General features: G+C 37.2%; 48 protein-coding genes and 1 other RNA gene (2 of these 49 only partly in view). 19 read left to right on the forward strand and 30 right to left on the reverse strand.

Annotated features, from left to right (window positions below; all coding sequences use genetic code 11):
* Positions 1-521, forward strand: partial view of a TlpA family protein disulfide reductase gene (locus AC3RVF_RS08015; RefSeq protein ID WP_489693139.1) — the 3' end only. 868 nt of this gene lie to the left of the window's left edge; only the last 521 of its 1,389 coding nucleotides appear in the window; its start codon lies beyond the left edge, outside the window; the stop codon is at positions 519-521.
* 131 nt (positions 522-652) lie between these two features.
* On the opposite strand, the gene fsa is transcribed toward AC3RVF_RS08015, so the two are convergent.
* From fsa to ffs, 3 genes are all read right to left on the reverse strand, one after another.
* Positions 653-1,306 (reverse strand): fructose-6-phosphate aldolase, encoded by a 654-nt coding sequence (gene fsa, locus AC3RVF_RS08020; protein WP_111845058.1) that lies wholly within the window; start codon positions 1,304-1,306, stop codon positions 653-655.
* Between the two features lie 97 nt (positions 1,307-1,403).
* A complete protein-coding gene (locus AC3RVF_RS08025; protein WP_489689454.1) occupies positions 1,404-2,210 on the reverse strand; it encodes an SDR family oxidoreductase in 807 nt (268 codons plus the stop codon).
* Between the two features lie 192 nt (positions 2,211-2,402).
* An RNA gene (gene ffs, locus AC3RVF_RS08030) (signal recognition particle sRNA small type) lies at positions 2,403-2,500 on the reverse strand.
* 87 nt (positions 2,501-2,587) lie between these two features.
* Here ffs and AC3RVF_RS08035 point away from each other — a divergent pair.
* The 3 genes from AC3RVF_RS08035 to AC3RVF_RS08045 all read left to right on the forward strand — a co-directional run bounded on the left by AC3RVF_RS08035 (position 2,588) and on the right by AC3RVF_RS08045 (position 6,665).
* A complete protein-coding gene (locus tag AC3RVF_RS08035; RefSeq protein ID WP_489693140.1) occupies positions 2,588-3,634 on the forward strand; it encodes a glutaminyl-peptide cyclotransferase in 1,047 nt (348 codons plus the stop codon).
* 191 nt (positions 3,635-3,825) lie between these two features.
* Positions 3,826-4,893, forward strand: coding sequence for a carboxypeptidase-like regulatory domain-containing protein (locus AC3RVF_RS08040; RefSeq protein ID WP_489689452.1), 1,068 nt, complete (start codon positions 3,826-3,828; stop codon positions 4,891-4,893).
* Between the two features lie 242 nt (positions 4,894-5,135).
* Complete coding sequence (locus AC3RVF_RS08045; protein WP_489689451.1) at positions 5,136-6,665, forward strand: hypothetical protein; 1,530 nt, start codon at positions 5,136-5,138, stop codon at positions 6,663-6,665.
* A 69-nt stretch (positions 6,666-6,734) separates the two neighbouring features.
* Here the strand turns inward: AC3RVF_RS08045 and AC3RVF_RS08050 are convergent, their stop codons facing one another.
* From AC3RVF_RS08050 to glyA, 7 genes are all read right to left on the reverse strand, one after another.
* On the reverse strand, positions 6,735-7,232 hold the full coding sequence (locus AC3RVF_RS08050; protein ID WP_489689450.1) for a lipocalin-like domain-containing protein: 498 nt from the start codon (positions 7,230-7,232) through the stop codon (positions 6,735-6,737).
* Positions 7,233-7,302: 70 nt separating this feature from the next.
* Positions 7,303-7,782, reverse strand: a complete 480-nt coding sequence (locus AC3RVF_RS08055) for a nucleoside deaminase (protein WP_489689449.1) — start codon at positions 7,780-7,782, stop codon at positions 7,303-7,305.
* Between the two features lie 17 nt (positions 7,783-7,799).
* Positions 7,800-8,495, reverse strand: a complete 696-nt coding sequence (locus AC3RVF_RS08060; protein WP_489689448.1) for an alpha/beta fold hydrolase — start codon at positions 8,493-8,495, stop codon at positions 7,800-7,802.
* A gap of 17 nt (positions 8,496-8,512) precedes the next feature.
* Positions 8,513-9,007 (reverse strand): GNAT family N-acetyltransferase, encoded by a 495-nt coding sequence (locus AC3RVF_RS08065; protein WP_489689447.1) that lies wholly within the window; start codon positions 9,005-9,007, stop codon positions 8,513-8,515.
* A gap of 121 nt (positions 9,008-9,128) precedes the next feature.
* A complete protein-coding gene (locus AC3RVF_RS08070) occupies positions 9,129-10,115 on the reverse strand; it encodes a hypothetical protein (RefSeq protein ID WP_489693141.1) in 987 nt (328 codons plus the stop codon).
* 114 nt (positions 10,116-10,229) lie between these two features.
* Positions 10,230-10,382 carry a hypothetical protein gene (locus AC3RVF_RS08075; protein ID WP_489689445.1) on the reverse strand — a complete coding sequence of 51 codons (153 nt, stop codon included), beginning with the start codon at positions 10,380-10,382 and terminating at the stop codon, positions 10,230-10,232.
* A 137-nt stretch (positions 10,383-10,519) separates the two neighbouring features.
* Positions 10,520-11,794 carry a serine hydroxymethyltransferase gene (gene glyA, locus AC3RVF_RS08080; protein ID WP_489689444.1) on the reverse strand — a complete coding sequence of 425 codons (1,275 nt, stop codon included), beginning with the start codon at positions 11,792-11,794 and terminating at the stop codon, positions 10,520-10,522.
* Between the two features lie 275 nt (positions 11,795-12,069).
* Here glyA and fahA point away from each other — a divergent pair, with 275 nt between their 5' ends.
* Positions 12,070-13,350: a fumarylacetoacetase gene (fahA, locus tag AC3RVF_RS08085; RefSeq protein ID WP_489689443.1), complete on the forward strand. Its 1,281-nt coding sequence runs from the start codon at positions 12,070-12,072 to the stop codon at positions 13,348-13,350.
* Between the two features lie 128 nt (positions 13,351-13,478).
* On the opposite strand, the gene AC3RVF_RS08090 is transcribed toward fahA, so the two are convergent.
* Positions 13,479-13,640: a hypothetical protein gene (locus AC3RVF_RS08090; protein ID WP_489689442.1), complete on the reverse strand. Its 162-nt coding sequence runs from the start codon at positions 13,638-13,640 to the stop codon at positions 13,479-13,481.
* A 268-nt stretch (positions 13,641-13,908) separates the two neighbouring features.
* Here AC3RVF_RS08090 and AC3RVF_RS08095 point away from each other — a divergent pair, with 268 nt between their 5' ends.
* Positions 13,909-15,093, forward strand: coding sequence for a hypothetical protein (locus AC3RVF_RS08095; protein ID WP_489693142.1), 1,185 nt, complete (start codon positions 13,909-13,911; stop codon positions 15,091-15,093).
* 298 nt (positions 15,094-15,391) lie between these two features.
* Here the strand turns inward: AC3RVF_RS08095 and AC3RVF_RS08100 are convergent, their stop codons facing one another.
* Both AC3RVF_RS08100 and ytxJ read right to left on the reverse strand, forming a co-directional pair.
* Complete coding sequence (locus AC3RVF_RS08100) at positions 15,392-15,616, reverse strand: hypothetical protein (protein WP_489689440.1); 225 nt, start codon at positions 15,614-15,616, stop codon at positions 15,392-15,394.
* Between the two features lie 29 nt (positions 15,617-15,645).
* Positions 15,646-16,041, reverse strand: coding sequence for a bacillithiol system redox-active protein YtxJ (gene ytxJ, locus AC3RVF_RS08105; protein ID WP_489689439.1), 396 nt, complete (start codon positions 16,039-16,041; stop codon positions 15,646-15,648).
* A 234-nt stretch (positions 16,042-16,275) separates the two neighbouring features.
* On the opposite strand from ytxJ, the gene clpB reads away from it, so the two are divergent.
* Together clpB and AC3RVF_RS08115 are read left to right on the forward strand one after the other, a co-directional pair.
* A complete protein-coding gene (gene clpB, locus AC3RVF_RS08110; protein ID WP_489693143.1) occupies positions 16,276-18,876 on the forward strand; it encodes an ATP-dependent chaperone ClpB in 2,601 nt (866 codons plus the stop codon).
* 176 nt (positions 18,877-19,052) lie between these two features.
* Positions 19,053-19,733: a methyltransferase gene (locus AC3RVF_RS08115; RefSeq protein ID WP_489689437.1), complete on the forward strand. Its 681-nt coding sequence runs from the start codon at positions 19,053-19,055 to the stop codon at positions 19,731-19,733.
* On the opposite strand, the gene AC3RVF_RS08120 is transcribed toward AC3RVF_RS08115, so the two are convergent.
* Together AC3RVF_RS08120 and AC3RVF_RS08125 are read right to left on the reverse strand one after the other, a co-directional pair.
* A complete protein-coding gene (locus AC3RVF_RS08120) occupies positions 19,708-20,505 on the reverse strand; it encodes an RluA family pseudouridine synthase (RefSeq protein ID WP_489693144.1) in 798 nt (265 codons plus the stop codon). The genes AC3RVF_RS08115 and AC3RVF_RS08120 overlap by 26 nt on opposite strands.
* Positions 20,506-20,823: 318 nt before the next feature.
* The gene (locus tag AC3RVF_RS08125) at positions 20,824-21,009 is read right to left on the reverse strand and encodes a CsbD family protein (RefSeq protein WP_489689436.1); all 186 of its coding nucleotides are present in this window, start codon (positions 21,007-21,009) and stop codon (positions 20,824-20,826) included.
* Between the two features lie 155 nt (positions 21,010-21,164).
* On the opposite strand from AC3RVF_RS08125, the gene AC3RVF_RS08130 reads away from it, so the two are divergent.
* From AC3RVF_RS08130 to AC3RVF_RS08145, 4 genes are all read left to right on the forward strand, one after another.
* Complete coding sequence (locus AC3RVF_RS08130) at positions 21,165-21,716, forward strand: SixA phosphatase family protein (protein WP_489689435.1); 552 nt, start codon at positions 21,165-21,167, stop codon at positions 21,714-21,716.
* A 69-nt stretch (positions 21,717-21,785) separates the two neighbouring features.
* Positions 21,786-22,250, forward strand: a complete 465-nt coding sequence (gene smpB, locus AC3RVF_RS08135; RefSeq protein ID WP_489689434.1) for an SsrA-binding protein SmpB — start codon at positions 21,786-21,788, stop codon at positions 22,248-22,250.
* Positions 22,251-22,407: 157 nt separating this feature from the next.
* Positions 22,408-24,888 (forward strand): DUF5686 and carboxypeptidase regulatory-like domain-containing protein, encoded by a 2,481-nt coding sequence (locus AC3RVF_RS08140; protein ID WP_489693145.1) that lies wholly within the window; start codon positions 22,408-22,410, stop codon positions 24,886-24,888.
* A 39-nt stretch (positions 24,889-24,927) separates the two neighbouring features.
* Positions 24,928-25,443, forward strand: a complete 516-nt coding sequence (locus tag AC3RVF_RS08145; RefSeq protein WP_489689432.1) for a GNAT family N-acetyltransferase — start codon at positions 24,928-24,930, stop codon at positions 25,441-25,443.
* Here the strand turns inward: AC3RVF_RS08145 and AC3RVF_RS08150 are convergent.
* The gene (locus tag AC3RVF_RS08150) at positions 25,440-26,081 is read right to left on the reverse strand and encodes a protein-L-isoaspartate(D-aspartate) O-methyltransferase (RefSeq protein WP_489689431.1); all 642 of its coding nucleotides are present in this window, start codon (positions 26,079-26,081) and stop codon (positions 25,440-25,442) included. The genes AC3RVF_RS08145 and AC3RVF_RS08150 overlap by 4 nt on opposite strands.
* A gap of 305 nt (positions 26,082-26,386) precedes the next feature.
* Here AC3RVF_RS08150 and AC3RVF_RS08155 point away from each other — a divergent pair, with 305 nt between their 5' ends.
* From AC3RVF_RS08155 to miaA, 7 genes are all read left to right on the forward strand, one after another.
* Positions 26,387-27,355, forward strand: a complete 969-nt coding sequence (locus tag AC3RVF_RS08155; RefSeq protein ID WP_489689430.1) for a Gfo/Idh/MocA family protein — start codon at positions 26,387-26,389, stop codon at positions 27,353-27,355.
* Positions 27,356-27,393: 38 nt separating this feature from the next.
* On the forward strand, positions 27,394-28,284 hold the full coding sequence (locus tag AC3RVF_RS08160; protein WP_489689429.1) for a 3-hydroxybutyryl-CoA dehydrogenase: 891 nt from the start codon (positions 27,394-27,396) through the stop codon (positions 28,282-28,284).
* 42 nt (positions 28,285-28,326) lie between these two features.
* Positions 28,327-29,565 carry a DUF1015 domain-containing protein gene (locus tag AC3RVF_RS08165; RefSeq protein ID WP_489693146.1) on the forward strand — a complete coding sequence of 413 codons (1,239 nt, stop codon included), beginning with the start codon at positions 28,327-28,329 and terminating at the stop codon, positions 29,563-29,565.
* A gap of 39 nt (positions 29,566-29,604) precedes the next feature.
* Positions 29,605-30,273, forward strand: a complete 669-nt coding sequence (locus tag AC3RVF_RS08170; protein WP_489693147.1) for a YggS family pyridoxal phosphate-dependent enzyme — start codon at positions 29,605-29,607, stop codon at positions 30,271-30,273.
* A 65-nt stretch (positions 30,274-30,338) separates the two neighbouring features.
* Positions 30,339-31,718: an exonuclease domain-containing protein gene (locus AC3RVF_RS08175; RefSeq protein ID WP_489693148.1), complete on the forward strand. Its 1,380-nt coding sequence runs from the start codon at positions 30,339-30,341 to the stop codon at positions 31,716-31,718.
* Positions 31,719-31,757: 39 nt separating this feature from the next.
* On the forward strand, positions 31,758-32,606 hold the full coding sequence (locus tag AC3RVF_RS08180; protein ID WP_489689425.1) for an ion transporter: 849 nt from the start codon (positions 31,758-31,760) through the stop codon (positions 32,604-32,606).
* On the forward strand, positions 32,606-33,523 hold the full coding sequence (miaA, locus tag AC3RVF_RS08185) for a tRNA (adenosine(37)-N6)-dimethylallyltransferase MiaA (protein WP_489689424.1): 918 nt from the start codon (positions 32,606-32,608) through the stop codon (positions 33,521-33,523). The genes AC3RVF_RS08180 and miaA overlap by 1 nt, the downstream gene beginning before the upstream one ends.
* 39 nt (positions 33,524-33,562) lie before the next feature.
* Here the strand turns inward: miaA and AC3RVF_RS08190 are convergent, their stop codons facing one another.
* The 14 genes from AC3RVF_RS08190 to coaBC form a co-directional block, all read right to left on the reverse strand.
* Positions 33,563-34,279 (reverse strand): response regulator transcription factor, encoded by a 717-nt coding sequence (locus tag AC3RVF_RS08190; protein ID WP_489689423.1) that lies wholly within the window; start codon positions 34,277-34,279, stop codon positions 33,563-33,565.
* 4 nt (positions 34,280-34,283) lie between these two features.
* A complete protein-coding gene (locus AC3RVF_RS08195; RefSeq protein WP_489689422.1) occupies positions 34,284-35,843 on the reverse strand; it encodes a sensor histidine kinase in 1,560 nt (519 codons plus the stop codon).
* Positions 35,844-35,916: 73 nt separating this feature from the next.
* Positions 35,917-36,504 carry a dephospho-CoA kinase gene (coaE, locus tag AC3RVF_RS08200; RefSeq protein WP_489693149.1) on the reverse strand — a complete coding sequence of 196 codons (588 nt, stop codon included), beginning with the start codon at positions 36,502-36,504 and terminating at the stop codon, positions 35,917-35,919.
* A 33-nt stretch (positions 36,505-36,537) separates the two neighbouring features.
* The gene (locus AC3RVF_RS08205; protein WP_489689420.1) at positions 36,538-37,488 is read right to left on the reverse strand and encodes a CdaR family protein; all 951 of its coding nucleotides are present in this window, start codon (positions 37,486-37,488) and stop codon (positions 36,538-36,540) included.
* 26 nt (positions 37,489-37,514) lie between these two features.
* Positions 37,515-38,516 (reverse strand): glycosyltransferase family 2 protein, encoded by a 1,002-nt coding sequence (locus tag AC3RVF_RS08210; RefSeq protein ID WP_489693150.1) that lies wholly within the window; start codon positions 38,514-38,516, stop codon positions 37,515-37,517.
* A 70-nt stretch (positions 38,517-38,586) separates the two neighbouring features.
* A complete protein-coding gene (locus AC3RVF_RS08215; protein WP_489693151.1) occupies positions 38,587-40,089 on the reverse strand; it encodes a T9SS type A sorting domain-containing protein in 1,503 nt (500 codons plus the stop codon).
* Positions 40,090-40,462: 373 nt separating this feature from the next.
* A complete protein-coding gene (locus AC3RVF_RS08220; protein ID WP_489689417.1) occupies positions 40,463-42,100 on the reverse strand; it encodes a T9SS type A sorting domain-containing protein in 1,638 nt (545 codons plus the stop codon).
* 149 nt (positions 42,101-42,249) lie between these two features.
* A complete protein-coding gene (locus AC3RVF_RS08225) occupies positions 42,250-45,963 on the reverse strand; it encodes a T9SS type A sorting domain-containing protein (RefSeq protein ID WP_489693152.1) in 3,714 nt (1,237 codons plus the stop codon).
* Between the two features lie 498 nt (positions 45,964-46,461).
* Positions 46,462-49,602, reverse strand: a complete 3,141-nt coding sequence (locus tag AC3RVF_RS08230) for a choice-of-anchor J domain-containing protein (RefSeq protein ID WP_489693153.1) — start codon at positions 49,600-49,602, stop codon at positions 46,462-46,464.
* Between the two features lie 505 nt (positions 49,603-50,107).
* Complete coding sequence (locus AC3RVF_RS08235; RefSeq protein ID WP_489693154.1) at positions 50,108-53,809, reverse strand: T9SS type A sorting domain-containing protein; 3,702 nt, start codon at positions 53,807-53,809, stop codon at positions 50,108-50,110.
* Positions 53,810-53,958: 149 nt separating this feature from the next.
* Positions 53,959-54,777: an enoyl-ACP reductase FabI gene (locus AC3RVF_RS08240; RefSeq protein WP_489693155.1), complete on the reverse strand. Its 819-nt coding sequence runs from the start codon at positions 54,775-54,777 to the stop codon at positions 53,959-53,961.
* Between the two features lie 71 nt (positions 54,778-54,848).
* Positions 54,849-56,501 carry a DNA repair protein RecN gene (recN, locus tag AC3RVF_RS08245; RefSeq protein ID WP_489693156.1) on the reverse strand — a complete coding sequence of 551 codons (1,653 nt, stop codon included), beginning with the start codon at positions 56,499-56,501 and terminating at the stop codon, positions 54,849-54,851.
* A gap of 118 nt (positions 56,502-56,619) precedes the next feature.
* Positions 56,620-57,510 (reverse strand): type IX secretion system protein PorD, encoded by an 891-nt coding sequence (porD, locus tag AC3RVF_RS08250; RefSeq protein ID WP_489693157.1) that lies wholly within the window; start codon positions 57,508-57,510, stop codon positions 56,620-56,622.
* A protein-coding gene (coaBC, locus tag AC3RVF_RS08255; RefSeq protein ID WP_489689410.1) for a bifunctional phosphopantothenoylcysteine decarboxylase/phosphopantothenate--cysteine ligase CoaBC crosses the window boundary here: on the reverse strand, positions 57,503-57,671 show its final stretch. Its footprint extends 1,055 nt past the window's final position; only the last 169 of its 1,224 coding nucleotides appear in the window; its start codon lies beyond the right edge, outside the window; it ends in the stop codon at positions 57,503-57,505. The genes porD and coaBC overlap by 8 nt, the downstream gene beginning before the upstream one ends.

The following is a 57,671-nucleotide window of genomic DNA, read 5'->3' on the forward strand; positions in this document are numbered from 1 at the left end:
CCGACGAGGAAGGTAAATTTCTAGAGGCATTCACAAAAATGAATACGGATGAAAATTATCTGAAAGAGGTTAGCAAAATGTACAATACAACTGTTAAACTCACGCCTGGCAACACAATTCCCAACGTTACTTTGGTAAATGCAGATAATATTGTAAAAGATTTATTAAGCGTTATTAAAACACCTACGGTTCTTTATTTCTGGTCTGGAAAATCGCCTACGCTGTATAAAAACATACATAGTCGTGCCGCAGAACTAAAATCTAAATATCCAGAATATACCTTTTTGGGAATAAATACCGACACTCACTTTAAAAAATGGCGACAAACTATAATCAATGCTGGTTATAATCCATCAAACGAATTTCAAATTGAAAATTTAAATGATGCCGAAAAGAAGTTGCTCGTAAAATATATGAATAGCGCCATAATATTGGATAAAAACGGAGTAATACTTGAAGGGAAGATCAATTTGTTCAACACTAATTTTGAGCAACTACTTCTTGGTTTTCTAAATAAGTAACCGCTCCAAAAGATAATCTTTTCGTCTCTGTGCAACGCCTGCTATTAGATTGCACACAATAAACAGAATTGGCAGCCAAGAGGAGCCGAAGCAATTAGTGTCATTCTGACTCCGCTCAATTTCCCAAAATATTAATTACCCTTTTTATAATCTTCTAAAAATTGCTTTAAACCGCTATCGGTCAATGGGTGTTTTAGTAAACCTTCTATTGAAGAAAGCGGGCCTGTCATTACATCGGCGCCTATTTTTGCACAGTTAATTACGTGCATTGTATGGCGAATTGAGGCTGCAAGAATTTTTGTTTCGAAACCGTAATTATCATAAATCAAACGAATATCTGCAATTAACTCCAACCCGTCGGTCGAAATATCGTCCAAGCGTCCGATAAACGGCGAAACGTACGTTGCTCCCGCCTTTGCAGCCAACAATGCCTGTCCTGCGGAAAAAACCAAGGTACAATTAGTACGAATGCCGTGATCTGTAAAATATTTAATCGCCTTAATACCTTCTTTTATCATCGGTACTTTTACCACAATTTGTGGATGAAGTTCAGCAAGTTCCTCGCCTTCTTTTACCATTCCTTCAAAATCTGTTGCAATAACTTCTGCCGAAACATCGCCATCAACAATATTGCAGATATCAACGTAGTGCTTCAGAATATTATTACGGCCAGTAATGCCTTCCTTTGCCATCAACGATGGATTAGTGGTTACGCCGTCGAGCACCCCTAAATCTTGGGCTTCGCGAATTTGGTCAAGGTTTGCAGTATCGATAAAGAATTTCATAGGTAAGGTTTCAAATTAAGTTTAGCAAAAATAGCGAAGAATGTGTAAATTAAATACCGTTGTTTACAAAGATTGATAAGTTGAAAATTCAACAATTTTACTTCAACCCATAATGCTTCAAAAGCATGCGCTCATAAACTTTATCTGGCAAAACACGTTTCAGTACAATTGAAAATTTCTGTAGTGATGAGCCTACTTTATAATGAATTCTCGGATTCGGGTTTTCAATAATTTTATATACCACCTTAGCCATTTCCAACGGATCACCACCATTATCTACGTGCTCGTTCATCATTTTTAGCGTGTTGCCGTAGTTTTTGTTGTAAGGCGAATTTTCTAACACTGGCGCATGATAACGACCAGCGGCAATGTTTGTAGCAAAATCGCCCGGAGCAATATTCGCCATTTTTATTCCAAATTGCGAAGTTTCCATTCGCATTGCTTCTATGGTAATTTCCAATGCAGCTTTGCTCGCAGAATAAATTCCGCGGTACGGAAGTCCCATATATCCAGCGATAGAAGTAATATTTAAAATATGCCCAAAACCCTGTTTGCGCATTTGTGGCAAAACGGCTTTAATTACATTTATAGGTCCGTGAAAATTGGTTTGGAAGGCATTTTTAATTTCGCTTTCGGGAGTTTCTTCAATTGGGCCCGTAATCCCGACGCCAGCGTTGTTTATTACAACGTCTATCTTTTGGGTTTTACTAATAATTTCAGCAATTACCGCTTTAATGGAATCAGTTTCGTTCACATCCATTTTCAGAAGTGGAAACGCAGAATTAGTAATTTTATCGGGGTTTCGGCTAGTTCCGAATACTTGGTAGCCACGTTCAGAAAGATATTCGCCAATGGCTTTACCTATTCCCGAAGAACCGCCTGTAATGAGTACTACTTTTGGCATAAATGGTTGTTGAAGGGCAAAGGTGCGCTTATGTGCTGGGTTTTCCAAATAGTTTTTGCAAAAAGACACAAGAACCAATATCGCTTTGCTGCAAGAATCAAGACGGGTGTGAGATATTTTTTTGGAATCTGTCCTGTTTCCCTTCAGTCCTGTTTCGTGCTTCCCTTTCAGAACGAAAGTTTAGCGCACAAAAAATGGCAAGCTACCTACATCACACCGCTCAACTATTTACCTTTGCTGCGTTCCCGCCCTGGAGGATTCAACAGGAGCTGGTTGTGTAGGACTTGCCGCCGCAAAGATAAGGCTTTTTCAAGTTTTTGCAAGTATTTTTACATTTCAATTTTAATAAATACCTTGCAGCAAATTAATTGTTACACATGAAAATATATAACGTTTTAGCTCCTACACTTTTACTTCTTTTTTTGAGTGGCTGCGGAAGTAATTCTGAAGAAAAAAAAGATAATTTTTCATTGAAAATTGAGAATCCAAAGAAGACTTACACCACCAAAGATGTGCTAACAGTTTCATTAATCAACAAAAAGAATATTGAAACCGATTCTATCCTTTACTTTTTGAATAAAGACAAAATTGAAGTTTCTGGTAAAACCATTTCCCTTTCGGGGAAAAAGTTAGGCGAAAAAATGCTAATAGCTAAGATTTATAGAGATGGAGAAGAATTTGAAGCTTCACAAAACATCACTATTTTGTCCGCTATAAAACCAAAAATTTACACTTATAAAATTTTAGAAACCTATCCGCACGATATAAATGCCTACACTCAAGGTTTAGAATTTGAAAACGACACTTTGTACGAAAGTACCGGACAATACAGAGAATCTTCGCTGCGAAAAACAGATTATAAAACAGGCGAAGTATTGCAAACAGTTGGTTTAGCCGCACAATATTTTGGCGAAGGACTAACTATTTTAAACAACAAAATATACCAACTTACGTGGCGCGAAAACACAGGTTTTATTTACAATCTTAAAACCATGGAGCAAACAGGAACATTTGTTTACGGACAAAGTCGCGAAGGTTGGGGGCTTTGCCACGATTCCGAAAACAATATTTATAAAAGTGATGGCACCGACAGAATTTGGACATTAAATTCGAACACACTTGCTGAAAAAGATTACATAGAGATTTTTACAAATACCAGCAAAATAAGCAGTGTAAACGAGCTAGAATGGGTTGAAGGGAAAATCTATGCAAATGTATATCAGCAGGGGTCCATCGCTATTATTGATCCTACAAACGGTGCGGTAGAAGGTGTGATAGACTTAACCGATTTAAAAGATAAAGTTACCCAACACCCAAAGTTGGATGTGCTTAACGGAATTGCTTACAACGGCGAACCAAACATACTTTATATAACAGGAAAAAACTGGGACAAGCTTTTTAAAATCGAGATAATTCAGAAATAATTAGCTGTTTTTGATTAGCAAAGCGGAAAAATTTTACCACGAATGCACGAATAATTATTTAAAAATATTCGTGCATTCGTGGTTTGTTTTTTAATAACACTTTTCCCTCACCCAAATAGCTAGTTCCCTCAAAAGCTATTTTTTCATGGTTCAATATTTGATTTCTTTGAATCAACAAAACCATCGAAATCATGAAAAAATCTATCACAATCCGCATTCCAGAGCCTTGCCACGAAGATTGGGCTAAAATGACTACTACCGAAAAAGGCAAATTCTGCGGGGTTTGCACCAAAGAAGTGGTCGACTTAACTTCAAAAACCGATGAAGAATTGGTGAAAATTCTTTCGAAAAGTAAAAATACCTGTGGAAGGGTGAAAAAATCACAACTCAACCGCGAAGTAAAATTAGAGCGCAAAAGCGGACAAAGCTTCGCTCCCATTGCGGCTTCAATGTTACTTCCGTTGACGTTGCTTTCAAATAATCCAAAAACTGAAACTAACTCACTTTCAGAAAAACCGATGATTTCATTGGGAATTGGTCGTTTTAGCAAAGCACTTGATAGAATTCAAATAATTACCGAAGGAGTTGTAACTGATGAAAACGGAAACCCATTAAGAAATGTTGAAATAACTTCCAACGAAACGGGAGCACGTGAATGGACCAATAAAAAAGGCGAATACAGAATTGTAACACTGGATAACGAACGTCTTTCCTATAATCTAAAGGATTACTATACCAAAGTAATTAGTTTAAGTAGCTCCTCAAAAACAATTGCTGTTTCAATGAATCGTGAGGTAATTATAGAAAGTATCATGGTTGGCAAAATAGCTCCCACTATTGAAAAGCCAATTAAGCCTGATTCAATATCCAACTTTACAAAAGGTGTAGTTGCAGATGACACGGGCTTGCCGCTACCCGGGACAAATATTATAATAAAAGGAACTTCCACTGGAACACAATCAGATTTTGACGGCAATTATAGCATTGAAACTAAACCAGGCGATATTTTGGTTTTTAGCTACGTAGGATTTGAAACCCAAGAAATAACGGTTTCAAATATTTCAAATACTATAAATTTAGAACTTTCGGGAGCAATGATGGGCGAAGTTGTTGTTACTGGTGGAATTTCTTATAACGACTATTATGTACCTGATAAAGATCCTAATTGGTACGAAAAAGCAAAAGCTGCTTATAAAAACACTATTAAATTCAATAAACTTCAAAGAGCTCGCAAAAAAGCGGCGCGTAAAAACAAGTAGCGGGATGCAGCAAAATGGTGAAGCTCGAGATTATTTAGAAATAGTTATTCGTTTCTGATTAGAAAGGAGAAAATTTACACCACGAATACACGAAATATTTTTTTTTTAAAATATTCGTGTATTCGTGGTTATTCTTTTTTCTGGCACAGGATTCTCTCAATACAATCCCGACAGAAAACTTCTACCAGCATTACAATAATTAGCTTCATAAAAAGTTATATTTTTACCAAAATTATAATTGAATGAGATATTTATACGGTTTGGCAATTTTGTGTTGCCTAGTATTATGGAGTTCTTGCCGCAACGATTTTGAAACCGTTGCCAGCACCGGAAACTTAGAGTTTTCAAAAGACACGGTTTATTTAGATACTATTTTTTCAAACATTGGTTCTAGCACCTATAACTTAAAAGTTTATAACCGAAGCGATGAGGATATTAACATTCCTACCCTTCGTTTGGCGCAGGGCGAAGCTTCTAAATATCGCTTGAATGTTGACGGAATGCCCGGAAAGGTTTTTGAAAACGTACAAGTTTTGGCAAAAGACAGTATCTTCATTTTTATTGAAACTACATTCGATATAAACAACCTACCTACCAATCAACTGGATTTTCTTTATACAGACGAATTGCTTTTTGATAGCGGTGGAAATCAGCAAAAAGTAGATCTGGTAACCCTTGTAAAAGATGCCATTTTCCTTTTCCCTGAAAAATATGCCGACGGAACTACCGAATCACTTTACTTCGGTCTTGACGAGAACGAAGAACCAATATATATAGAAGGATTTTTATTAGACGATGACGAATTAACCTTCACAAATGAAAAGCCATATGTAATCTACGGTTACGCAGCTGTTCCCAGCAATAAAACGCTGACTATTGAAGCAGGTGCTCGCGTACATTTTCACAATGGCAGCGCTCTTTTAGTCGCTGAGAACGGAACAATAAAATCCATGGGTGAAAAAAGTGACGATCCCATTGCTTTAGAAAAAGAAGTGATTTTTGAAGGAGACCGTTTGGAGCCTGGATTCGCTGACATTCCGGGGCAATGGCTTAGCATTTGGCTAACATCTGGTAGTGTAAACAATGAATTTAATTATACCACGATAAAAAATAGTAGCATTAGTCTGAATGTGGAGGATAGCCCCGTAACCTTAAGAAATGTGCAAATTTATAATAGTTCATTTTACGGCATACTTGCAAAAACTGGTGTAATTGAAGGTGAAAATATGGTGATAAACAATAGCGGACGTTCCTCATTGGCAATTGAATTAGGAGGTAGCTATGAATTTAGACATTGTACTTTTGCTAATTATTGGACCAACAGTTTCCGCTCCTTCCCTGCTGTTTCAATAGATAATAGCCTAGAAAGTGGTGATGATATTTTTGTGGCAGATTTAATAAAAGCGAATTTCAAAAACTGTATAATTTACGGTAACGAACGCCGAGAATTCTCCGTTTTTAAAAATGATGCGGCCGCTTTCAATTTTAATTTTGAAAATTGTTTAGTCCGTTTTGAAGATCCAACGGGAGAGTTTAGCGACAATCCATTATACGATTTTAGCAATAACAATTTGTACACTGCAACTCAATTAAACTTAGATCCTATTTTTCAAAATACAGATATGAATAATTTCAATATTGAAGCTCAAACTTCTGGTGCAGAAAATATTGGTAAAAATGGTGTTGGTCCAGCATTAGATTTAAATGGAACTTCGCGTAGCACTCCGCCAGATGCCGGAGCTTATGAAACTACAATATTTCCCGAAGGTTAAGAAAAAGAAGTGTATAAAAAACCCGTCCAATGTGGCGGGTTTTTTTATGCTCAGTTTTTAAATTTGAAGTTATTGTGCTTTTAACCACTTCAGCTTTAGTTTTGAGTTTTTTCGCTCCACAGGCTGCATTATCAAAGTATCGCCACTAAAGTAGAAACGTCTTTCTGCCGTTAACCCAAATTCGGATGGGTTTGAGTGCGAAAGTTTGAAATGCGAAACAATACTATCTGCTTCAGAAACTTTGTAATTCCCCACATAATAGTATGATTTCGTGATATACTTTAAAGATTCCAATGGAATGGTATCGGTAAAATTTGGAAATTCAATTCCCGTGTTTTCGTAGCCTTTATCATATAAATGAAGCGCCACATGGCCACTATCATCATAAAGCAGATAACCGTCCATTCCACCGCGATAATGACTCCAAGTGTTTGTCGCGGTGTCGCGCACTTGCATACTTTCGAGCTTCCAAAGACCTTTAATTAATGGGCTTGTTGGTTTTTCGTTTTGACAGGAAATTGCAAATGCAAAAATTCCAGCGGCAACGATGTATTTTATTTTGTTCATTTTAGAGAAGTAATTTTGTTAGATACTGAAAGACCTACAAGGTTTTAAAAATCTTGCAGGATGTATTTATTTAATAGTCAATTTTTCCTTCTTTCGCTTCCCACTTTTTGAAAACTCTTCGGCCCTCTTCCCTATCCAGATTAATAAATTTAACCGTTCGGTTCTCGATATTTTTTTCTATTTCATCGTAAATAAAATCATCGTCGAAGCCTATTTCCGCGGCATCTTCCTTTGTACATGCATAGAAAACGGCTTTTGGTCGCGCCCAATAAATAGCACCTAAACACATGGGGCAAGGCTCGCAGGAAGTATAAACGATACAATCGTCTAGTTGAAATGTATTTAAAACAGCGCAAGCTTTTCGGATTGCAACTACCTCAGCATGTGCGGTTGGGTCGTTACTGGATGTTACTTCGTTGAAACCTTCGGCAATTATTTCGCCATTTTTTACCACTACTGCGCCAAAAGGGCCGCCAGCGTTGTTGTTCATCCCTTTTTCCGAAAGTTCTATGGCGCGTTTTATAAACTGTTTGTCTTTTTCTGTGATCATTTTTTAATAATTTTATTTTATGTATTTGCTTCTAAAAATCTATTTATAATGTTGACAATCTTTTCAACTGGGGCGTTTTCAATGGGATGTTTCAAATTTTCAATTTCCTTAAATGTGCCATTTGGCAACCATTCCGCTACTTGTTTTGATTCTACTTGGGTGGACATAGTATCCAACTCGCCGAGACAAATAAGTGTTGTATGATTAATTTGCTTAAAATCTGTTGCTTTTAAAGTTGGATTGTCGCCTAAGCGACCCATCATTTTAGCAGTTTTAATAACAACGCCTTTCCAGTTATCTATTCCATGTAATTGCTCCAAACGGTTTGCAAAAGCTGGGACTTTAATTTGGATGGTTTCCGGATTAAGCATTTTAATTTCACTTTGGGCAAAAGACGGTGTCCATTCAAATTTAGTGCCCAGAGTTATAATTTTTCCCACAAATTCGGGATAGTTTTTTGCCAGATTTAGAGCTACATATCCACCCATGCTAAATCCAAAGATATTCACTTTTGCAATTTTTATTTCGTTCAAAAAACTGATTATATTTTCAGAAAATAGGTCTATTGAAAATTCTGCATCGCTATTAAAATTGCCGTGTCCTTCAAAATCCAAGACGAAAACATCATAGTTTAATGATAGTTTTTCCTGAAGAGAAACCAATTGTTGGCTGCATCCCAGTGCGCCGTGTAATAATAGGATTGGATATTTCAAAGCAAATTTTATTACTATTAATTTGAAAACAGCAAAAGCTCCTCGCCATCTTTATAAACATAAGTTCCAATTTCGGAAAGACCTAATTTTTTTAAAAGATTTATGGAAGAAAGGTTAGTTTCAAGGGTAATAGCTAGTAATGTTTTGAGTTTTAAATTTTCCGAAGCAAACTGCATAACTACTTTTGAAGCCTCGTAGGCATAACCTTGATTTCCGAACTCTCGCAAAAACGCAAAACCAATATCTGGGTGGTCTAAATTGTCTCTTTTATAAAGTCCCGCGGAGCCGATGGGTGTTCCATCTTTTAGAGAAACTAAAAACGGACCGAACCCATTTTTTTCATAACTACTCAGGTAAAATTTCTGCATATAAGCCTCGGCATCTTCAACAGTTTTGATCTTTCTGTCGCCAATATTCTTTAGCCATCCTTCGCTATTCATCAACTCAAAAATGAATGGAGCATCATTAATAGTATACTCCCTCAATTCAAGTCGGTCGGTTTCTATTTTCATATTATTAAAAGCTATTGAACAATGTTCAAAGATAAATAATTGCCAGATTGCTTACCATTACAAATAAAAAAACCTTCGGCTGCTAACCGAAGGTTTTCATTCAATATTCAAACAAACTACTTTAATCGAATTGTTTTGAAACTCCTTCATAAAAACCGTTTTCTGGAATTTCATACACTTTTCCTTGGATTCTAAATTCCAGAATATCTTTATATGAATTCAATTCGCTGTAATGCATTAATGATATCGAACCCAGCGGCAATGTTTCAAAACCATTTAATTCTGGGTACGTTTGCTGAATATTCAACCGTAAGTTTTCTTTTGAAAAAGCTACCTCAGGCGCAACTTCGCCATAAATGCTGTGGGCAACAGATACAGTTTCGTTGGTATTGGATCCTCGGAAAATTATATTATAAATAGCAGCATCGCCACTAGTGGTAATATTAAAATTTGCTGGGGATTGGTTGTTTACCGTAAAGCTTATTTGGGGAGCGGCAACAGTAGTTGGAATGGTAGCTGTACGCATTTCATTAAAATACTGAAAATTAGCATCTCCGAAACTAAGTCGAAATAGAAAAATATCAAAAATAGAATTGGGCACAGGAATAGATAGCGAAGTATGACCATCGGGGTAATTGCCCTGCCTAATTGAATGACGGATCCCGTTATTGTCTTTAATACCTTCAAGACCGAAACCGTATATATTATTTGAAGGAATTTGTACGTTTACACTGTTTTGAATTTCTGGCAAAGTGGCGTAATCTATATTAAAAACAGAACCTTCGGGAATGTCTCTTTGCCAAAAATATCTATCATATTGATCATTCGGGCTTTTTAAAGTTATGTAGAAATCACTCGTTGGCGATGCCGCTAAATTTCCTCGAAAATTATAATAGCCGCCGTTTTCGGGACCAAAGTTTCCTGCGCCAGACGTGCTAGAAGTCACTTCGCTTGGATAACCAGTATTTATGAAGTTTAAATAAATTTCATCATTTGAGTTTTCAATCGTCGGTCTTGGACCTATTAAATATTCACACGAATCTATATCTGAAAAAGTGATTAACGTATATAATTCTTCGCCAGCAAAATCAATATTTGCATAATACATATAGCTTAAATCGTATACTGAAGAAGGCTCTCCTTCAAAATTTAGAGTTAACGATTGCCCTATTTGAAGTTCGCCACTATCTAATATGTTTCCGTTTTGATCGCTTAGAAAGGCTTAGAGGCTTTGGGTAAATTGGCTGAAACGATATTCCGGATCAACGTTTAATGTAACAGTAAAATCCTGTAATTCGGGAGCTGTGTCGTCAGCATCTTTTGAGCAACTAATGAATACTGCAGAAAGCACTAAAAGAATGAACCAGTTTTTCATAGCGATAGGTTTTTATGAATTTTTAAATTTTAAACTCTTTACCCTATAGTCTGAAAAAATTTAAATAGTTGCGTCGAAAAACAAAAAAACCTTCGGCGATCGGCCGAAGGTTTTATAAAAATTTGGTGCTGTTTTACTTAACTTTTAAAAAGAGGCAAGCCAGACATCATTTCATTTACTTTCACTGCAATGCTTTCTAATTTGGCTTCATCTTCTCGGTTCATAATTACTTCATCAATTAAATCGACGATTTTACCCATATCTTTTTCAACCAAACCTCGCGTGGTAACGGCTGCCGTACCAATACGAATTCCGCTAGTAACGAAAGGTGATTTATCATCAAAAGGCACCATGTTTTTGTTTACCGTAATATCTGCTTTCCCTAAAGCTTCTTCAGCTTCTTTTCCTGAAATATTCTTGTTACGAAGGTCTATTAGCATCATATGATTATCTGTTCCGCCAGAAATAACACCATAACCTTTTTCAACAAATTTTTGCGCCATTACAGCAGCGTTCTTCTTCACTTGCACCATATAATGAAGGAAATCGTCAGTCAAAGCTTCACCAAAAGCGATTGCTTTTGCGGCGATGATATGCTCCAATGGTCCTCCCTGATTTCCAGGAAAAATAGCGCTGTCCAAAAGACTGCTCATTTTACGAAGGTTACCGTTTTTCAATTTTATTCCGAAAGGATTGTCAAAATCTTTACCCATCAAAATCATTCCGCCACGAGGACCTCGAAGGGTTTTGTGAGTGGTTGTTGAAACAACGTGACAATGCGGAAGCGGATCGCCCATAATTCCTTTGGCAATTAATCCCGCAGGATGTGCAATATCTGCAAAGAGAATTGCCCCAATTTTATCTGCAATTTCTCTAAAACGTTTGTAATCGATTTCACGAGAATATGCGGAAGCTCCGGCAATAATCATTTTTGGTTTTTCCTTAAGGGCTATTTCTTCAACTTTATCGTAATCAATATAGCCAGTTTCTCTATCAACACCATAAAACACGGGCTCATAAAGTCTGCCCGAAAAATTTACGGGAGAACCGTGCGTTAGGTGCCCACCGTGTGAAAGGTCGAAGCCTAAAAATTTATCGCCGGGTTTTAAGCAAGCTGCAAAAACAGCGGTATTAGCCTGTGAACCACTGTGTGGCTGCACATTCGCATATTCTGCTCCAAAAAGCGCTTTGGCTCTATCAATAGCTATTTGTTCAACCTCATCCACCACTTCGCAACCACCGTAGTAACGTTTTCCGGGGTAGCCTTCGGCGTATTTATTGGTAAGTACAGAACCTGCAGCCTCCATTACTTGGTCGCTTACAAAATTCTCTGAAGCAATTAGCTCCAAACCATTTAATTGGCGTTGTTTTTCTTCTTCTATAAGTTCAAAAATTTGTGTGTCGCGTTGCATAGTAAATGTTAAAATTTTGAAGTTTAGTGTTTAAAATATGTGGAATTTATTGCTTCAGAACCATAAACTGAAACCATAAACACCTTTGAAAGTTAATTAAATCCAAAAATACTAATTACATTCGGTAACTATCATGAAATATATATATTTGATGCAGATTTTTACTAACAAATACTAGTTGAAGATAAAATCTAATTATCAATTAAATCTTTGATTTCTAACATTCTGAGTTTTTTTACTTAGTTTTATTTTCAACAAAAAAAATAACCATTCACATGCCTATAACTGCTAACGACCCCACACGAAAAACTTGGCTCGAAACCGCGCCAGACACAGATTTCCCTATTCAAAATATACCTTTTGGCGTTTTCTTGACTAGCGACGATATAATTACCATCGGTACACGTATTGGTGATTATGCCATTGATCTTGGCGCCCTACACCAATTGGGATATTTTAAAGGAATTGAACTCACAGACGATATATTTCTTCAAGATACCTTGAACGATTTTATTAGCGATGGAAGAAAAACTTGGCGTTTGGTACGTAACCGAATTGCCGATATTTTTGACAAAGAAAATCCAGACCTTCGCGACAAAAAAGATCATAGAAAACACATCCTTTTTACAATGGATGAGGTAGAAATGCAGCTTCCTGTGCAAGTAGGAGATTATACAGATTTCTATTCAAGTAAAGAACACGCCACGAATGTTGGTACTATGTTCCGCGGAAAAGAAAACGCGTTGATGCCAAACTGGCTTCACATTCCGGTGGGTTACCACGGAAGAAGTTCTTCAATAATCCCAAGCGAAATTAATGCTCGCAGACCTTGGGGACAAACCATGCCCGATGGCGCTACAGAACCTGTTTTTGGTCCGTCGAAATTGGTAGATTTCGAATTAGAGATGGCTTTTATCACAACAGATGCAAATGTTTTGGGTGAACCCATTCCTGTTAATGAAGCTGAAGATCATATTTTCGGATTAGTACTTTTCAACGATTGGAGCGCGCGCGATATTCAAAAGTGGGAATATGTGCCACTTGGACCATTCTTGGCTAAGAATTTTGCGTCTTCCATTTCTCCATGGATTGTTACATTGGATGCGCTACAACCTTTTAAAGTAGAAGGCCCGAAACCAGAAATGGAGCAACTGCCATACCTTCAATATAAAGGGAAGAAAAGTTATGATATAAATTTAGAAGTTTACATTGCACCCGAAGATGCGGACGAAACAAAGGTTACAACTTCTAATTTTAAATATATGTATTGGAATATGAGCCAGCAATTGGCGCACCATACCATTAATGGATGTAATGTAAATAGTGGCGATATGATGGGCAGCGGTACCATTTCTGGTTCTACTCCAGACTCATTCGGTTCTATGTTAGAACTTACTTGGCGAGGAGAAAAGCCCATAAAACTCTCTGATGGTACTGAAAGGAAATTTATAAATGATAACGATACCGTAATCTTAAAAGGGTATTGCCAAAATGAGACTGTACGCATCGGTTTTGGAGAGTGCAGAACTAAATTATTGCCTGCAATTAAACAATAAATACATAATTTATTAAAAAAATAGGGCAGCTTTTTTTTAAAAAGCTGCCCTATTAGATATTTATATTCTACACAAATTTTAATTACAATTTAGACAATTTGAATCCAAACTGTTAGGATTTCAAAATTCTATAGGCATGGGCCTTCAGTGCATCCATGAGCCAAATGGGCTGCAACAGCATTTTCACTAATATAAATAGTTTGCTTGTTGGATGGATTGCCAGGAGGACTATGACAAACGTAAACTTTATGACCCACATCGGTCTGACCTTCGCTAAAACTAGAAGACATACAAGCCACTAGTAAGATTCCAAAAAATAAAGATAAATTTTTCATAAGCACTGGTTTTAAATGAGTTAGACTTCTTAAAGGTAATAAATTAATTATAATAAGGATGTTAAAATGAAGATTTATTCAGAATTAAAAACGTTAAGAATAATGATCTCAAAAAATATTTTTGATAAATCATCTGTTGGTGTTTAAATATTTCAATTGGAAATTATCAATCAATATTGGCACCACTATTGTACTTTAGCCTTCATAACCAAATCAATTTGTTATGAAGGCTTTCTATACGCTATTATTCACGATGCTTTTCATTATTTCTTGCAACAGCGTGAAGCGAACCCAAAAGTTTGTTTCTCAGGGAAATTATGATGAGGCAATAGAACTTGCCACTAAAAAACTTCAAAAAGATAAAGGAGCAAAAGAATATGATGCGCATATAAGTGTTTTGGAAGAAGCATTTCTAAAAGCGAAGGACGAAGATACTCGCCATCTTGCTTTTCTGAAGAAAGAAAATAGTCCTGCAAACGCTAAGGAAATTTATTACACCTATTTAGATCTTCAATGGCGACAAAATTTAATTCGACCTTTACTGCCGCTATACAGCGTTTCAATGGGGAGAAAAGCAAATTTTGTGTTTTCTGATTACAATAATGATTTGTTGCAGGCAAAGGATTATTATGTGAAATCTTTATATCAAGAGGCCGTTGTTTATATGCAACGCAACACTAAGCTAGATTTCCGCAGTGCATATAATGTTTTGTGTGAATTAGATGAAGTACAACCTAATTATAGAGATGTTTTTCAGCTTAAAGAAGATACGCACTTTCGAGGGACCGATTTCATTTTTGTTGCTTTAAATAACCATACAGGGCAATTTATACCTTTCCGTTTAGAGCAAGACTTGCTCGATTTCAACACTTATGGTTTAGACGATTTCTGGACTGAATACCACAGCCAGCGGGAGAATGGAATTAATTATGATTTAGGCATCGATTTGAATTTCCAAACCATTCAAATCTCTCCGGAACGTATTGCAGACAGACAATTCACCAGAAAACAACGTATAAAAGATGGTTACGATTACAGACGCGATCGCGCAGGAAATATAGTGCGCGACAGTTTGGGGAATCCTTTTAAGATTGAAAAATTTATAGACGTTTCTGCTACGGTTTATATTACCACTCAAGAAAAAGCCGTGTTAGTTGGTGGAGCAGTAATTTATAAAGATTTAAACAAAAGGCGAAACCTTAACAGTTTTCCGCTTTCTTCCGAATTTGTTTTTGAAAATGCATACGCCACCTTTCGTGGCGATGAACGTGCATTAACAGCCGATGACCGCAGACTTGTGAGCAATCGCCCTATCCCCTTCCCCAACAACGAACAAATGGTTTTTGATGCTGGGCAGGATATTAAAGAAAGGTTTAAGGTGATTTTGCGGGATAATACTACTTATTAAGATTTATAAGTTTTTTTTCTCAGGATTTTGACGCACATCGAAAAGAGTTAATATAATAATTCGATTGCCTTTTATTCTATAAAAAATTCTAGTTTGTTTACTGAATTGAAAACCGCGGATACTTTTATCGGCAACTTCCAAACTCCCCAATTCTGGATAATTTTTCAAAATTTCCAAAAAATCAATTAATTTATTGGCAAAAGCATTGCAGTTCTTAAGCCAAATTTCGTTTGTATATAATCCGTAATAGAAGAATAGTTTTTCTGGGCACGCTTGGTAAATAAAATTTCCATTGAAATTACCTGAAGATTTCTTTGTAAGGAATGAGCTCCTCTTCATTTTCAGATTCGTCATAAGCTAAAAGAACTTGCTCCTTTTCAAAGTCTGATAAACTGCTCCAAAGATTTGAAGACTTGCTTATTTCACGGCTTTTTAAAAAATCATATAATGATTGAATCAGGCGTTCATCCTTAATATTGCCCATCATTTCCAATAAATTGCTTTTTAATTCCGCAGTTCCCATAAAATAAGTTTTAGCTAAATTAAGGAAAATTATTGAACAAACTTCTCCAAATGCGCAGCCTCAATAGAATGATGCGAATCGTTATGAACCACTATTCCATCTTTAATCACAATCATTTGAGGACTTTCGTGAGGCACTTTAAAGCGCGCTGCAATTTCATTTGAAATATCGCGATTTTGAATAAGATCGAGGTAATACAGTTTTAATTTGTCATCGGCAAGATTGTAACTTTTCTCAAACATCTTCAAAACACCTCTGCTAATTCCGCAGCGAGTGGAATGTTTAAATATAGCAACAGGAATGGTTTTGGATTGTGCTACTAATTCATCCAATTGTTCCATATTGCTCAATAAATTCCAAGGCAATTCTTTTATTTCTTCCTTTACAATATCTTTTGGTGTTTTAAAAATATCAAATAATCCCATAATTATAATTTTTATTCAAAATTACGAGAATCATTATGGTTTTAGTCTAAAAGAAATGATAAAACTAAGATAGCTCAATCGGTCAAAATGTCTGTTGAATTGTAGTGATCGCCCGACATTTTGTCTTAATTTTACCATGGCTTTGTATTTGTATTTCGAATACACTCAATAACCTCTTCGTCCCTAAGCGAAGCCGAAGGGAATAATTATAAAGCAAACAAAACATTTTTATATATGAACTTTAACAACTTTACAATAAAAAGCCAGGAAGCCATACAGCAGGCGCAGCAAATTGCGCAAGGATACGGGCACCAACAGATTGAAAACGAACACATACTCAAAGGAATTTTTGAGGTAGATGAATATGTAACCCCTTTCATCTTAAAAAAATTAAACGTTAATCTCACCACTTTAAAACAGATTCTCGACAAGCAATTGGAAAGCTTTCCAAAGGTTTCTGGTGGCGATATTATGCTGTCGCGCGACGCAAACAAAACCGTGCTTGAAGCAAGTAATATTGCTAAAAAAATGGGCGATGAATATGTTTCCATCGAAAACCTTCTTTTGGCAATTCTCAATTCTAAAAGCAGTATTGCACAAAGCCTAAAAGACCAAGGTGTAACTGAAAAAGGAATGAAAGCCGCCATTCAGGAATTGCGAGGGGGTGAAAATGTTTCTTCGCAAAGTGCCGAAGAGACGTATAATTCATTAAACAAATACGCAAAAAACCTCAACCAACTTGCTCGCGACGGCAAGTTGGATCCTGTAATTGGACGTGACGAAGAAATTAGAAGAATACTTCAAATCCTATCGCGAAGAACTAAAAACAACCCCATGCTCGTGGGTGAACCCGGAACTGGTAAAACCGCTATCGCCGAAGGTTTAGCGCATAGAATTGTAGATGGCGATGTGCCCGAAAATTTGAAAACTAAAGAAATTTATTCTTTAGACATGGGCGCGCTAATTGCCGGTGCAAAATATAAAGGTGAATTTGAAGAACGCTTAAAAGCTGTAATTAAAGAAGTAACTTCTAGCGAAGGCGATATTGTGCTTTTTATAGATGAGATACATACTTTGGTTGGCGCCGGTGGCGGACAAGGCGCAATGGATGCCGCAAATATTTTGAAACCCGCACTAGCCCGTGGTGAACTTCGCGCTATTGGTGCGACAACTTTAGATGAATATCAAAAATATTTCGAAAAGGATAAAGCGCTGGAGCGTCGTTTCCAAAGAGTAGTCGTGGACGAGCCCGATACTGAAAGTGCTATTTCAATTCTTAGAGGAATTAAAGAAAAATATGAAACTCACCACAAGGTTCGTATTAAAGACGAAGCAATTATTGCTGCCGTAGAACTTTCGGAACGCTATATCACCAACCGTTTTCTTCCCGATAAGGCAATTGATTTAATGGACGAAGCCGCTAGTAAACTTAGGATGGAAATTAATTCCAAACCTGAAGAACTGGACGTTTTGGACAGAAAAATTATGCAACTCGAAATAGAAATCGAAGCCATTAAACGTGAAAAAGACGAAACGAAACTGAAATCACTTCACTCAGATTTGGGTAATTTAAAAGAAGGACGCAACGAGCTGAATGCAAGATGGCAAAGCGAAAAAGAGGTTGTGGACAATGTTCAAAACTTAAAAACACAGATTGAAGATTTTAAATTAGAAGCCGAACGTGCAGAGCGCGATGGCGATTTTGGAAAGGTTGCGGAACTTCGTTACGGAAAAATTAAAGATGCACAGGCTGCATTGAGCGAATTAGAAACGCAACTTGCCGAAAACGATGAAGGTACTTCTATGATAAAAGAAGAAGTAACGCGCGAAGATATAGCTGAAGTTGTAGCAAAATGGACTGGAATCCCGATTACCAAAATGCTACAAAGTGATCGTGAAAAACTACTCACCCTCGAAGACCATTTGCACAAACGTGTAGTTGGACAGAATGAGGCCATAGTTGCTGTGAGTGATGCTATTCGCCGAAGTCGCGCAGGATTGCAGGATGAGAAAAAACCAATAGGTAGCTTCCTTTTTTTAGGAACAACCGGAGTCGGTAAAACCGAGCTAGCAAAGGCTTTGGCAGAATACATGTTTGACGATGAAAACTCGATGACCCGTATAGATATGAGCGAATACCAAGAACGCCACAGTGTGAGTCGTTTGGTGGGTGCCCCTCCAGGATACGTGGGTTATGAAGAAGGTGGCCAGCTCACTGAAGCCGTGCGCCGTAAACCGTATAGCGTAGTTTTGTTGGACGAGATTGAAAAAGCACATCCCGATACCTTCAATATTTTATTGCAGGTTTTAGATGAAGGAAGATTAACGGATAACAAAGGTCGCTTAGCAGATTTCAAAAACACGATTATCATTATGACCAGTAATATGGGAAGCCAGATAATCCAAGAGCGTTTTGAAGCTGTAAAAGATCCCGAAACCGCAATGGAAGGCGCAAAAGTAGATGTGCTTGCGTTGCTGAAACAATCCGTGCGGCCAGAGTTTCTGAACCGCATAGACGACATTATAATGTTTACGCCTCTTTCTAAAAAGGACATTCACAAAATCGTGGAGCTACAATTAAAAGGAGTTTCCAAAATGTTGATGAAACAGAACATTGTATTAGACGCTACGCCAGAAGCAATTACTTATCTTTCAGAAAAAGGGTACGATCCACAATTTGGGGCAAGACCTGTAAAAAGAGTAATTCAGCGCGAAGTGTTAAACGAACTAAGTAAAGAAATACTCGGCGGAAAAATAACTACCGACAGTATTATTCTGCTCGATAGTTTTGATGATGCATTAGTGTTTAGAAACCAAGAAGATTTGGTTAAGTAATATAGGTTTTTAAATATTTGAAATATTAACCCCCAATGCGTTTGCTTGGGGGTTAATATTTTTATTAGGGTTGCTATGCATTTCGAACTTGCTGTAACGGAGCTCACCTAATTTCCACAGAATTTTATTTAATGAGTTGTATGCGAAATATTGTATATTATTAACTTTGCACTTTTATGAAGAAGATCGAAAATAAACCTAATAAAACAAATAAGCCTTGGCCAACAAAACAGGCTATGGAGCAAGTTTATGAGATGAATCTTTGGGGTGGTGAAAAATCTGATTTCTATTCGGGGTCGGGGTCGCATAATCCTGAAATTGTAAATCCGTATTTAGAGGCTGTAACATCATTTCTCAACTCTTTTAAAAGTCCGATCACGGTTTGCGATTTAGGTTGTGGAGATTTTAATGTTGGAAAAGAACTGGTAAAGCACACTAAAAAGTATGTCGCTGTAGATATAGTTGAAGACCTTATTATACGTAACAAAGCGAAGTTTAAATCCGAAAATTTAGAGTTCCAGTGTTTAAATATCGCGGTAGCAGATTTGCCATCTGGGGATTGTGCTTTATTAAGGCAAGTGCTTCAACATTTATCGAATGCTGAAGTGCAAAATATAGTGAATAAGCTATCAGCTTTTAAATATGTTATCCTAACAGAACATATTCCCAACGGAGATTTCACACCAAATAAAGAGCTTATTTCAGGGCAAGGTATTAGACTTAAAAAGCAAAGTGGCATAAACTTATTAGCTCCACCCTTTAATTTGAAAGTTAAAGAAGAAAAACAATTATCGGCTGTTGTTGTGAATGATGGTAAAGGGGTTATTGTAACTACGCTTTATGAAATATTTTATTAAACCTTTCAGGAAATTCATCTATTAGAAAAACTTCTTCATTTGTAAATGGATGTGTGAATTTTAAAGAATAAGCGTGCAAATACAGGCCTTTCCCGTTTAAAATTAGTTCTTCAATTCCGTATTCTTTATCTCCTAAAATCGGATTTCCGATACTTGAAAGATGTATGCGCAATTGATGTCTTCTTCCTGTTTCAGGTTCTAATTGTACCAAATTGAGTTTGCCGAATCTTGGTGAAAAGACGGATTCGCGCACCCAAAAATTCGATTCTGTTTTTTTACCATCTATTTCTGAAATGATTTTTCCACTGTCGTTCATTTCACCAATAGTAACTGCGTAGTACGTTTTTTTAACGGCTCTATTTTCAAACAATTTATTTAGTTCACGAATGCTACCATTCGTTTTTCCAACCAATAAAATACCGGTGGTTGCAAAATCTAATCGGTGAACAGGTTGAGGTGTTGTTGCATCAGATAGTTTGCTTTTTGTTAAGTTTTGAGCCAAAGCATTCGCAACGGTTTTAAAACTATTGCCGCTCACCAAAATACCAGCGGGTTTATGAATTACGGCTAAGTAATCGTCTTCAAATAAAATTTTTAGTGGAAAGATTAGTTTTTTCTTCGGAACGATTTCTTCTAAAATGGTTAAACGAATACATTCTCCTCCGTTTATAAATGTAGCCGAAGTAGCAATTACATTATTAACCGTAATATACTTTTTCTTTAATACTTTCTTTAAAGCTGATTTTGTTAATGCTGCCTGGAAAATACCCACGCCATATTCTTGAAGCCGAATAGGAGTTAGCAGTTTAGGAACAATATGGGTTTCTGTGGGGTTGATATAGTTTATATTGTATTGTCACATTTTAGAGTCGTGTTTAGTATCACATTTACTCAATTTTTATAATTTATTCTAATGTCAAATATAACGAAATATCCCGCCCACTTGCCAAAGCACTATCTAACTTGATCCTTCGCTAACATTTTCAAACGAAAAAAATTTCACCTAAAAAAAAGACTCCACAAGATTTCAAATAGTGAAATCTTGTGGAGTCCGGCTTCAAACAAAGCGGTAATTAAAGTTTAGATAAAACTACCACTTGTCAATTTGGTCTTTTATTTCTTCTTTGGTTTTACCCGTTTTTTCCTGAAGGCGTCCAAGTAATTCGTCAGATTTCCCTTCTGTGTACATTAGGTCATCATCGGTAAGGTCTCCATATTGTTGTTTGAATTTACCTTTTACTTGTTTCCATTTTCCTTTAAATTGATCCTCGTTCATAGCTTTTTGTTTTAAGTTAATTAATTCATTCTTTTTCGAATTATAAAATTACAACAGCAAACTGTCCGTATATTATAAAGAAATATTAAAGATTCAATCCTTTTAGTTATAACTTTGCCAATGAGTCTTAAAAACTGTTATTTAATTATTTCCATATGAAAAACATCATCTTACTTCTACTTTTACCCCTTTTCACATTTTGTGGTCAGCAAAATGAAAAACAAGAAGAAAACAAAACTGTTGAAACTGAAAACTTAAACACTCCCGAGACTTATAGCGCTATTTATTACCTACTTCGCCACGCCGAAAAAGATCGCACAGACCCCAACAACCAGGATCCTAATCTGAATATTGACGGGATGATGCGCGCCAAACGCTGGGCTGCTTATTTTGAAACGATTAAAATTGATGAAATCTATATAACTAAATATGTGCGTACCAAACAAACTGTTTCATTAATCGCACAGCAAAAACTGATTTCGCCAAAACGTTACGAACCAAATACTATTTATTCGGATGAATTTTTAAAGCAAACTAACGGCAAAACAGTTCTTATTGCTGGTCATAGCAACACCACTCCACAATTGGTAAATAAGCTTATTGGCGAAGAAAAATTTAAGGATATGGATGATAGTGAAAATTCCACGCTTTATAAAGTTACCATTAATGGCAACGATAAAAAAGTAGAAACTATTACGGTTGAATAATTTAATCTATAGTACTCATTATTCGTTAATCATTATTGATTCTGCAATATTCATTCTATTTTTGCACTTATGGCAATTCAGAAAAACGTAAAAATTAAGAACCGCAAGGCAAGGTTTGAGTACGAAATCCTCGATACTTTTACTGCTGGTATTGTGCTTCGCGGCACCGAAATAAAAGCAATTCGCGAAGGACAAGCTTCTATAGCCGAAAGTTTTTGCGAGTTTAGCAATGGCGAACTGTTCGTTATAAATATGACCGTGCAGGAATACAGCCATGCCACACATTACAATCACGCCCCTAAAAGTGAACGCAAACTTCTCTTAAATCGCAGCGAACTCAAAAAGCTGGAAAAGGAAGTAAAAAACAGCGGACTTACAATTATTCCCTTAGTTCTTTTCACCAATAGCAAAGGTCTTGCGAAAATTGATATCGCTCTTTGCCGTGGTAAAAAAGAATACGACAAACGCGAAGTAATTAAAGATCGCGACTCCAAAAAACAGCTCAGCAGAATTAAGAAGGCTTTTAATAATTGATGGTGGGAGACTGATGCCATTTCGGCTCCGCTCAATGACCAGAAGCTTGGTGGCTGAGCGGAGTTGAAGTCACACAAACCAAAAACCTTTCTTTTACAAATTTGAAGTCTTTTTATTAGTAATTTGCAATCGTTTAATCAACTTTTGAAAATACCGAATGCAAACAAAGCTTCTTCTCCTTCTACTCTTTTTATCCGCAACCCTTTCCGCCCAAATAGTTGGAAAAGTAACCGATACCAAAGGTGAACCGCTGCCCTACGTAAACATTTACCTTCAACATAGCTATGTTGGCACTACTACAAACGACGATGGTAATTACTCTTTAAACGTTTCTGAAAAAGCTGAATACGTAGTTATTTTTCAGTTTTTGGGTTATAAAACTTTGAGTAAAACGGTTGCTCCCGCTTCATTTCCATTCATTTTAAATATTTCACTTGAAGAAGAATCTACGAGTTTAGATGAAGTAATAGTAAACACTTCCGAAGATCCCGCATACCGCATAATCAGAGAAACGATTGCGCAACGAAAAGAAAATTTGGATAAGCTAAGCGAATACACCGCCGATTTCTACTCGCGCGGATTATGGAAAGTGAAAAACGTTCCGGAAAAAATTATGGGCCAAGAAGTAGGCGATTTTGATGGAATGCTTGATTCCACCCGAACCGGCATCATTTATCTCTCGGAAACTATTTCGGAAATCGCATATCAAAAACCTGATAAATTCACCGAAAAAATTATTGCCAGCAAAGTGAGTGGCAACGATAATGGCTTCAGCTTTAACAGTGCCCAGAGTGCTAATATTTCGTTTTATGAAAACACGGTGGAGCTAAATGCTGAATTGGTTTCGCCCATTGCTAATAATGCGTTTAATTATTACAACTATAAACTTGATGGTGTTTTTTATGAAGGTCCAAAACTCATCAATAAAATAAAAGTCATCCCTAAAAGACCTAACGATAGGGTTTGGCAGGGTTTTATTTATATAGTTGAAGATGACTGGCAATTGTACGGCACGGAACTTTCCGCTACTGGCGCAGCAATTCAAGTGCCTTTTGTGAACAACTTATTGGTGAAACAGAATTACAAATACGATGCAAAAAATGATTTTTGGATCAAGATTTCGCAAACTATCGATTTCGGTTTTGGTCTCTTGGGAATGAAGGGCGAAGGTGGATTTATAGCGGTTTATAGCAACTATAATTTTAAGCCAGAGTTTTCAAAAAAGACATTTACAAATGAAGTGCTTTCGTTTAAAGCGGAAGCCAATAAAAAGGATAGTCTTTTTTGGAAAGGAAGTCGCCCTGTGCCACTTACAAACGAAGAATTAAAGGATTACATTAAAAAAGATAGCCTTCAAGTGTTGCGGCAAACAAAACCTTATTTAGATTCATTGGACGCAAAATCAAACAAACCGGGCATTCTCAGTTTGATTACAGGCTATTCATATAAAAACTCCTTTGAAAAATGGTCGGTTGGTTATGAAGGACCTTTACAAAAAATCAATTTCAACACCGTTCAAGGCTGGAATAGCAAAGCTGGGTTAACCTATAGCAAATGGTACGACGACAACCGAACAAACACACTTTCTGCAGCAATTCGCGCAGATTATGGAATTGCTGAGGACAGACTTAGATTTACGGCAGGCATACTTCGGAATTTTAATTGGAAAGACAAACTGCGTCTTTCCCTTTCGGGAGGAAGCGAAGTGGCTCAATTTAACAATACGGAGCCTATTTCACCCCTGATAAATACTTTTGCCACATTGTTCTTTGAACGAAACTATTTGAAGCTGTACGAGCTTAATTATGGAAGAATTGGCTACAGCCAAGAAATTTTTAACGGGCTTCATCTTTACGCCGCTGCGGGATACGAAAACCGACAGCCGCTTTTCAATAACACCAATTACGTAACAATTCCTTTTGAAAATGTAAGCTATACGAGTAATAATCCACTAGCTCCCAACAATTTTAATAACGCTGCAATTGCGGAACATAACATTATAAAAAGTAAAGTGCGGGCGCGTATCAATTTTGAACAGAAATATTATTCCAACCCTGATATGAAGTTTAATATGGGCGATACAAAATTTCCAGAATTGACACTCTCAGTGGAAAACGGTACTGCTATTACTGAATCTAATTACGATTATACGCAGTTTGAAGCAGGTTTAAACCAATCAATTTCCCTCGGAAACAAAGGTCAGTTTTACTACAATTTAAAAGGTGGTGCCTTTGCAAACGGCGATGGAATTTCGTTTGTAGATTTCAAACATTTCAACGGAAACCAAACGCGGGTGGGCACTTCGGCTAATTACACCAACGTTTTCAACTTGATGCCGTATTATGATTTCAGCACCAATAAAAGTTATTTTGAAGGACATGTGGAACATGATTTCCGCGGTTGGATTTTAGGAAAAATTCCCGGAATCAATAAGCTAAATCTTAACTTGGTAGCCGGCGCACACTTTTTGAGCACCGAAGAAAGGAAACCGTATTCCGAAATTTCCGTAGGAATTGACAATTTAGGTTTTGGAAAATTCAGATTGCTTCGGGTAGATTATGTTCGTTCTTATTACAACGGCGGCAGCGATGGAGCATTTATTTTTGGGCTGAAGTTTTTAGACATATTCGGACTTTAAATCGAGGTGAATCACAGAGTTTCACAAAGAAAAAATACTATGGCTATACCTTTCCCAGTTATTATCACCGAAAGATTAAATCTTCGGAAAATTGTACCGTCAGATTTAGATAGAGTTCATTATTTCCGTTCGGATAAAGAGATTAATAAATTCATAAAAAGAGAACCGCAAACACGTGAATTGGCGATTGCACATATTGAACTTATAACTGCCGATTTAAGAAAAAATAAATCCATCACTTGGGGAATTACAATGCAAGAATCTAATGTTTTGATAGGCTCAATTTGTCTATGGAATTTTTCGGATGATCGGAAAACTGCAGAAGTAGGTTACGGCCTCGATCCCGAATTTCAAGGCAAAGGAATTATGAGCGAAGCTCTGAAAGCTGTTTTACATTTCGGCTTCAGCCAAAGCGGTTTTGAAACCATTGTAGCTTACACAGATTATAGGAATATTCCTTCAAAAAAGCTTCTAAAACTCCATGGATTTATTCCAAGTTCAACCACTAAAGACCCTGATAACCAAAATAATGAAGTATTTTATCTAAACCGTTAGTTCTTGTCTTCTAAAAGAGGTACGAATCTAAACTCACCATACTCTTCTTTCTCAAATTCGGTTTCAGACTTACGTAAAAAGACGGTCATTATTTGCACATTTTCACCCACGGGAATTACTAATTTTCCCCCAACTTTCAATTGTGCCAACAGCGGATTTGGAACAAAAGGCGCTCCTGCTGTAACAATTATTCCATCAAAAGGAGCCTCTTCCGCAAGCCCAATATAGCCATCGCCAAACACCATCCGTTTTGGTTTGTAGCCAAGTTTTGGAAGAAATAATTTCGTCTTTTTAAAGAGTTCGTTTTGTCTTTCTACGGTATAAAGCGTTGTACCGATTTCTAAAAGTACAGCTGCTTGGTACCCACTTCCCGTTCCTATTTCGAGAATTTTATCGCCCTTTTTAGCCTCCAAAAGTTCTGTTTGTCGGGCAACAGTATAAGGCTGCGAAATGGTTTGATCTGCCGCAATTGGGAAAGCTTTATCTACATATGCGTGACCTTCAAAACCAGAATCCATAAAAAGATGTCGCGGAATCTTGCCTATGGCTTGCAATACATTTTTATCCAAAATCCCTTTCTTTTTTAGGGTTTCGACCAGTTTTTTCCGCATTCCTTGGTGAGTAAATGTATCTTTCACTTTTAGTTATATTTTAGTCCCGAAATTATCGGGAGGAGACTTGATATTTTAGACTGTACAAAGTAACCAAATTCGAGGATGAAGCACCAAATTTCCAGCATCAAATTTTCATATTTCAAATGGTCGAAACACTTAATAAAACCAATACACTAATCTTCAAACAACAAAGGATAGCAATCTAAAATTTGTATCTAGTTTTTAATGCAATCATTTCATCCTAATAACACCTAAAACTCTAAACTTTTAAACCCTCAACTTTTAATCTTTCCCTCTAAAACCCGTACATTTGTGAAAAACAGATATCAATGCTAAAAGCGGGAGTTCTGGGTGCTGGTCACTTAGGAAAAATACATTTAAAATTGCTGCAGCAATCCTCAAAATACGAACTTGTGGGTTTCTACGACGCCAGCAAAGAAGCTTCAAAAAAAATAGAAACTGAATTCGGTTATAAAAGTTTTCCATCTATGGAAAGCCTTATTGATGCTTGCGAAATGGTAGTGGTGGTAACCCCTACGAGCAAACATTTTGAATGTGCCGAAAAAGTAATCAATGCTGGAAAGCATCTTTTTATTGAAAAACCAATAACACAAACCGTTGCCGAAGCTGAGCAAATTCGCGACTTGGCAAAACTAAAAAAGGTACGCGGGCAAGTGGGACAGGTTGAACGTTTCAACCCTGCTTTTCAAGCCATTAAAGATAAAATACAGAATCCGATGTTCATTGAAACGCACCGATTGGCAGAGTTCAATCCGCGTGGAACGGATGTTTCGGTGGTTTTAGATTTAATGATTCACGATATAGACGCTATTTTAAGCGTTGTTAAAAGTCCCGTAAAAGCGGTAAGCGCAAGTGGAGTTTCGGTTATTAGTGAAACGCCAGACATTGCCAACGCTCGCATTGAATTTGAAAATGGATGTGTTGCCAATTTAACAGCGAGTCGTATTTCACTTAAAAATATGCGTAAAGCACGCTTCTTTCAGCGCGATGCTTATATTTCAGTAGATTTTCTGGAGAAGAAATGCGAGGTGGTAAAAATGAAAAATGCTCCCGAAGAACTTGACGATTTCGCAATGGTATTAACCAATGCCGAAGGAATTAAGAAGCAAATTTATTTCGAAAACCCAAAAATTGAAGCTAACAACGCCATCCTCGATGAACTTGAAAGTTTTTATGAAGCAATAAAAGCAGACAGAACCCCCGAAGTATCGCTTCGACAAGGCACTGAAGCATTGCGAGTTGCAATGTTGATAATTGAAAATTTTAAGAAAATATAGTTTAATTTAAAAGATACCCGCCTTCGCGGGCATTATTTATGAAGAATATAGCAGTAATAGGCGCAGGAACGATGGGCAACGGAATAGCCCACACCTTCGCGCAATTTGATTATAAAGTAAATTTAATTGACCTTTCACAGCCATCCCTTGATAAAGGAATGGCTACTATCACCAAAAATCTTGATAGGATGGTTGCGAAGGAAAAAATTTCGGAAGAAGATAAAAACCGTACACTTAGCAATATATCAACTTTTACAAATTTAGAAGAGGGTGTAAAAACCTCCAATTTGGTAGTTGAAGCCGCAACTGAAAACTTAGATTTAAAGTTGAAAATCTTCCGTGATTTAGATAAATTCTGTCTGGAGGAAACTATTTTGGCGAGCAATACTTCATCTATTTCAATTACTCAGATTGCTTCGGCTACTTCACGTCCCGGACAAGTTATCGGTATGCATTTTATGAATCCTGTGCCAATTATGAAACTGGTTGAGATTATAAAAGGATACAGCACTAGCGAAGAAACTTTCAAAACCGTTGAAGCTCTTTCAAAAAACCTGAATAAAGTTCCCGTAGAGGTAAACGATTATCCAGGTTTTGTAGCAAACCGTATTTTAATGCCGATGATAAACGAAGCCGTTGAAACACTTTATAATGGCGTTGCAGGCGTTAAAGAGATTGACACAGTAATGATGTTAGGAATGGCGCACCCAATGGGCCCGTTGGCACTAGCCGATTTTATTGGTTTGGATGTTTGTCTTTCAATCTTAAATGTGATGCATGATGGCTTCAAAAACCCGAAATACGCTCCATGCCCATTATTGGTAAATATGGTAATGGCTGGAAAACTGGGCGCTAAAAGCGGCGAAGGTTTTTACGATTACAGCCAAAACCGAAAGGCAGAAGTTGTTTCTTCACAATTTATAAAGTGATATTTCCAGTCACGTAAACATTTAAACTTCTAAACTAAAATCTTGGCCAAAATAATCCCTTTTAATGCCGTTCGACCCACCCGAGACAAAGTAAGTCTGCTCGCAGCACGATCTTACGAGAGTTACACGGCAATGCAAGTGGAGTCGCGATTACGAGACAATCCGTTTTCATTTTTGCACATCGTAAACCCTGGTTTTAAATACCAAAAGGAGATATCTGGCGTAGAACGCTACGGACTTGTGCGCAATAGGTATCAAGAGTTTAAAGAAGATGGTATTTTTATGCAGGACGAAAAACCTTCGTTCTACATTTATAAAATAGTAAACCGCGACGGATTAGAATTTCAAGGGATTGTTGCTGCTGCAAGCGTTCAAGATTATGAAGACGACATTATTAAAAGGCACGAAGACACGCTGGAATTTAGAGAGATAATCTTTAAAGAATATCTAAAAACAGTTGGCTTTAATGCCGAAGCCGTGCTCCTAACCTATCCCGACAATCCGGAGTTAGAAGAAATTATAAATAAGGTAATGGAAAATCGTCCAGAATATGAATTTACCACTACCTATCGCGACACACACTATCTTTGGAATACAGATGACGAAGCGTTATTAGAAAGAATTCAAAAAATTTATGGAGAAATGCCGGCTTTATATATTGCTGACGGCCACCATCGCTCCGCTTCCTCTTCTTTATTAGCGAAAGAATTAAAAGAAGAAAATCCGCACCATACAGGTGATGAGGCTTATAATTTTTTCATGAGCTTCTTAATTCCCGAAAGCGATTTAAAAATATATGAATTCAACCGTTTGGTGAAAGACTTGAACGGATTGAAAAAAGAAGAGTTTTTGATAAAGCTGGACGAATATTTCAGAATCGAAAATCGTGGGATGGAATATTACAAACCTTCCAAATTGCATCATTTCAGTATGTATTTAGATGGCGAGTTTTATTCATTGTACCTTCGCAAAGCTAAATATGCAATTAACAATGCGTTAGACGCTTTAGACGCTCATATTTTATATGTTACAATTCTAAAACCGCTTCTCGGGATTGAAGATTTAAGAAACGACCAGCGCATAGAATATTCGCACGGAAAAAGGGATTTGGCATTCGTTAAAACAGCTGTCGACGCAGGTACATTTGCAGTAGGTTTCGGGTTAGTACCAGTTACCACAGATGAGATGAAACAAATTGCCGACGAAGGCTTAAAGATGCCTCCAAAAAGCACTTATATCGAGCCAAAGTTAAGGAGCGGTGTTACTATTTATGAATTCTGATAGTAGTTGAAAGAATATAGAAAAGAGAGAAAAAAATAGATGAGTATTTCAGAAAATTTAAAAGCATATACTTCGGAATTACCTGAAAATGTAACGCTGGTTGCGGTTTCCAAGACCAAACCAGTAAGTGATTTGATGGAAGCGTATAATGCGGGGCAACGTATTTTTGGTGAAAATAAGATCCAAGAAATGGAGTCTAAATGGCAAGAAATGCCAAAGGACATTCAGTGGCATATGATTGGGCATGTTCAGCGTAACAAGGTGAAATACATGGCGCCCTTTGTAAGTTTAATTCACGCTGTAGACAGTTTCAAACTTTTAAAGGAAATAGATAAAGAAGCCGAAAAAAACAATCGAACTATCAATTGTTTGCTTCAAATAAAAATAGCAGAAGAGGATAGCAAATTTGGAATGGAAAAAGCAGATGCTGAACAACTGCTGTCATCCGAAGTATATAAAAACCTGAAAAACGTAAAAGTTGTTGGTTTAATGGGAATGGCGACATTTACAGAAGATGAAAGTCAAATTTCAGCAGAATTCCAAAAGTTGACAAAAATATACAATCAATTCAGAAAGGAATACCAAGAGTCTGGGACAGAATTGAGTATTTTAAGTATGGGGATGAGCGGCGATTACAAAATTGCCATCGAAAACGGAAGTACCATGATACGAGTAGGTAGTTCAATTTTTGGCGAACGAAATTATTAGGTTGCCTTGCGATTTATCGAGCGCCTACTTTAAGAAATAAAAATACAGAATAGTTAATAGTAAGAATGTACGCAATATTAGACATAGAAACTACAGGCGGAAAATACAATGAGGAAGGAATAACCGAAATTGCAATTTATAAGTTTGACGGTCACGAGGTGGTAGATCAGTTCTCCAGTCTCGTAAACCCCGAAATACCAATCCAGCCTTTCGTAGTGAACCTTACGGGTATTAATAACGAAATGCTTCGGCACGCGCCTAAGTTTTATGAAGTAGCAAAACGCATTATCGAAATTACCGATGGTTGTATTATGGTTGCGCACAATGCGTTATTCGACAAGAGAATTCTTACCACTGAATTTGACCGATTGGGATATCAATTTGATAAAGAAACCCTTTGCACGGTAGAACTTTCTAAAAAATTGATTCCAGATATGGCATCGTACAGTTTGGGAAAATTGGTTCGTGCTTTGGGTATTCCACTCAGCGATCGCCATCGCGCACAAGGTGATGCGAAGGCTACGGTAGCACTTTTTAAATTGTTATTGACCAAAGACACTTCTAAAGAAATAATTTCTGAAAGTCTTCGGAATGACCCGAAACGGAAATTGGAACCAAAACTGATTGATTTAATTGAAAGCGCTCCTTCGGAAACAGGCGTTTATTATATGCGTAATGAAGCTGGCAAAATAATTTATATTGGCAAAAGCAAAAATATTAAAAAGCGTTTAACGCAACATTTTACTAGCGACAACCGTAAATCGAAAAGAATTCAACTGGAAGTAAAATCGGTTTCTTTTGAAAAAACAGGCAATGATTTAATTGCTCTTTTAAAGGAATGTGAAGAAATTAAGCAAAACAAACCACTTTACAACCGTGCGCTTCGAAGAACACTTTTTACGCATCAGCTTACTTCTTTTGAAGATGAAAACGGTTATATCAATTTAAAAATTGAAAAGACAGACGGCAGAAAAAAAGCAATAACAACCTTTAGCAATTATCAGCAAGCTAAAACGGCACTTTTCAAAATTACCGAGGAGAATCAGCTGTGCCAAAAACTAACAGGGCTATACGAAGCAGAAAACCAATGTTTCAATTATACGCTCGAGGAGTGCTACGGAGCCTGTATAAACAAAGAGGCCGTTGACGAATACAACAATCGTGTTAATGCATTTTTGGAAAAGTGCAGTTACGAAAACCAAAACATGCTGGTTATTGACCGAGGCAGAGATATTGAGGAGCGTTCCGTTATTTTAATTGAAAATGGGGTGTATAAAGGATATGGCTTTTACAATCTGAATTATCAAATTAACAATCCAGAGATATTGAAATCCATCATCAATCCAATGCAGGATAATCGTGATGCACAACACATAATTCAAAATTACCTGCGAAAAAATAAAGTACTGAAAACAGTAAACCTTTCTACCAACTCAGTTAATTAGTATAAAGTTGCTTATTTTTAGCATGTCAAACACCCTAACTTGAAACCATCCAATAAAAAATCCTGGCGTTTTAAAGCTCATGAGATAATTTATGAAGCAGATACGCCCATGGGCAAGTTTTTCGACATTATTCTGCTGATATTGATTCTGCTTAGTGTGGTAATTGTAATGCTGGAAAGTGTGAATTCCATCGATATAGAATACCATCGCTTGTTTTATATAATTGAATGGATCATAACTATTTTTTTTACAATTGAATATATTGCTCGAATAGTTACTGTAAAAAAACCCCAAAACTATATTTTCAGTTTCTATGGGATTATCGACTTTCTATCCACAATACCTTTATACCTTTCGTTTATTTTAGTTGGAAGCAATTATTTACTTACTGTTCGCGCTTTACGACTCTTGCGTGTTTTCAGAATTTTAAAAATTACTCGATATATTGGCGAAGGAAATAAACTTAGAAAAGCACTTGTTGAAAGCAGAGCTAAAATCTTCATATTCATATTTGCGGTACTAATAGTAGCCATTATTGCTGGTACACTAATGTATTTAATTGAAGGCCCAGAAAGTGGATTTGACAATATTCCTATTAGCGTTTATTGGTGTATCGTAACACTTACAACTGTTGGATTTGGAGATATTACTCCTATTACTCCCGCTGGGCAATTATTGGCTACGATTATTATGATACTTGGTTACGGTGTTATAGCAGTGCCTACGGGTATTGTAAGTGCGCAATATGTAAAAAAAGCTAGTGATGATCTTGTACACGTAAACTCTCAATCTTGCAGAAATTGTGGCGCATCAAAACATAGTGATGGCGCTCATTTCTGCGACAATTGTGGTAATGAATTGCGACCAAATAATAATCCCGAAGCCTAATGTCTTCAAAAAAACCGTTGCTTATCTGTGTAGTTGGCCCAACGGCAATAGGCAAAACTTCTCTGGCAATTGCACTTGCCAATGCTTTTTCAGCTGAAATTATTTCGGCAGATTCACGACAGTTTTTTAAAGAAATGCCCATCGGCACGGCTGTTCCAAGTGAAGAAGAATTAAGTGCTGCGCAGCACCATTTTATTCAAAACAGATCCATTTTTGAAGAATATTCCGTTGGAGATTATGAAAGAGACGCTATTGCTTTTTTAACTAACTACTTCACCAATAAGAAGATTGCAATCATGGTTGGTGGTTCCGGACTTTACGTAGATGCGGTTGTAAAAGGTTTAGATAATTTTCCAGAAGTGCCTTCAGAAATTAGACAGCAGTTAAATACTGAATTAGACGAAAATGGAATTGAAGCGCTTCAAACTGAATTAAAAGAAGTTGATGAAGCGTATTTTGAAAAAGTTGATATTCGCAATCCACACAGATTGGTACGAGCATTAGAAATCTACCGATCTACGGGAAAACCTTATTCGACTTTCCTAAATAGAGAAGCTGTTGCACGAGATTTTGAAGTGCTTTTTATAGGTTTAACCGCTGAAAGAGAAACTATTTATAATAGAATAAACCTTCGAGTAGACCAAATGGTGGAGGCTGGATTAATTGAGGAAGCCGAAGCATTGCTTCCGCACAAAGACAAGAATGCATTACAAACAGTTGGGTATCGAGAGCTGTTTGAATATTTTGACAACAAAATAACGTTAGAAGAGGCAATTTCTGAAATAAAGAAAAACACGCGCCGATTCTCAAAACGCCAAAATACTTGGTTCAAAAAAAACGAAGCCATCCATTGGTTCAATTTTGAAACTGAGCCTACGGAAATCATTAATTTCATAAAAGAAAAAAACGCCCTATAAGGGCGTTTTTTTACACTTATCTTAAGCTAAGAATACTGATTAATTGTCTACTTCGCTCTTTACAACCAAACGGAAACCTTCCCCGTGGATGTTGATAATTTCTACACCGTCGTCTTGACTAAGGTATTTACGGAGTTTCGCAATGTATACGTCCATACTTCTTGACGTAAAATAATTATCATCTCTCCAAATCTTGGTAAGTGCCAATTCCCGTGGCATTAAATCGTTTTTATGAAGAGCCAAAAGACGCAATAATTCGTTTTCTTTTGGAGATAATTTAATAGGAGTTTCCTTATTGTAAGTTAAAAAGCGCAATTTAGAATTTAAGTGGAAATTACCAACTTGAAATTCAAATTGTTTGCTGTCTGCAATAGAATCTGTCGCTTTTCTTTGAATAATTGCTTTTATTTTCATTAGCAATACTTCACTATCAAAAGGCTTGTTTAGGTAGTCGTCTGCACCTACTTTATAACCTTTAAGCACATCTTCCTTCATTGCTTTTGCAGTAAGGAAAATGATTGGCACATCTTCGTTTTTTTCACGAATTTCCTTCGCTAATGTAAAGCCATCTTTGTAAGGCATCATTACATCTAGTATGCAAAGATCGAAATCGTCTTTTTTGAATTTTTCAAAACCTTCCATTCCGTTTTTAGCATGTGTCACGTTATAATCGTTCATTGCTAAGTAATCTTTCAATACTGTTCCGAAGTTGGGATCGTCTTCAACAAGAAGTATTTTTTTGTTTTCTGTTTCCATGATTTTAAGATATTAAGTGTAATTTTATTATAAAGGTGCTACCTTTTCCTTTTTCGCTTTCTACGAATATTTCCGCGTCGTGATCGTCTAAAATACGTTTAACGTAGGCAAGACCTAAACCGTGACCCTTTACGTTGTGTATATCGCCCGTGTGTTCACGGTAAAATTTTTCAAATATTTTCTTTTGAACGATTTTACTCATCCCCATTCCTTGATCTCGAATTTTGAGAATAACACTATTTTTTACGTTTTCTGAATAGATATCTATTTTAGGTGTGTCTTCAGAATATTTAATAGCATTATCAAGTATGTTTACTATCACATTCGTTAAATGCGATTCATTCGCAAGAACGGCAGATTTTAATGCCCCGTAATGTGTGTTTATATAACCTCCTCTATCTTCAACTATAAGACTTACGTGCGAGATGGAATCTTCAACAATGTCTTGTAAATCAAAGCGATCTTTGGGCAAATCCAACTCATTCTTTTCCAGTTTTGAAATTCGAAGCACGTTTTCAACCTGTGCGTTCATTCTTCTGTTTTCATCCCGTATCATTCCTAAATAGCGATCCAGAAACTCTTTATTGTCTTTGACTTTTGGGTTTTTAAGTGAATCCAAAGCCAAATTAATTGTTGCTATTGGAGTTTTAAACTCGTGGGTCATATTGTTTATAAAATCAGTCTTAATTTGTGAAATCTGACGTTGTTTATAAATCTGTGAGATTGCACTAGCATATGCTAAAATTATCACTGCTGTAAAAACAAGTGAAAGGATAGCCATTCCTAAAATGCTATTTAGCACGAGCCTTTCCCTTTCAGAAAAGGTTACATAAAGTTCGTAATTATTTTTGTTTTCACTTACAAAAAGTGGAACCATATACGTGCTTCCTTTATCAAGCTTAAAATTTTTAGAGCGTACTTTAGTTTCTAGATTATTACTGTAAACTGCAAATTCAAATTTAGATTTTAAACCTCTTTCTTTCAGTTCCTTTTCAATCAGGCTCCACACCTCTTTTTCATCTACCCTTTTATATATTGGGACCATTGCAGATACATTGCTCACAAAATCTTCAAACTGTTTACGTTCATAATCCTTCATTCTGGTAAAGGATTCTACGCGTGTATCTGTTATTGTTTGCCCATCAAGACCTTCTGAAATTTTAGTCTTTGTTTTTCTACTTGTAAGTTTTCTAAACTGAACACTATCCATTTCTGAATCAAAAAATCCCGAGGAAAGTTTATAATCTTGTTCTAGAATTCCGTCTGTAAAAATATAAGTTTCGTTTGTGGCTTTATTTTGAATTCGATAAGCCAACTCAGTAAAACTTTGATTATCTGGCACTTGAATACTGTCCACATACGCACTATAAACTTGATAGTACGCTTCGTTTTCTCTTAATTGGATTTCTTTTGCTACAGACAAAAGAACCTGTTTAGAATTTATAGTAAATTGCTCTGCTTTTGTTCGGTAAGCATTTGATATCCAGTATCCTTGAACAAATATTATTCCCAATAATGAGAGGCTCATCAGCGCTATCAGCAATACGAAAAGCTTTTTGTTCATTCCCCAAAAGTAAGATTTTAACATTTAGCTAATTGATTATTTAACCAAATGTTAACAAAAGAAAGAAATACGCTTAAGGATGGTTAGAAATAAAGGATTTGTGAATTTCAGCAACTCTTTTTTTGGTTGCTTCAAGGTCTATGTTTTCAACGATTACATGAGCTAATTTACGTTTTTTTTCATCGCTCCATTGATTGTTCATGCGTTGTTCTATTTCAGCTTTAGAAGAATTATCTCGAGCTAAAACACGATTTATTCTAGTTGCCTTGGGCGCAGTAACAAGAATAATAGAATCACAATCTTTATAACTACCATTTTCAAAAAGAATAGCAGCTTCTTTTATTACGTAAGCAGCATTTTGCTTTGAAGCCCATTTTTTAAAATGTGCAGCAACCCTAGGATGAATAATTTTATTAACCGCTTGCAGCAAATCTTTATCATTAAAAATTTTGTCTGCAACATATGCTCGATTTAAACCCGTTTCATTATAAACTGTTTCGCCTAATAGTTTAATTAATTCACGACGAATAATCTTCGATGTATTGGTAAGTTTCTTTGCTTCCACATCGGCTATATATATAGGCACACCAAGTTCAGAAAACATTTTTGCCACAGTTGTTTTCCCGCTCCCAATTCCGCCGGTAAGGCCTACAATTTTCATTAGTATTAAACTTTTGTGAATTTATTTTTCGATTTATTTAAAGATAAAGAAATCGATTTTTTTAGGTTCAAAAACTACATTTAGAATACTGGACGGTTTTTTATCTAAAACGGGAAGCATAAAATTCCCTTCTTTGTTTCTTTTAGAATAATCACATATTACCCTGAAGTTTTCTTTCGAAATTTTTGAGAATTCAGTTACCGATACATCAAATGAAACTGTAACGGAAGCACTCACCAATTTAATTTCCAAATCTGGTGGTAAATTTATAACCTCAACTGGAAGTATAAATTTTCCTTGGGAATATTCGGCAACATCCAGGCTTACCGTTACCATATTTGGTTTTATAGAAACAATTTCAGAATTACCGCTAACCACTTTAACAGATTTTGAAATATTCTTTTCAATATTTTCTATTAAAATCTCTTCGGTTCCAATTGTGTTTATTTTTTTCAAACTACCGGAGGGTCCGGAAATGGTTACGGAATCTGGAACTACTTTTATGCTGTCCATAGGCTTAAAGCCATCTTTAAAGCTAAGATTTGCCTTGGGTACAACCAGAATTCTTTTCAAAACAATTGGATCTAAAGCTACATTCAGTTCTTCAATAGAGAGATTTTTAATCGCCAAGTTTCTATTAAAATTAGAAGATACCATCCTGGTTAAATTGCTTTTATTAATGGTGAAGTGATCCTCTTCTTTATCATAAAAATCACCTACTTGTACATCAATTGTAGGTTTCTTTAATTTGTAAAACAAAATTTCAAAACCATTTGCCGTAAGATCGAAGGTGATTTCGTGTAGATTTTCATCAGATAGCGCAGTGGTTTCTGGAATATTCTCATATTGAATTTTGGCGACCATAGTCGAAGTAAATTCTCTACTAAACTTCGTTAAAACCCAAAAAATAGCAGCGATTAATAAAAAGAAAAGGAATCGCTTCACTTTTATATTTTTATTCTTCTTAAAGATTCCTTTAGTCATACTAGTTTTATTCACCATCAATAAATTTACTTAAAAAATAAAAAGGGAAATTGTTTCTGTGGATCTTTCTTTAGAAAGTTTATTAAAAAGCTAGATTTAAAAAACGCGATGCCATACCCGAAAAACTGAACAAATACAGCTCGTAAAGAAAGTAGACCAATATAGACGCTTTTGTTCTTTATGCTAGAATCTATAAAAATTAAGACTAAATAAGATAATATTGGCAATAAAAACAGCGGAGTAAAAAATATGGCAAACAAAACTGAGAAAATTACGAATACTACAAAAAGTGTTGGAAACCAAAATGTTACTTTAGAAGCGGAAGGGTGCCATTTATTTAAAATTGGACGTACTAATCCAAATTTTTTAACTTGTAAATAAAACTTTTCCCACGAAATTCTTCGTTTGTGATAAACAAAAGCATTTGGAAGAAAGGTAGTATTGTATCCCGCTTTTAATATACGCTGAGAAAGATCGGGATCTTCTCCGGGATGAATTTTTGAGTAACCGCCGGTTTTTAGAAAAACTTCTTTTGAAATTCCCATATTAAAACTTCTGGGCTCAAAACTATTAACGCTTCTTGTATTTCCTCTAATTCCGCCAGTAGTTAAAAATGAAGTCATTGCGTAATTTATCGCCTTTTGTAAAGGAGTAAAATTGGCGTGAGCAGCGTCTGCCCCACCAAAACAATGAAAATAATTTTTATGAAGAAATTCGTCTACAACCAACAAATAATGCGGAGGTAACAAACAGTCGGAATCCAGTATTATGAAGTAATTACCTTTTGCCCGACTCATGCCATAATTTCGTGAATCTCCTGGGCCTGAATTTTGTTTAAAGTAATATGAAATAGAAAGCTTTTCAGAGAACTCCGCTATAACCTTTTCCGAAGTTTCCGTGGAGCCATCTTCTACAATAATTATTTCGAAATCACTTCCAAAATCTAAACCTATAAAACTATCCAAAAGCTCCTTAACTTCTTGTGGGCGATTATATACAGGGATTATGAAGGAATAGCTTATTTGCATCGGTCAAAGTTAATCAAATATAAAAAGCCACCCACTTTCGTGGATGGCTTTTCAATTAGATTATAAAAATTTAGTTTTTCAAAATCTTATAGGTTCCTGTTTGTCCATTTACAGTAACCTGCATAATGTAGCTACCTGTAGTAAGTCCAGAAAGGTTAATATTAGATGTTGTAGCACCAATATCAGTGCGTAACACTTGCTGACCTAACAAATTGAATATAGAAACTGATTCTATATTATTAACCGATTTCAAAGAAAGAACTTCGGTCACTGGGTTTGGATAATAAGAGAATCCTGCAAGTGCGTTTTCACTAACACCTAAAATAGGATCGCAATCTCCGCTCCAGATATATACTCCGTCCATAAGTGGATCTGGAATAGTCCAACCAGCATTAAACTGAGCGCTAGGGTTTCCTTCCATTGTAGAAGAAGTTACTACCCAAAATACACTGCCTGTTGCTCCACCATCTGTAACTGAAAGTTCGATCCAGTAAGTGGTTGGCAATACCAATTGTCCCATAAAAGTAAAAGGAGCAACGGTCAACTCAATTTCGTTAACATCGAAACCGAAGTTAGCGCCGATAACAGTTTGGTTGTCGATTGTAGCAGAGGCTTGAGATCCGATGATAACGCCTGGAAGACCAGCTGCATCATCATAATAATTAACATCAACGTTGGTAATTCCACCATTAGCAAAAATACTAGCAGTAATGTTATTCAAGGTGAAGTTTTCGCCAGCTGCAACAGTAACGTCGTTAGCAGTCATAAAAGCTGATGCTGATGAACAGTTGAAACCATTTTCGAAAGTACCATCGTTAGGGTTCTCTTCGTCGCAGGCTCCGCCTCCTCCTCCAATTGGATCACAATCTCCTTCCCACATATACACCCCGTCCATAAGAGGATCTGGAATAGTCCATCCTGCATTAAACTGAGCACTAGGATTACCCATCATAGTAGAAGAAGTTACTACCCAAAATACACTACCTGTTGCACCACCGTCAGTAACTGACAATTCAATCCAATATGTGGTAGGAACTCCAGCTTGTCCATTGAACATAAAAGGTGTAACACTCAATTGAATTTCATTAACATCAAAACCAAAGTTTGCACCAATAACCGTCTGGCTATCAATAGAAGCCGCGGCTTGAGATCCAATGATAACGCCTGGAAGTCCAGCTGCATCATCATAATAATTAACATCCACGTTTGTAATGCCACCGTTTGCGAAAATACTAGCGGTAATATTAGTTAAGGTGAAATTTTCGTCAGCCGCTACAGTAACGTCGTTAGCAGTCATAAAGGCTGATGCAGATGAACAGTTAAAGCCGTTTTCGAAAGTACCATCGTTAGGGTTCTCTTCTGTACAAACAGCTAAATAAGTCGGATTGTTATTACCCAATAAAACAATGTCCGTTACCGGTGTTGCATTGGAAGGTAAAATTGTTGTTGGATTTACTTCGGTTCTTTGTTGCTCAAATTCAACCGGATTATTAGTTCCGAGCATCTTAATTTGTTCCTGGCTAAATCCAATAGCAGCAACAAAAAAGAACATCATAATAGTAATTTTCTTCATAATATTATAATTTAATGTTAATTACTACTAAAGATATTCAAAATAAGTTTGTCTTCAAAGTTTTATTCTAAACAATTTAAGAATAATTATGAAGATTGTATAAAATTAACGTGGTCTAGGTAGTAAATCTATGATGAAAGTTATGTAGTAGCAGTAGTATTAATTTTTTCTCCACATATTTTAGTGGGATTGTATGATATTCAACTATTACCTACGTTCCATAATATACTTTGTAGTTACTATACATATGCATCAGCCTTGCAAATGGGACTATATTCGAGGTTTTAAGTGATTATTTTATGCAATGTAATTTTGCAGTAAAAAAAAAGCCACCCACTTTCGTGGATGGCTTTTCAATAGGATTATAAAAAGTTTAGTTTTTCAAAATCTTATAGGTTCCTGTTTGTCCATTTACAGTAACTTTCATAATGTAGCTACCTGTAGTAAGTCCAGAAAGGTTAATATCAGATGTTGTAGCACCAATATCAGTGCGCAACACTTGCTGACCTAACAGATTGAAAATAGAAACTGATTCTATATTGCTTACCGATTTCAAAGAAAGAACTTCGGTCACTGGGTTTGGATAATAAGAGAAACCTGCAAGTGCGTTTTCACTAACACTTAAAGCATCACAATCTCCACTCCAGATATAAACTCCATCCATAAGTGGATCTGGAATACCCCAACCAGCATCAAACTGAGCACTAGGATTTCCTTCCATAGTAGAAGAAGTAACAACCCAGAATACACTGCCTGTTGCTCCACCATCTGTAACTGAAAGTTCAATCCAGTATGTAGTAGGAACGCCAGCTTGTCCTGCAAAGGTAAATGGTGTAACACTTAACTCAATTTCGTTAACATCAAAACCGAAGTTAGCACCAATAACTGTTTGGTTGTCGATTGTAACAGAGGCTTCAGAACCAATTATTGTTCCTGGAAGACCAGCTGCATCGTCATAATAGTTAACATCAACGTTTGTAATTCCACCATTAGCAAAAATACTAGCAGTAATGTTATTCAAAGTGAAGTTTTCATCTGCTGCAACAGTTACATCGTTGGCAGTAAGAAAAGCAGTTGTAGATGAACAGTTAAAGCCATTCTCGAAAGTACCATCGTTAGGGTTCTCTTCGGTACAAGCACCGCCACCGCCAACAGGATCACCATAAACTTGAAATGGCATACCTTGAGGTGCACCTGATCCAGTGTCCATAGCAGGACCGTAAGTTCCAGCTATATTTTGCATAGCATTTCCTGTAGTTGCATTTCCTGTAATTACAATAGGTGGTGCCCAAGGTCCAGAAGCTCCAGAACCTTCAAAGCTATATTCAATCCAATAGGTTCCCGCAGTAAGAGAAAGTCCAGCAGTATTTGCTGTAACTAATTGAATTTCTCTGTTTGTATCACCAGGAGCGCTTTCTAATTGTCTAAATGCACCAGAAGTAACATTATTAGAAAGAACATTGGTTGTAAGGTCACCCCAGATAACTGAAGCTCCACCACCACTAGGATCTCCATCCCAAACTTGTAAGTAAAGACCCGTCATAGTTGGAGGTGCTGAACCAGTTTGGTAAGCATAAACATCAATAGATGTAATGTCGAAATCTCCAGTTAATACCATATCATCAGCCATACTATTTCCAGCTGTAAACTGAGCTCCAAAACCGAATAATGACATTCCTAATGAAGTATCTTGTAACAAACTAACAGGAGGTGGTCCAGGTAAGTTATATACAAGGCCATTATCATAAACCAACGCAGCTACTGCGTTATTTCCAGGATCGCCATAGGTCCCAGTAAAAGGAATACGAAGGTTTGGATTCAAAGGAGTAGTATTCATCCCTTGAACGCCATCTGCCACAGGCACAGCATTGGTATTATTAAAATACGCAGCTGGTGCTGGAGCGGTACGAACAGGATTGTTTACCACATTTGGTAAATCAGCAATACTTTGTGAATTCACAAGCCCTGTAAATGCTACAAAGCATGATAAAAGAAGTGTAATTTTTTTCATAATTATTTATAGGATTTAGTTAAACTGCATTAAAAGTATATAAAAAAGTACTATAAAACAAAAGTTTTACCGCGAAATAAACAGTTGCGGAAATAAAAAACCACCCGCGAATGGCGGGTGGTTCTAGTAATATAATTAGTGATTTAGAACTAGTCTTTCAACACTTTGTAAGTCCCTGTTTGTCCGTTCACCGTTACCTTCATAAGGTAGGTGCCCGTACTAAGTCCAGAGATGTCAATCTGTGAAGTCGTAGCGCCAACACGATTATTAACCACAATCTGACCCAAAAGGTTGTACAGCGATACATGCTCGATGTTATCAATACTCTTCAGGTTTAAAATACCACTGGTTGGGTTCGGATAATAACTAAATCCTGTTAGGGTATTTTCTGTAAGACCAAGGTTAGTACCGTCAATCACGATATCGGTAATAGCTCCACTGTTCAATACAAAAACATAGTAAGCCTGACCTGCTAGAGTATAAATTGATGCAGAAGTGCCAGGAGCACATTGGTTAGTGTTCTGTGGAACTAATACAAGATCGGTCTCAGTAGCATTCTCGTCTGGTGCAGTGTAGAACGTTACTGAACTAGCTCCACCTGGAATAACAATCATTGCATTGGCTTGGCCATCGCCTCCAGCTACAAAATTGTACCAAACACCATTTGCTCCAGTAAGATCACAACCTTGTGGATTGCCACCTTCCGTAGTAGCAGCAGGCATCGCAACAGAAGGATCTGTGTAAGGGAAACCTATTTCATCTACATCAATAGAGTTTGCTATCATATCGTTTGGCGGAGGTGTTGGCGTACAAGTAACATCCATTGTGAAGTTGCCCGTTGCACTACCAAAGCCGTGGATAAGAATATAATACTGTGTGTTCCCATCACTTGCAAAAGTAATTTCGGACTGAAGTCCACAAGCATCATCGTTGCCATCAACACAAACTAGGGCTGCACAGGTTCCGCTATAAACTGATATTTTAGAATCGAAATCTGTTCCGTTACATAGTGATAGGGTAATATCACCTGGAAGACCACTGTTATCATTCAATGAGTACCAAACTCCAGGAGCAGTTATAGTAGTACCACAAGTGGGTGCAGTATCTACAGTAGCACCAACAGTAGTACCTGTAACAGAACCGCCACAACTTACAGCTATAGCACCGCTACAACCATCGTTAGGTAGTGGATCAACACAACTAACATCTAAACTAAAGTTTCCAGAGCTAGAACCGAAGCCTTCAACCATAATATAATAGGTAGATGTACCATCAGAAACGAAGGTTAACTCACTCTGAAGACCACAAGAGTCATCGTTAAAAGCTAATTCATTCAGAAGATCACAATCGTCGAATACGCGAAGTAGAGAATCATAATCAGTACCACCACCGCAAAGTGAAATAGTAACTAACTGAGACGTACCGCTACCAGTAAATTTGTAGAACACGTCTGGTGCAGCATTTCCGCCAGAATCTGTCGCTGTCAAAGTTTCACCTACAACACTGTCGCCGCAAGCAAGCGCTATTGCACCAGCACAATCATCATAGGTCACTACAGGACCACCACAACTAACTGTACCAACACCTGAAATAGCATTTGTAAAGTCTCCAAAATCACCAGCGCTAAAGCCAGTTGTAATTAAATAATATTCTGTACCTGCTGTTAAGCTAACATCTAATATTTGAGAAGTTCCTATTCCACCAGGGCCATCATCATCACCAGCCACAAAGTTTGTAGTTTGATCTAATGGATCAAAACAAGTTTCATATATGAAAATATAACCATCCCAAGCACCTCCATCTTGATCACTGTCTACAGTGTAAAGACCAGTAACATCAACGGTAAATGGACCGTAGACGTCATATGATACAGGACCTAAACCTGAACAGCATGTTCCATCTGCAAAAGGTCTGTCCCAAATATCAGGGCTTGTAGCATCGTCTGGAGTAGTGTCAATTAAGTTACAGTCACTAACAATTGGACAGCCACCACCACCATCACAACTATAAGTTCTGAAAGTATAATCAAAATCTGGAAATGGAGTATAACCTGCATTAGCAAAAACATTTCCATTAGGATAAGGATTAGTTGTGTCACCCGCAATACAAGGTAAAGTAGGATCTCCTTCAATAACAATATAATATGTCGTACCAACCGTAACATTTACTACAGGATCCCAAAATACATCGGCCCAAACGGTACCATCGGTTTGACTGGTTCCACTAGCTAACATTGTTCCGCCCGCATTTGGAAGTCCATCCCATAAGGATAAATTCACATCAAGTCCTGTAGATGTAGCTGTAAACATTATTCCTGCTCCAGCAGATTCGTCTTCTAAAGGAATATAAGACTGTGCCAACCCACCTTGTGTAATATTAGCCATGCATGTATTAGTAGAATCTTGATTTATTTCAAGTATCGGAGTTCCGCAAACACCACCGCCTCCACCGGCTGCAGTAACATTCATAGAGTAATCCTCCGCTTGGCCAAAACCTGTTGCCAAACAAGGGTTTAAATAATTAGTCGTCCCAAATTGTTTCTTAACTCTCATTCTTGTGGTTCCAACCATAGCACCAGCGGGAACATCTATGGTTCCGTTAGATTGCTGACCATCGGTTCCTGTAGAGTTGACAAGAAGATCTGTTATTTCATATACTTCTCCCGCATCGTTCAAAACACCGTTTTGGTTCCAGTCAATAAATACAACAAATCGGTTTGTAAAGTTTCCGTCTGTATTACCTTCTAAGGCAACCGGGTAACTCATTCCAGCTTCCATATTGCCGCTAATAGCAGTAAAATCTTCGTGATCTGGGGTACCGTTTAGAACTGCGCTTGAAACATTGCTTATTCCTGCTACATCTACTAAAGTAATAGGTTCAACATTTGAAGTAAAATCAAGCGGTCCACAATAAGGAGCTGGGAATGCTCCGCCACCACCAGCTTCTTCTCCAACAATATTCATAACCATATGCTGATTCGGGAATCCGATTGCCGCTAGATCTGTAGGAGAAGTGATACCGCATGCAGCAGACATAATCCAAGAAACTCCAGTTTGTCCACTAGTATTGGAACCAGGGAACCACGAGAAAGTTGCACCAGCGTTTATCTTAAGCTCATATATCATAATTGCCCCCGCAGGAATAGTTGCAGTAATTGGAACTGAAACCACGATTCCAGCATCCGCAACAGTTGAAACATAATTAGCTGTTCCGCGAAGCGTAGCAGAACCTGGATATCCACCTGGGAAAACAGTTGTTGTAGAATAGATATTTATAGTCAAATTGGTTGGACCAGAAACAGCTTCCACCGCAAATTCAGCATTGCTTACATCAAAAGAATCCGTGATACCAAAATCGGCCGCTAAATTAAAAGCTCTGAAAAAACTGTTTTGATCAGGAATACCACCCGCATTACAAGTTACTGAATTATTAGCAACAATATTCTGGGTATTACTGTGTGTAATAGTCACAGGCGCCAAATTATTATTAACTGAATTAGACTGCGTATTTCTTGATGCAGTTCCAGCAGGAGGATTTAAAATAGTTCTCCGTGAATTATTTGAAGTACTCATCGACGTTGTTCCAGACATATTTCTTTGCACAGGAGCAACGCTCTCTTGATAAGTAGCAGAGCGACCTTCAGGAGTTACAAATTGAAAATTAGATTTTTGTTTCTTGTAAACAATGGGATTATTATCCCCTTTATTCTGAACGTTAGTAACGTTTGAAGACATAACAGCACTCGTTTTTTGCTGTTGATTTAATTGAATGGGATTGTTTTCACCATTCGTTTTTATTATCGGTTGCTGACCATAGCTGGCCGAAAACAACAGTAATAAAATTAACATCGTAAATTTTTTCATAATTAAAGTGGTTTAGTTAAATGCTCAGTTTTAAGGAATTAAAGCTATTCCAAAAAAAACACATTTCAAAGTTTTTGACTGTAAGAATTCAATTTTGATCAAATATATTTATCTACTAACCAGTTACCTACACCCATTTCAACCTAATAATTGATCGTAATTATACTATAAAAAGCTTGCCTGCATTGAGATTGTTGAAAAAATGAAGAGAAAACAAAAGTTTTTTTGAAATTCGAAACTTTAAATCTGAAGTTCATTAAAAAATTTAATTGACCCTTAAAACCAAAAAAGCAATCAATTAAAGAAAATAATAAGTTCAACCAAGTAGAATTTAACTCTAACATTTAATCAGAATTTCGCTTACAATTGAAGAATAATAAATAGCAGTCCTAATCGAGATATTCTGGACTTGACTAATATTTCTGAATAAATATAATGCTACAAAAAAACCACCCGCGAATGGCGGGTGGTTCTAGTAATATAATTAGTGATTTAGAATTAGTCCTTCAACACTTTGTAAGTCCCTGTTTGTCCGTTCACCGTTACCTTCATTAGGTAGGTTCCCGTACTAAGTCCAGAGATATCAATCTGTGAAGTCGTAGCGTCTACACGATTATTAACCACAATCTGACCCAAAAGGTTGTACAGCGATACATGCTCGATGTTATCAATACTCTTCAGGTTTAAAATACCACTAGTTGGGTTCGGATAATAACTGAATCCTGTTAGGGTATTTTCTGTAAGACTAAGGTTAGTACCATCGATAACGATATCGGTAATAGCTCCACTGTTTAGTACAAAAACGTAGTAAGCCTGACCTGCAAGTGTATATATAGATGCAGAAGTGCCAGGAGCACATTGGTTTGTGTTCTGTGGAACCAAAACAAGATCAGTCTCGGTAGCATTCTCGTCTGGTGCAGTGTAGAACGTTACTGAACTAGCTCCACCAGGAGTAACAATCATTGCATTGGCTTGGCCATCGCCACCAGCTACAAAATTGTACCAAACACCATTTGCTCCTGTAAGATCACAATTCAGTGGATTGCCACCTTCTGTAGTAGCAGCTGGCATCGCAACAGAAGGATCTGTGTAAGGGAAGCCTATTTCATCTACATCAATAGAGTTTGCTATCATATCGTTTGGCGGAGGTGTTGGTGTACAAGTAACATCCATTGTGAAGTTGCCCGTTGCACCACCAAAGCTGTGGATAAGGATATAATACTGTGTGTTCCCATCACTCGCAAAAGTAATTTCTGACTGAAGTCCACAGGCATCATCGTTGCCATCAACACAAACTAGGGCTGCACAGGTTCCGCTATAAACTGATATTTTAGAATCGAAATCTGTTCCGTTACATAGTGATAAAGTAATTTCACCTGGAAGACCACTGTTATCGTTCAATGAGTACCATACACCTGGCGATGTAATGCCAGGTCCACAAGCGGGAGCACTAGTATCTGTAGTTGCGCCTATTGTAGTTCCTGTAACAGAACCACCACAGCTTACTGCTATAGCGCCGCTACATTCATCGTTAGGTAGTGGATCAGCACAACTAACATCTAAACTAAAGTTTCCAGAGCTAGAACCGAAGCCTTCAACCATAATATAATAGGTAGATGTACCATCAGAAACGAAGGTTAACTCACTCTGAAGACCACAAGAGTCATCGTTTAAAGCTAATTCGTTCAGAAGATCACAATCGTCGAATACACGGAGTAGAGAATCATAGTCAGTACCACCACCGCAAAGTGAAATAGTAACTAACTGAGACGCACCGCTACCAGTAAATTTGTAGAACACGTCTGGTGCAGCATTTCCGCCAGAATCTGTCGCTGTCAAAGTCTCACCTACAACACTGTCGCCGCAAGCCAATGCAATTGCGTTTGCACAATCATCATTTGTGAAAACAGGAGGCACACAAATAGACATTGAGAACTGTAATACTTGGCCAGTGTCTCCACCTGCATCATCACAAACTTTAAAATTCCAAACACCTGCAATATCTTCACCTGCAAAAGCAGCTGCAAATGTACCGCCCATAGGTTGGTAAGGTCCAACGCCAAAAGGAGCCGCGGCAAGTGTAATATCTGCACCACCGTCTTCAAACATAGTTCCATTGTATCCATCATCTGTGCCTCCACCAAGGTCATTTGCAAGTAACAATTCTGTTCCGCTTGGCGAAACAAGATAAAGGTCTAAATCTGCACTAAAGGTATGTGCTATATCTATTGTAATATTTTCTAGAGTTGCACCAGAGCCTATTATACCTGTTTCACTTACAGTAATTGGTATAAGGTTCGGAGCGTTTGTACAATCTGCTGTTGAATTTCCTGCGCCATCAATATCAAACGGAACGGCTGTACTATCGTAAGCTGTGCTTACGCAAGTAGATCCGCCACCATCACAACTATAAGTTCTGAAAGTATAATCAAAATTTGGAAATGGATTATAACCTGGATTTGCAAAAACGTTTCCATCAGGATATGGATTGTTTGTAGATCCCGCAATACATGGTAAATTAACATCACCCTCTATTACTATATAATATGTTGTACCAACTGTAACATTAACTACAGGGTCCCAAAATACATCGGTCCATACAGTACCATCCGTTTGGGAAGTTCCACTAGCTAACATTATTCCTCCAGCATTCGGAAGACCATCCCATAAGGAAAGATCCACATCAAGCCCTGTAGATGCCGCCGTAAATTTAATACCTGCACCAGCAGATTCGGCTTCTGTTGGAATGTAAGACTGAGCCAAATCACCTTGTGAGATAGTAGCCATACAAGTATCTTCTATATCTTGATTAACTTCCAATAAAGGGCTGCCACAAGCGGTACCACCTCCACCACCAGTACCTTCTTCAATAGATAAAGAATCTATTCCTATATAATCTGAATTACTTCCAGCAGGACCACCATTGGTAACCCAATATCTAAAAGCAACCCTTGTATCAATTGCTCCTGTAAGGCCAGTAATAACAACCGTAAATTGTGTCCAAACTTCTGGATATACTCCTGTAACCAATGTAGGGTTTATCTCTAATAATAATCCTGTATACGAGCCAACACTAGCTGGACCCGTTGGATTTGTATTCGCTCCAGTAGGATCTATACGTACTTCCAATCTATCTGGAAAAGTGCTCCCGGTTACAGTACGAGTCCAAAAAATAATTTCGTCACCATTTTCCAAATTTAATTGGGGTGTTATCATAAAGTTGTTGATTACACTACCCGCTGTATTATTAAAATTAGCTCCAATATAGGCAGTTGCTGCTCCTGCTTGCGATGGAAAAACAGTGGCATTACCTTGAAACCACCCTGTTGAACCTGGAGTGTCGCTTACATTCACAAAGCTGAAACCAGCTCCTGGTAATGTTGTAATGTCATTAAAGCCTTCTGTAAGAAGTGTGGCTTGAGGTATTCTTTGACCTACACTTTGTGTATTTAAATTTTCTGAATCGAAAGTGGCAGACTGCGTCACATTCGTTTGAGCCACTGATGGACCCATCTGTTGTCTATTTTCAACAACAGTAGTCTTAGATCCGTAATCCAAGGCGTTCTGCTGTATAAATTGAGCCTCAACGGTAGCTATTATACCGATACAGGCAAAAATTAACATGGTAATTTTCTTCATAATTAAAATGGTTTAGTTAAATGTATAGTTTTTAAGAATTTAAAGCTATTCTAAAAAAAGCACAATTCAAAGTTTTTGACTGCATGAATTAAATTATAATAGACAATATTAAACTATTATTTAATTAAACGTAAAGGTCCAAACCCTTATTAGGCATCATTATACGCCGAAGTAATTTTGGTCGATAAATTATTCAAGAGAGATAAAGTCAAAAAATATTTTGCATCTCAATAGGCTTCGAGATAGAAATTATAAAATGAAATTAATTCCTTAAAACACTTATAATGAATTGCTTATCGATAAAACTAATATTAATATAAAACCACTTTAAAATATAACATTGTACGACTTATTCCTTAAAATCGAATTGTAAATAATTAATAGATATTAATTAAATTCACAAGCCACACTGAAAATTTCAAAAAAAAAACGATAAAAACAGGTTGTAAAAAAAAACCACCCGCGAATGGCGGGTGGTTCTAGTAATATAATTAGTGATTTAGAATTAGTCCTTCAACACTTTGTAAGTCCCTGTTTGTCCGTTCACCGTTACCTTCATTAGGTAGGTTCCCGTACTAAGTCCAGAGATATCAATCTGTGAAGTCGTAGCGTCTACACGATTATTAACCACAATCTGACCTAAGATGTTGTACAGCGATACGTGCTCGATGTTGTCAACACTCTTCAGGTTTAAAATACCACTAGTTGGGTTCGGATAATAACTGAATCCTGTTAGGGTATTTTCTGTAAGACTAAGGTTAGTACCGTCGATAACGATATCGGTAATAGCTCCACTGTTCAATACAAAAACGTAGTAAGCCTGACCTGCAAGTGTATATATAGATGCAGAAGTGCCAGGAGCACATTGGTTAGTGTTCTGTGGAACCAATACAAGATCAGTCTCGGTAGCATTCTCGTCTGGTGCAGTGTAGAACGTTACAGAACTAGCTCCACCAGGAGTAACAATCATTGCATTGGCTTGGCCATCGCCACCAGCTACAAAATTGTACCAAACACCATTTGCTCCAGTAAGATCACAATTCAGTGGATTGCCACCTTCTGTAGTTGCAGCTGGCATATGCACAGCAGGGTCAGTATAAGGGAACCCTATTTCATCTACATCTATTGAATTCACGATTAAATCGTTAGGTGGAGGTGAAAGCGCGCAAGTAACATCTGCTTCCCATCCTGCTTGTGGTACCGAAGCATCACTCAAGAATACAAAAGTTAATGTACCAGTTGCGTGCGAAGATGTAAATGGACCAGGATTGGTTGTTCCATAATATCCTCCTGCAGGGAAACCACCATTAGTTGCTGGGTTACCGCTAGAAATTATTGGAGCAGAAGCATCTGGGCCATCATAAACATAAAGTGCATCCCATCCAGTTTCTACTTCAAAAGATGTAAACGTTACTGTAACCAATTCGCCAGCATTTGTAGGCGTGATAGTGGTTGTTACGTTTGCATTGTTTTCATAGTCGCCTGCTGCACCTCCCGTATCATAAAACTTACCACCACATGCTGGTGGAGTAATTAAAGTTTCAAAAGTAACAGGACCTGCGTAAGAGCTTAAGCCATCTACATCACAATCGGCAACTACATAAAAATCATATGCAATACCGTTTGTTAAACCGCCAGCGGTTGCAGTTGTTGTACCAGCTACTGTTGTGCCTGTGGATACCGCAGGGTCTACAGCTGGGTTTGCTCCCTCAAGGAATACATACCAAACATAACCATTACTGGCATTTGGCTCGGCACTCCAAGCAAGGTCCGCAGTTGTCTCAGTAATATTGCTTACAACCAAGTTTGTTGGTTCTGGACATGATGGAGGAGGAAGTGTTTCTCCTATAGATGACCAAGCTACCTGAGTTGTGGTTGCTGGAGTAATAATTTCACCTATTAAAGTAGTTGCTCCAGTAGTTGTATTTACTGAACGCCATTCAGCCGCAAATGCAGCACCGTTAAATGCCGACATATAAACCATATCGGTTGTTGGGTCGTAACACATTCCTTGTCCAAAATTGGCGTCAAAACCAATATTGCCAATTAATGTAGCAGTTGCAGTAGCAAGATCGATAGAATACAGATTGTCTGTTACTATTTCATAAGTATATCCAACTCCAGCTCCATCAATAGCAAGGGCTATAGGAAGATCGCTTGGGTTAATACCTGTTGCGCCTATCAATGTTGCAGTAACTGCAACTGGATCGATAGTATAAAGATCTGCACCAGCAATAGCATAAAGCGTACCGCTAACACGGTCAAACTCCATACCTACCCAGTCACCTGCGATGTTTCCTAACAAAGTATAGAAACCTGAAGTAACGTCAAAAGAATAAAATTGGCCTGCATTATCAAGTGCATACCCAGTAGTTGGGTTTGCAGGATCAATAGCTCCAGCGTTCTCAAAGTTGACAGTAACAGGAGAAGTTCCAAAAACTTCAGTAGTTCCTGGTGTTGCTACTCCAAAACCAATTAAATTTTGGTTAGAATTGTTGATACCGTAAACCGTAGTTAAGGCACCACCGCCACCACCGCCACTGGTGCCTTTTAAGGCTACTATTCCCATTTCAGCACAATCAGTGTTAACTGATCCCAATGAAGTAGCAACGCCAGTTGTAGTATTTACAGAAGCAAAAACATTTACTCCACCACCTAAATATGCTCCCATATAAAGGATATCTGTATCTGGATCAAAATCTGCATCCTGTGCAAAATTGATGTTAATACCTAATGCTCCCACTAAGGTAGCTGTACCAGTTGTTAAACTCACTGAATAAAGGCTGTCTAATCCAACATCTGCCATAAAAGCATTTCCAGTAGAGTCTATTGCCAACCAAATAGGAACCCATCCAACAATAGTTGTGCTTCCTACTAAAGTAGCTACAGCTGTTGTAAGGTTAACCGTATAAACAGATCCAACATCACCAGCTCCTGCCATTAAGTACATTGTACTATCAGCTTCGTTCCAGGCAATACCTCTTAAACCTTCTCCAGCAAGTAATCCTGTTACTGGTGCTACCGTTGTTTCAGCACCTGTGGTTGTGTCTAAGGTTAACAAAGTTGCTGCAGTGCCGTTAAATGCATATAATGTACCGCTTCCATCAAAATCACCACCATAAATTGGTGTTATTGTGTTGCTTATAGGTGCAATATTATATGGTCCTGCTAATGGAAAAGTTCCAAAATCTGTTGAACAAGATCCTGCACGTAAATTAAGACCATAAACTACAGAAGGGCCTCCGCCGCCTCCGCCGCCGCCAGCGGTAAGTACTTCAACTTCCCATCCACAAGTGTTTACTACAGTTGTAGCACTAAATTCAAATGTTAATGCGCCTGAAGTAGAAGTAAAAACCCCTGAACCATTAGCGACAATCATACCTGCTAATGTATCTGTATCACCATTTAAATTACTATTATATATTTGAGGTGAACTCGTATCTGGACCATCATAAATATTTAAGAAATCAAAAGTTCCAAAAATTCTAAATGATAAGAATTCTACAGATAAATCAGTCCCTGTTAAGGTAGTTGTAGTAATACAACCACAGTTAGGGTAATCTCCAGGATTTCCCGAGCTAGTAGTTGAACAATCTCCACCTGGACCTCCAGTAGTACCATCTGATGGATCGAAAAAGAAATCTCCAGCAGATACTGCAAAACTTTCAACAGCTCCGGCTGTAGGTACAATGTCAGAAAGAATTCCTCTTCGTTGAGTTGTTGTATAATTTTGTACAGTAGTATTTGTTCTACTCATAGAAGCCGCCAGAATTTCAGCTTCTTCTTCAGCAGTAAAAGATTCGGGAGAAACAAATAGTGGTGTTTTTTGTTTAGAAACAATTCTGTTTTCTATAGAGTAATCAATCCCTGTAGAATTACCGAATTTATCAGTATAGTCTGTAGTCACGAACAAAGGAGTGTATTGCGCCTTTTTCGCAGCCTCTGTTGCAATAGGTAATTTGTTACTAAAATGTGTACGCAACATTCGTTGCTCCTCCATTGTAAAATGGTCGGAAATAGAACCGCTTTGATTTCCGACTCTATTATACCTTACCAACAAATCCTCAATTGAGGTGCCGGCCTTTTTTTGGTCTTCTATTTTTGTCGTGCCCTGTTGGGTCGTCGAGATAGAAGGTTGAACAATCTGGGCTTGCATCGTCAGCGCTAGTAGGCCAACAAAACACCCCATAAGAGTACTTCTTTTCATAATTAGATAAATTTTAGTTAATATGTCCCTAAAAGTATCAAAAAAAACGTTAAACGCAAGTGAATACACCAACTACTTCTGTCAAGAATAAAAAAAATCCTGTCACAGAAAATCTGGACAGGATTAAATTAATTTTATGAAAGAAAAAACTACCTTCCTTCTACAAAAGCTTCCATAACGCCATCACTGACGCCCATGTTTGAAAAACCTCCATCGTTATATAAATTCTGAAGAGTTACTCTTTTTGTCAAGTCGCTAAACATCGCAATGGTGTAATTAGCACAATCCAAGGCAGTTGCATTTCCAAGTGGCGACATTTTATCGGCATAGCTTATAAAACCATCAAAACCCTTAACTCCTTGACCTGCAGTTGTTGGTGTTGGCGACTGTGAAATAGTATTAACACGAACTTTTTTATCCTTTCCGAAGAAATAACCAAAACTACGTGCAATACTTTCTAAATATGCCTTATTATCTGCCATATCATTATAATCTGGGAAAACACGTTGCGAAGCCATATAAGTAAGTGCAATTATGCTCCCCCACTCATTCATCGCATCTTTTTGGTAAAGTACTTGCATCGTTTTATGAAACGAAACAGCCGAAATATCCCAACCTTTATGGGTAAAATCGTAATTCTGATTTGTATAGTGATTGCCTTTTCGAACGTTTACAGACATTCCAATAGAGTGCAACACAAAATCTAATTTACCTCCTAAAATTTCGGTTGCCTTAGCTACCAAATTTTCCAAGTCTTCAATACTTGTTGCATCTGCAGGAACAACTTCAGAGTTAGTTTTATCTGCTAGCTCTTTTATCTGGCCCATACGTAGTGCAATTGGCGCATTTGTAAGTACAAATTTTCCACCTTCCTCGTGAACGCGCTCTGCGGTTTTCCAAGCTATGGAATTAGCATCCAATGCTCCAAAAATGATTCCCCGTTTTCCTTTTAGTAAGTTATAAGACATGTTTTAATGTATTTTATGGTTGAATAGATTTTTGATTTTTTCAATTTTTAACAGAAGAGTAAAGATACATTTTAATTCAATAATTCCTTCGCATTTGCTATTGCCGCTTCCGAAACATTTTTGCCACCAAGCATTTCTGCAATCTCCACGATGCGCTCATCTTTGTTCAAAATTCTAAGATAGGTAGCAGTTACTTCGTTATTGTCTTCCTTGTAAACTTTTATATGATGGTCGCCTTTTGCGGCTATTTGCGGTAAATGCGTAATACTTAACAACTGCATCGATTTACTCATTTGGTGCATTATTACCGCCATTTTATTAGCCACTTCTCCAGAAACACCTGTATCTATTTCATCAAAAACAATGGTTGGCAATTTTTTGTATTCGGCCAAAACCGCTTTAATTGCGAGCATAATTCTACTCATTTCCCCACCCGAGGCTACTTTTTTTAATGGCCCAAAAGCTAGTCCTTTATTTGCAGTAAACAACAATTGTAACGCGTCGGTTCCGTTGCTTTTAAATGTTTCAGAAGAAGTAAGTTCAAACTGAAACCGTGCATTTGGCAATCCTAAAGGAAAAAGCGTTTCTTCCAACTTCGTTTTAAGAATTGGAATTGCCTCCATTCTTTTATTATGAAGTTTTCCCGCTATTTCTAAAGCAGTTTCGCGTAAGGCATTTTTCTGCTTTTCTAATTTTATTATCTGCTCGTCTAATCCGAGTGTAATATTCACTTTTTCCTCCAATTGCTCCTCTAATGCTATTAGTTCAGCAACGGTGGCAACGGAGTGTTTTTGTTGTAATTTATAAAGCGTTTGTAACTTTTCATTTATTTGTGAAAGCGTTTCGGAGTCTGCCTCTATTGCTTCCGCAGCCTTACTTATTTCGGCCGAAATATCTTCCATTTCAATAATAACGCTATTTAAACGTTGCCAAAAATCATCAAAGCTTTTTGAAAATTCTTTGATTTTGCCCAAAACAATACGCCCTTCTTTTGCGGTTTGCAAAGCGCCAATTTGTTCTTCGTCAATTAGTCGGTCAACATTGGCAAGCGCTTCCTGTATTGCCTCGGCATTATTCAACGTTTCGTAGGTTTCTTCAAGCTCTTCTTGGTTCAAGTTTTTTAAACCTGCTTGCTGAAGTTCATTAAAAAGAAAAGTATTGAATTCAAGCTCTTTTGAAGCATTTTCCTTTTGAAGTTTTAAAGCTGACAGTTTTTCTGAAATCTTTTTATAATCTTCAAATTGAAACTGGTACGATTTCAAGTCTTCAGAATTTCCCGCCAGCGCATCTATTACTTCCATTTGGAATGTTTCGGAAACAATTTCCAAAGTTTCGTGCTGGCTATGTACATCTACTAAATACGGCGCCAAGGCCTGCAGTTGCGTCAATGCTACCGGAGTATCGTTTACAAAAGCTCGTGATTTTCCGCCCGGCAATATTTCCCTTCTAATAATGGTAAGGGATTCGTAATCCAAATCATTATCGTCAAAAACATTTTGTAATCCGTAATTTTTTATTTGGAAATGTCCCTCTATTACACATTTTAGAGCAGGATCTTTAACGCTGCTTAAATCTGCACGTTTTCCTAAAAGTAGCCCCAAAGCCCCGAGGATAATTGATTTTCCAGCACCTGTTTCACCAGTAATAATGGTTAAACCCTCACTTAAATCCACGCGAATATCTTCAATAAGCGCATAATTTTTTATGGCAAGGCTGGTTATCAAATTTAGCTGTTAGATTTTAGAAGTGAGACGTTAGATTTTTCAAATTCAAGTAATCAAATTTGACCTTTGAATCTATAAATTTAAAGGAAAGACACTAATTGGTACAATCTCGATAAAATTAAAATTTAATTTCAGACCAATTGCTTCGTTTTGTGGGAGCCAATCTATTAAGATTCTCCATTAATTTGGTAATATCTACCTGTGGCCCACCGCTAAATACGGCTTGTATTTCGTCACTTTTCGCATCAAAAAATGTACGCACCAAGAAAGAATTTGGACGACGGTCGTTAATACCTTTTAAATTGTTTATGGCTTCAGCAATTGTTTGTTTTGCCTTTTTTTGATCGCTCGCCATTTCATCCATTCCATCGCGGTGATATTTGTACATCACATCGTGAAATTCTTTATAAACTGAAGAGATTAAAGCATCGTTATAACGGTATCTAGACTGGTTGCCATCTGTGGCTTTCCAACCTTGAAAATTGCTAGAAGCAGCAGTATTAGTAATTTGTTTCGCGATTTCAAAATAAGGCTCTCCACCGTTTGGGGTAAAAGTATCTGCATCTAAACCTATAACCGTATAAACATGAAACGCCACTACAGAAACAAGGTTTGAACCAAAGCTATTTATGTTGAAAGTAAGCGGCTCAAATTCCTTATAACTGAATCTAACTTGTCTGTCAAAATAGTTATAAACTGGTGTGTCATAGGTAGATTGAAAAACGGGACGCGAAGACTGAACTTGCAATGTAGCAGTAAAAGAATCGCCGTCAAACTGACTAATAACCAGCGTCATATTACAATCTATTCGCTCCTGGTTTTTGTATTCTTTATCGGTCCATTTTGTGTTGTTTACAAACTCCCGTAACTGGGTTTCCAATGTGCGGAAAATTTGCAAATTGGGCTGTCCGGTTTGTTCGGCATCAATGGAAACGGTGCAATTAAGTTCTTGGGCCTGCGTAGAAAACGCAGCGATAGCACATAATAAGAAAAGTAAAATTTTACGCATTTGTCTGTTCTATAATATATTCTAAAATATCTTTTGCTACTTCTTTTTTAGGTTTAACAGGAAAAGGAAGTGTTTTATTGTCTTTGGTGATTAAAGTAATTTTGTTGGTGTCAGTTTTAAAACCAGCGCCTTTGTCTCGAAGCGAATTTAACACAATTAAA

Source organism: Aequorivita sp. IT1183, assembly GCF_058068265.1.

Bases quoted from the DNA above. Each gene is read 5' to 3' on its own strand.
- AC3RVF_RS08145 (WP_489689432.1), top strand. From the start codon at position 24,928: ATGGCTATACCTTTCCCAGTTATTATCACCGAAAGATTAAATCTTCGG.
- AC3RVF_RS08195 (WP_489689422.1), bottom strand. From the start codon at position 35,843: ATGAACAAAAAGCTTTTCGTATTGCTGATAGCGCTGATGAGCCTCTCA.
- AC3RVF_RS08130 (WP_489689435.1), top strand. From the start codon at position 21,165: ATGAAAAACATCATCTTACTTCTACTTTTACCCCTTTTCACATTTTGT.
- AC3RVF_RS08040 (WP_489689452.1), top strand. From the start codon at position 3,826: ATGAAAAAATCTATCACAATCCGCATTCCAGAGCCTTGCCACGAAGAT.
- AC3RVF_RS08070 (WP_489693141.1), bottom strand. From the start codon at position 10,115: ATGTATTATGCAAATATTGATTTTGCTGGCGAAGAATTATATACGTTA.
- AC3RVF_RS08175 (WP_489693148.1), top strand. From the start codon at position 30,339: ATGTACGCAATATTAGACATAGAAACTACAGGCGGAAAATACAATGAG.
- AC3RVF_RS08055 (WP_489689449.1), bottom strand. From the start codon at position 7,782: ATGATCACAGAAAAAGACAAACAGTTTATAAAACGCGCCATAGAACTT.
- porD (WP_489693157.1), bottom strand. From the start codon at position 57,510: ATGCGTAAAATTTTACTTTTCTTATTATGTGCTATCGCTGCGTTTTCT.
- AC3RVF_RS08115 (WP_489689437.1), top strand. From the start codon at position 19,053: ATGAAGAAGATCGAAAATAAACCTAATAAAACAAATAAGCCTTGGCCA.
- AC3RVF_RS08075 (WP_489689445.1), bottom strand. From the start codon at position 10,382: ATGAAAAACTGGTTCATTCTTTTAGTGCTTTCTGCAGTATTCATTAGT.
- AC3RVF_RS08090 (WP_489689442.1), bottom strand. From the start codon at position 13,640: ATGTCTTCTAGTTTTAGCGAAGGTCAGACCGATGTGGGTCATAAAGTT.
- AC3RVF_RS08050 (WP_489689450.1), bottom strand. From the start codon at position 7,232: ATGAACAAAATAAAATACATCGTTGCCGCTGGAATTTTTGCATTTGCA.
- AC3RVF_RS08190 (WP_489689423.1), bottom strand. From the start codon at position 34,279: ATGGAAACAGAAAACAAAAAAATACTTCTTGTTGAAGACGATCCCAAC.
- AC3RVF_RS08140 (WP_489693145.1), top strand. From the start codon at position 22,408: ATGCAAACAAAGCTTCTTCTCCTTCTACTCTTTTTATCCGCAACCCTT.
- ytxJ (WP_489689439.1), bottom strand. From the start codon at position 16,041: ATGGGATTATTTGATATTTTTAAAACACCAAAAGATATTGTAAAGGAA.
- miaA (WP_489689424.1), top strand. From the start codon at position 32,606: ATGTCTTCAAAAAAACCGTTGCTTATCTGTGTAGTTGGCCCAACGGCA.
- AC3RVF_RS08045 (WP_489689451.1), top strand. From the start codon at position 5,136: ATGAGATATTTATACGGTTTGGCAATTTTGTGTTGCCTAGTATTATGG.
- fsa (WP_111845058.1), bottom strand. From the start codon at position 1,306: ATGAAATTCTTTATCGATACTGCAAACCTTGACCAAATTCGCGAAGCC.
- glyA (WP_489689444.1), bottom strand. From the start codon at position 11,794: ATGCAACGCGACACACAAATTTTTGAACTTATAGAAGAAGAAAAACAA.
- AC3RVF_RS08225 (WP_489693152.1), bottom strand. From the start codon at position 45,963: ATGAAAAAATTTACGATGTTAATTTTATTACTGTTGTTTTCGGCCAGC.
- smpB (WP_489689434.1), top strand. From the start codon at position 21,786: ATGGCAATTCAGAAAAACGTAAAAATTAAGAACCGCAAGGCAAGGTTT.
- AC3RVF_RS08205 (WP_489689420.1), bottom strand. From the start codon at position 37,488: ATGACTAAAGGAATCTTTAAGAAGAATAAAAATATAAAAGTGAAGCGA.
- clpB (WP_489693143.1), top strand. From the start codon at position 16,276: ATGAACTTTAACAACTTTACAATAAAAAGCCAGGAAGCCATACAGCAG.
- coaE (WP_489693149.1), bottom strand. From the start codon at position 36,504: ATGAAAATTGTAGGCCTTACCGGCGGAATTGGGAGCGGGAAAACAACT.
- fahA (WP_489689443.1), top strand. From the start codon at position 12,070: ATGCCTATAACTGCTAACGACCCCACACGAAAAACTTGGCTCGAAACC.
- AC3RVF_RS08210 (WP_489693150.1), bottom strand. From the start codon at position 38,516: ATGCAAATAAGCTATTCCTTCATAATCCCTGTATATAATCGCCCACAA.
- AC3RVF_RS08235 (WP_489693154.1), bottom strand. From the start codon at position 53,809: ATGAAAAGAAGTACTCTTATGGGGTGTTTTGTTGGCCTACTAGCGCTG.
- AC3RVF_RS08240 (WP_489693155.1), bottom strand. From the start codon at position 54,777: ATGTCTTATAACTTACTAAAAGGAAAACGGGGAATCATTTTTGGAGCA.
- AC3RVF_RS08160 (WP_489689429.1), top strand. From the start codon at position 27,394: ATGAAGAATATAGCAGTAATAGGCGCAGGAACGATGGGCAACGGAATA.
- AC3RVF_RS08155 (WP_489689430.1), top strand. From the start codon at position 26,387: ATGCTAAAAGCGGGAGTTCTGGGTGCTGGTCACTTAGGAAAAATACAT.
- AC3RVF_RS08170 (WP_489693147.1), top strand. From the start codon at position 29,605: ATGAGTATTTCAGAAAATTTAAAAGCATATACTTCGGAATTACCTGAA.
- AC3RVF_RS08100 (WP_489689440.1), bottom strand. From the start codon at position 15,616: ATGGGAACTGCGGAATTAAAAAGCAATTTATTGGAAATGATGGGCAAT.
- AC3RVF_RS08065 (WP_489689447.1), bottom strand. From the start codon at position 9,007: ATGAAAATAGAAACCGACCGACTTGAATTGAGGGAGTATACTATTAAT.
- AC3RVF_RS08035 (WP_489693140.1), top strand. From the start codon at position 2,588: ATGAAAATATATAACGTTTTAGCTCCTACACTTTTACTTCTTTTTTTG.
- AC3RVF_RS08230 (WP_489693153.1), bottom strand. From the start codon at position 49,602: ATGAAGAAAATTACCATGTTAATTTTTGCCTGTATCGGTATAATAGCT.
- AC3RVF_RS08095 (WP_489693142.1), top strand. From the start codon at position 13,909: ATGAAGGCTTTCTATACGCTATTATTCACGATGCTTTTCATTATTTCT.
- AC3RVF_RS08215 (WP_489693151.1), bottom strand. From the start codon at position 40,089: ATGAAGAAAATTACTATTATGATGTTCTTTTTTGTTGCTGCTATTGGA.
- AC3RVF_RS08125 (WP_489689436.1), bottom strand. From the start codon at position 21,009: ATGAACGAGGATCAATTTAAAGGAAAATGGAAACAAGTAAAAGGTAAA.
- AC3RVF_RS08220 (WP_489689417.1), bottom strand. From the start codon at position 42,100: ATGAAAAAAATTACACTTCTTTTATCATGCTTTGTAGCATTTACAGGG.
- AC3RVF_RS08025 (WP_489689454.1), bottom strand. From the start codon at position 2,210: ATGCCAAAAGTAGTACTCATTACAGGCGGTTCTTCGGGAATAGGTAAA.